The 43720-nt window shown below is 57.5% G+C and carries 50 protein-coding genes and 3 rRNA genes (1 of these 53 only partly in view); 10 read left to right on the forward strand and 43 right to left on the reverse strand.

The genetic code is table 11. From position 1 onward, the window contains the following. The 11 genes from BQ4436_RS11110 to BQ4436_RS11160 form a co-directional block, all read right to left on the reverse strand. A protein-coding gene (locus BQ4436_RS11110) for a phage tail tube protein (protein ID WP_070977003.1) crosses the window boundary here: on the reverse strand, positions 1–59 show its 5' end (the start). The gene continues 628 nt to the left of window position 1, outside the view; only the first 59 of its 687 coding nucleotides appear in the window; it begins with the start codon at positions 57–59; the stop codon falls past the left edge of the window. Between the two features lie 12 nt (positions 60–71). After that, on the reverse strand, positions 72–467 hold the full coding sequence (locus tag BQ4436_RS11115; RefSeq protein ID WP_070977006.1) for a hypothetical protein: 396 nt from the start codon (positions 465–467) through the stop codon (positions 72–74). Beyond that, positions 467–871 (reverse strand): hypothetical protein, encoded by a 405-nt coding sequence (locus BQ4436_RS11120; RefSeq protein ID WP_070977008.1) that lies wholly within the window; start codon positions 869–871, stop codon positions 467–469. The genes BQ4436_RS11115 and BQ4436_RS11120 overlap by 1 nt, the downstream gene beginning before the upstream one ends. A 6-nt stretch (positions 872–877) precedes the next feature. Continuing rightward, positions 878–1222 carry a hypothetical protein gene (locus BQ4436_RS11125; protein ID WP_070977010.1) on the reverse strand — a complete coding sequence of 115 codons (345 nt, stop codon included), beginning with the start codon at positions 1220–1222 and terminating at the stop codon, positions 878–880. A 1-nt stretch (position 1223) separates the two neighbouring features. Continuing rightward, on the reverse strand, positions 1224–1718 hold the full coding sequence (locus BQ4436_RS11130; RefSeq protein WP_143000874.1) for a hypothetical protein: 495 nt from the start codon (positions 1716–1718) through the stop codon (positions 1224–1226). Between the two features lie 20 nt (positions 1719–1738). Next, positions 1739–2779: a phage major capsid protein gene (locus BQ4436_RS11135; protein ID WP_070977016.1), complete on the reverse strand. Its 1041-nt coding sequence runs from the start codon at positions 2777–2779 to the stop codon at positions 1739–1741. A gap of 10 nt (positions 2780–2789) precedes the next feature. Then, positions 2790–3278 carry a hypothetical protein gene (locus BQ4436_RS11140; RefSeq protein ID WP_070977019.1) on the reverse strand — a complete coding sequence of 163 codons (489 nt, stop codon included), beginning with the start codon at positions 3276–3278 and terminating at the stop codon, positions 2790–2792. Between the two features lie 141 nt (positions 3279–3419). Beyond that, positions 3420–5036, reverse strand: coding sequence for a VG15 protein (locus tag BQ4436_RS11145; protein ID WP_143000875.1), 1617 nt, complete (start codon positions 5034–5036; stop codon positions 3420–3422). A gap of 3 nt (positions 5037–5039) precedes the next feature. Next, positions 5040–6629 (reverse strand): phage portal protein, encoded by a 1590-nt coding sequence (locus BQ4436_RS11150; protein ID WP_070977025.1) that lies wholly within the window; start codon positions 6627–6629, stop codon positions 5040–5042. Beyond that, on the reverse strand, positions 6617–8044 hold the full coding sequence (locus tag BQ4436_RS11155) for a hypothetical protein (RefSeq protein WP_143000876.1): 1428 nt from the start codon (positions 8042–8044) through the stop codon (positions 6617–6619). Before BQ4436_RS11155 ends, BQ4436_RS11150 begins: the two co-directional genes overlap by 13 nt. A gap of 44 nt (positions 8045–8088) precedes the next feature. After that, positions 8089–8442, reverse strand: coding sequence for a hypothetical protein (locus BQ4436_RS11160; RefSeq protein WP_070977031.1), 354 nt, complete (start codon positions 8440–8442; stop codon positions 8089–8091). 316 nt (positions 8443–8758) lie between these two features. Here BQ4436_RS11160 and BQ4436_RS11165 point away from each other — a divergent pair, with 316 nt between their 5' ends. From BQ4436_RS11165 to BQ4436_RS11195, 7 genes are all read left to right on the forward strand, one after another. Further along, positions 8759–9007, forward strand: a complete 249-nt coding sequence (locus BQ4436_RS11165; protein WP_070977033.1) for a hypothetical protein — start codon at positions 8759–8761, stop codon at positions 9005–9007. Positions 9008–9057: 50 nt separating this feature from the next. Next, positions 9058–9528 (forward strand): hypothetical protein, encoded by a 471-nt coding sequence (locus BQ4436_RS12295; RefSeq protein WP_070977036.1) that lies wholly within the window; start codon positions 9058–9060, stop codon positions 9526–9528. Between the two features lie 49 nt (positions 9529–9577). Beyond that, positions 9578–9976 (forward strand): hypothetical protein, encoded by a 399-nt coding sequence (locus BQ4436_RS11175; RefSeq protein ID WP_070977039.1) that lies wholly within the window; start codon positions 9578–9580, stop codon positions 9974–9976. Between the two features lie 118 nt (positions 9977–10094). After that, a complete protein-coding gene (locus tag BQ4436_RS11180; RefSeq protein WP_070977042.1) occupies positions 10095–10418 on the forward strand; it encodes a hypothetical protein in 324 nt (107 codons plus the stop codon). Further along, positions 10415–10738, forward strand: coding sequence for a hypothetical protein (locus BQ4436_RS11185; RefSeq protein WP_143000877.1), 324 nt, complete (start codon positions 10415–10417; stop codon positions 10736–10738). The genes BQ4436_RS11180 and BQ4436_RS11185 overlap by 4 nt, the downstream gene beginning before the upstream one ends. Positions 10739–10756: 18 nt before the next feature. Continuing rightward, positions 10757–11056, forward strand: coding sequence for a hypothetical protein (locus BQ4436_RS11190; protein WP_070977048.1), 300 nt, complete (start codon positions 10757–10759; stop codon positions 11054–11056). Positions 11057–11214: 158 nt separating this feature from the next. Next, positions 11215–11475, forward strand: a complete 261-nt coding sequence (locus BQ4436_RS11195; RefSeq protein WP_070977051.1) for a hypothetical protein — start codon at positions 11215–11217, stop codon at positions 11473–11475. A gap of 446 nt (positions 11476–11921) precedes the next feature. On the opposite strand, the gene BQ4436_RS11200 is transcribed toward BQ4436_RS11195, so the two are convergent. The 10 genes from BQ4436_RS11200 to BQ4436_RS12705 all read right to left on the reverse strand — a co-directional run bounded on the left by BQ4436_RS11200 (position 11922) and on the right by BQ4436_RS12705 (position 17437). Continuing rightward, positions 11922–12320: a RusA family crossover junction endodeoxyribonuclease gene (locus BQ4436_RS11200; RefSeq protein ID WP_070977053.1), complete on the reverse strand. Its 399-nt coding sequence runs from the start codon at positions 12318–12320 to the stop codon at positions 11922–11924. Beyond that, entirely contained in the window at positions 12317–12808 is a 492-nt protein-coding gene (locus BQ4436_RS11205) for a hypothetical protein (RefSeq protein WP_070977056.1), read from the reverse strand. Before BQ4436_RS11205 ends, BQ4436_RS11200 begins: the two co-directional genes overlap by 4 nt. Continuing rightward, positions 12805–13080 carry a hypothetical protein gene (locus tag BQ4436_RS11210; protein ID WP_070977059.1) on the reverse strand — a complete coding sequence of 92 codons (276 nt, stop codon included), beginning with the start codon at positions 13078–13080 and terminating at the stop codon, positions 12805–12807. Before BQ4436_RS11210 ends, BQ4436_RS11205 begins: the two co-directional genes overlap by 4 nt. Beyond that, the gene (locus BQ4436_RS11215) at positions 13077–13973 is read right to left on the reverse strand and encodes a hypothetical protein (RefSeq protein WP_070977061.1); all 897 of its coding nucleotides are present in this window, start codon (positions 13971–13973) and stop codon (positions 13077–13079) included. The genes BQ4436_RS11210 and BQ4436_RS11215 overlap by 4 nt, the downstream gene beginning before the upstream one ends. Before the next feature lie 65 nt (positions 13974–14038). Then, entirely contained in the window at positions 14039–14524 is a 486-nt protein-coding gene (locus BQ4436_RS11220) for a hypothetical protein (RefSeq protein WP_070977063.1), read from the reverse strand. Further along, positions 14505–15296: a hypothetical protein gene (locus tag BQ4436_RS11225; RefSeq protein WP_218117857.1), complete on the reverse strand. Its 792-nt coding sequence runs from the start codon at positions 15294–15296 to the stop codon at positions 14505–14507. The genes BQ4436_RS11220 and BQ4436_RS11225 overlap by 20 nt, the downstream gene beginning before the upstream one ends. A gap of 57 nt (positions 15297–15353) precedes the next feature. Further along, the gene (locus BQ4436_RS11230; protein WP_143000878.1) at positions 15354–16364 is read right to left on the reverse strand and encodes a hypothetical protein; all 1011 of its coding nucleotides are present in this window, start codon (positions 16362–16364) and stop codon (positions 15354–15356) included. Then, complete coding sequence (dut, locus tag BQ4436_RS11235) at positions 16361–16819, reverse strand: dUTP diphosphatase (RefSeq protein WP_070977071.1); 459 nt, start codon at positions 16817–16819, stop codon at positions 16361–16363. The genes BQ4436_RS11230 and dut overlap by 4 nt, the downstream gene beginning before the upstream one ends. Further along, positions 16810–17211 (reverse strand): hypothetical protein, encoded by a 402-nt coding sequence (locus BQ4436_RS11240; RefSeq protein ID WP_070977074.1) that lies wholly within the window; start codon positions 17209–17211, stop codon positions 16810–16812. Before BQ4436_RS11240 ends, dut begins: the two co-directional genes overlap by 10 nt. A 25-nt stretch (positions 17212–17236) precedes the next feature. Continuing rightward, complete coding sequence (locus BQ4436_RS12705; protein WP_083329550.1) at positions 17237–17437, reverse strand: helix-turn-helix domain-containing protein; 201 nt, start codon at positions 17435–17437, stop codon at positions 17237–17239. A gap of 124 nt (positions 17438–17561) precedes the next feature. Between BQ4436_RS12705 and BQ4436_RS11245 the strand changes: the two genes are divergently transcribed. Together BQ4436_RS11245 and BQ4436_RS11250 are read left to right on the forward strand one after the other, a co-directional pair. After that, positions 17562–17906: a helix-turn-helix domain-containing protein gene (locus tag BQ4436_RS11245; protein WP_083329551.1), complete on the forward strand. Its 345-nt coding sequence runs from the start codon at positions 17562–17564 to the stop codon at positions 17904–17906. Positions 17907–17983: 77 nt separating this feature from the next. After that, positions 17984–19048: a site-specific integrase gene (locus BQ4436_RS11250; protein WP_070977080.1), complete on the forward strand. Its 1065-nt coding sequence runs from the start codon at positions 17984–17986 to the stop codon at positions 19046–19048. Between the two features lie 130 nt (positions 19049–19178). Here BQ4436_RS11250 and BQ4436_RS11255 read toward each other — a convergent pair whose 3' ends face one another. Genes BQ4436_RS11255 through BQ4436_RS11265 form a run of 3 tightly spaced genes read right to left on the reverse strand, consistent with a single transcriptional unit; the run spans position 19179 to position 21699 of the window. After that, a complete protein-coding gene (locus tag BQ4436_RS11255; protein ID WP_070977082.1) occupies positions 19179–19715 on the reverse strand; it encodes a gamma carbonic anhydrase family protein in 537 nt (178 codons plus the stop codon). 41 nt (positions 19716–19756) lie between these two features. Then, complete coding sequence (locus BQ4436_RS11260) at positions 19757–20704, reverse strand: diacylglycerol/lipid kinase family protein (protein ID WP_176754856.1); 948 nt, start codon at positions 20702–20704, stop codon at positions 19757–19759. After that, complete coding sequence (locus BQ4436_RS11265) at positions 20701–21699, reverse strand: CE1 family esterase (RefSeq protein WP_083329554.1); 999 nt, start codon at positions 21697–21699, stop codon at positions 20701–20703. Before BQ4436_RS11265 ends, BQ4436_RS11260 begins: the two co-directional genes overlap by 4 nt. A gap of 44 nt (positions 21700–21743) precedes the next feature. On the opposite strand from BQ4436_RS11265, the gene BQ4436_RS11270 reads away from it, so the two are divergent. Continuing rightward, positions 21744–22517, forward strand: a complete 774-nt coding sequence (locus BQ4436_RS11270; RefSeq protein ID WP_070977085.1) for a class I SAM-dependent methyltransferase — start codon at positions 21744–21746, stop codon at positions 22515–22517. 2 nt (positions 22518–22519) lie between these two features. Here BQ4436_RS11270 and der read toward each other — a convergent pair whose 3' ends face one another. The 19 genes from der to BQ4436_RS11365 all read right to left on the reverse strand — a co-directional run. Beyond that, complete coding sequence (gene der / locus BQ4436_RS11275) at positions 22520–24013, reverse strand: ribosome biogenesis GTPase Der (protein ID WP_070362498.1); 1494 nt, start codon at positions 24011–24013, stop codon at positions 22520–22522. Continuing rightward, positions 24010–24702 carry a (d)CMP kinase gene (cmk, locus tag BQ4436_RS11280; RefSeq protein ID WP_070977233.1) on the reverse strand — a complete coding sequence of 231 codons (693 nt, stop codon included), beginning with the start codon at positions 24700–24702 and terminating at the stop codon, positions 24010–24012. The genes der and cmk overlap by 4 nt, the downstream gene beginning before the upstream one ends. 12 nt (positions 24703–24714) lie before the next feature. Continuing rightward, a complete protein-coding gene (locus BQ4436_RS11285; RefSeq protein WP_070977088.1) occupies positions 24715–25641 on the reverse strand; it encodes a pseudouridine synthase in 927 nt (308 codons plus the stop codon). 62 nt (positions 25642–25703) lie between these two features. Continuing rightward, positions 25704–26258 (reverse strand): SMC-Scp complex subunit ScpB, encoded by a 555-nt coding sequence (scpB, locus tag BQ4436_RS11290; RefSeq protein ID WP_070362500.1) that lies wholly within the window; start codon positions 26256–26258, stop codon positions 25704–25706. Between the two features lie 17 nt (positions 26259–26275). Next, positions 26276–27094 carry a segregation and condensation protein A gene (locus BQ4436_RS11295; protein WP_070977091.1) on the reverse strand — a complete coding sequence of 273 codons (819 nt, stop codon included), beginning with the start codon at positions 27092–27094 and terminating at the stop codon, positions 26276–26278. Positions 27095–27105: 11 nt separating this feature from the next. Next, positions 27106–27978 carry a ParA family protein gene (locus BQ4436_RS11300; RefSeq protein ID WP_070362502.1) on the reverse strand — a complete coding sequence of 291 codons (873 nt, stop codon included), beginning with the start codon at positions 27976–27978 and terminating at the stop codon, positions 27106–27108. Positions 27979–28045: 67 nt separating this feature from the next. Then, the gene (locus BQ4436_RS11305) at positions 28046–29080 is read right to left on the reverse strand and encodes a hypothetical protein (RefSeq protein WP_255366195.1); all 1035 of its coding nucleotides are present in this window, start codon (positions 29078–29080) and stop codon (positions 28046–28048) included. Positions 29081–29130: 50 nt separating this feature from the next. Beyond that, positions 29131–30048 carry a site-specific tyrosine recombinase XerD gene (gene xerD, locus BQ4436_RS11310; protein ID WP_070362504.1) on the reverse strand — a complete coding sequence of 306 codons (918 nt, stop codon included), beginning with the start codon at positions 30046–30048 and terminating at the stop codon, positions 29131–29133. Beyond that, positions 30049–30696, reverse strand: coding sequence for an NUDIX domain-containing protein (locus BQ4436_RS11315; RefSeq protein ID WP_070362505.1), 648 nt, complete (start codon positions 30694–30696; stop codon positions 30049–30051). Next, on the reverse strand, positions 30693–31499 hold the full coding sequence (locus BQ4436_RS11320; RefSeq protein WP_083329555.1) for a copper transporter: 807 nt from the start codon (positions 31497–31499) through the stop codon (positions 30693–30695). The genes BQ4436_RS11315 and BQ4436_RS11320 overlap by 4 nt, the downstream gene beginning before the upstream one ends. A 19-nt stretch (positions 31500–31518) precedes the next feature. Continuing rightward, positions 31519–32709, reverse strand: coding sequence for a putative cytokinetic ring protein SteA (gene steA, locus BQ4436_RS11325; RefSeq protein WP_070977096.1), 1191 nt, complete (start codon positions 32707–32709; stop codon positions 31519–31521). A gap of 49 nt (positions 32710–32758) precedes the next feature. Further along, positions 32759–34483, reverse strand: coding sequence for a DNA repair protein RecN (gene recN, locus BQ4436_RS11330; RefSeq protein ID WP_070977099.1), 1725 nt, complete (start codon positions 34481–34483; stop codon positions 32759–32761). Positions 34484–34489: 6 nt separating this feature from the next. Next, on the reverse strand, positions 34490–35413 hold the full coding sequence (locus tag BQ4436_RS11335; protein ID WP_070977101.1) for an NAD kinase: 924 nt from the start codon (positions 35411–35413) through the stop codon (positions 34490–34492). Positions 35414–35415: 2 nt separating this feature from the next. Next, entirely contained in the window at positions 35416–36240 is an 825-nt protein-coding gene (locus BQ4436_RS11340) for a TlyA family RNA methyltransferase (RefSeq protein WP_070977103.1), read from the reverse strand. 189 nt (positions 36241–36429) lie between these two features. Further along, complete coding sequence (locus BQ4436_RS11345; protein WP_255366196.1) at positions 36430–37422, reverse strand: HAD-IIA family hydrolase; 993 nt, start codon at positions 37420–37422, stop codon at positions 36430–36432. Then, on the reverse strand, positions 37422–38096 hold the full coding sequence (locus BQ4436_RS11350) for a hypothetical protein (RefSeq protein WP_255366197.1): 675 nt from the start codon (positions 38094–38096) through the stop codon (positions 37422–37424). Before BQ4436_RS11350 ends, BQ4436_RS11345 begins: the two co-directional genes overlap by 1 nt. A 519-nt stretch (positions 38097–38615) precedes the next feature. Next, positions 38616–38734: ribosomal RNA gene (gene rrf / locus BQ4436_RS11355) — 5S ribosomal RNA — on the reverse strand. Positions 38735–38895: 161 nt separating this feature from the next. Continuing rightward, a 23S ribosomal RNA gene (locus BQ4436_RS11360) occupies positions 38896–41976 on the reverse strand. Between the two features lie 437 nt (positions 41977–42413). Continuing rightward, positions 42414–43720 (reverse strand): 16S ribosomal RNA (locus tag BQ4436_RS11365); the annotation flags it as partial.

The raw sequence follows: 43720 nt of genomic DNA on the forward strand, positions 1-43720 counted from the left end.
CCACGGAACTTATCAAAATCAAACTCAGCACCCTGTACTGCGGTGTTCTGGTCAGCCATAAAAATCTCCTCCTAGAGACGTTGTTTCCGAAAACCCAGCGAGTACACCATCGTGTACGTCCTGAGTGTCTTATCTACATTCTCAGCAACCTGCGGGCCAGCGTGCTCAATAACGTCATCAACCAGCACGCCACGAACAGTCTTGCCCGGCAAATCGTTGAGCACATCCGATATTTCTGTAGCCAATTGCCGCGCCCGGCCACGCTGCGGGCTATCAACCAGAATCTCCACCTGGCCGTAGCGCGTCACCCCCACCGTGTTCGACGGCAACCGAACCACAATCACCTTCGCCCCGTCAAAGTCCACCTCGGGGTACCACGACCCCACCCACACCTCTTCCGGGTCCGTCATGTCCTCAAGAAGGTCCATGACCACTTCGTCCTGCTGCGGGAACTGCCAGTTATCCACTAGAGCCTCCCGTACTTATTGCGCGTGAGAAACGGCTTCGGCTTCGTGCGACGCGCCGGTTTGCCGTACACAATCCCAGGCTTCGCCACAGCGTGACCACCAGCCACAGCAACCATCGCGTAGTACAGCGAACGCTCCGGGCGGGGGTTGACACGCCCACCCAGCTCACGCTCCAACCCGTACCTGTCGTTACTGTTGCGAATCTCCGCGACGACACGATCACCCCACGGCCCCGAATATGGCTTCACATCCAGGCCGATACTGCCAGCGTTCGTGCCGGTCTTCCGGCGAGTGCCAGCAACCGCCGCCGCATGAACCTGCGCACCGATCTTCCCGATCCAACTTTTCATAGGCTGGCCGTTAAGAATCTTGTGGAACTCCTTAAAGTTCGGCTCAAACCTCACCGCAACTCACCATCCCCTCACCAGCGACAAAAACACCTTCGCGCCGGGTTGCCACCCCGACGGATACGTGCCCGTAACCAGGTGCGAATCAACCTGCCACGTCTGCCCCTGATACTTCACGTGGTCACCCTCCTGAATGTCCTCACCAGGATTAACGTACAGCTCAGCGTCAGCATCCACCGCGTAGCGCGTCTGCCCACGGTCCGACTTGTCAGAGCCAAGCCAGCCAGACAAATCACGCTCCTGGAAGATACAGTTTTCAATCCTGTGATGGAACACAAACTCCTGGTCCCCATCACGGTTACGGCCCTGCGAGCGCCACACTTCAACATTCATGTTGCCGATCAGCATCTCACCACCACCGCTTCTCCGAATACGGAATCGGGGAACCAGGCTGGTTCGTCTCCCAATACTCCACGTCGCCGGAACCACCACTGCCGCCCTCATCACGAGTACGCGAAACAGTGGCAAACCCGTAGAGGCCAAGGCCTGCGTCCTGCGAATTACGGGTAAGAACGTCTAGCTCCGGCTTCGTGAACACACCATTGCGCACCTCATCGCGGTCAAGACGCGCCGACCACGAACCCACCTGCTGTTGGATGTAGCGGTCCGGGTTCTTGAACGTACGCAACGCTGCCGACAACACGACCGCCGCAACATCCGGCGGCACCGTCGCCACATTCCACTTCGCCTTCGTCTGCCCCAATGCCAACGCCGAAACGTCATGCAAGATCGCCTCAGCGCGCGGTTTCTCATGGTCTTGAAACGACCGGCCAAGACGCACTTCCAACGCCTCAACCGTAGCTAACGCCTCAACACCCATCGGGGAGTCCTTACCTTCGCTCACGCCGCCTTACGCCCTTCCTACTAGCCAGCCGCCGGTGCCGTGGCGGTAGCTGCCTTTGCCTTCGCATCAGCAACCTTGTCCAGATCAGCCGTGACCTTGATACCGCGCAAGAAGTGTGGCTTGCCCTTTTCGTCAAAGTCAGTCACCGTGCCAGTACCAGCGAAACAGTCAACGATGGAACGATCCTCGGCGTAGTTGGCGTCGTAGTCGCGCAGCCAACGCAACGCGGTCTGCGGCGTCGAATGAGACGCACCGTACACAGCACCCTGGGGTACTACAGGCGCGGCCGTCGCCAGGATAAACGCCGACTTGTGGAAGGCGTCCAGCTCGTTCGGCGGCACCGAGTTCGACTCCACGATGGTAAAGCCGGACAGCTTACCAATCGTCGCATCGCGCAGCGCGTTCGAATCACCAGCCTCGTTGACCTTTACCAGGTTCGGGGCGTTACGAATCTCCTCCGCAATCTCCGCACCAGCGACAACAACACGGCCATCAGCCGGAATGTTACGCAACGTAAACAGGGTATGCAGACGGTTAAACAGCGCGTGCGCGCCCATCTTGCCAGGACCGTAGAAGTCCTCCATCTTCAACGTGCCCTTGATCTTGTCGGCACCAACAAGCTTGCCAGCATCATCAAGCTTGCCGTCGGCGTACGTCGCACCAGTCAGCGTGGACACCGCCATGTCCTCAAGGTAGACCTGCAACGCTCGCACCTGAGGCGCAAGAATCTGGGTCGCAAAGTCCTGCACGTCCAGGGTCAGCTGCTCGTCAGTCACCGACGTGGCATGGTACGGGAACTTCGTCAGCTTCACACCAATCTTGTTCTCAGAAAGGTGATCCAGCTTAATGCGGCGATCCTCACCCGTCGCACGCATGTCACGATCCTTCGCAACAAAACGGCCAGGCACACGCACGTTCACCGTGTCGTCCAGTGCGCCGGTGAACTCGTCCTGCGACCAACGCCACAGAAGGTTCGCCACCACAAGCTCGCGCTCCAACAGGCCAATTGCGACCTTCGCAAAGGCTTCCGCCTTAATCAAATTATGCTGCTCACCAGCCATAATTTACTCCTTAAATTCGTGGAATGTTCTTTACCAGCTCGCTTGGAGACTTCCCGGTAAGCCCAGCCAACACATCCGGCGCACCGCCGCCGGTGCCACGCTTGGGCTTCGGCTGCTGCTCAACCTCCGGCTTTACCTCAGCCGAACCGCCAGCGGCCTGCGTCAGAGCGCCAGCCAACGTCTGCGCATCGGCCGACCACTCCTCCGCGGACTCGCCGCGCAACCGCACGCCAAACCCCTTCGGCAGGCCAGCGTCAACAGCAATCGACTCGCGCTCAAAGTCAGCAATCTGCGCATCGCGCTTCTTGACCTCACCGCGCAACGCCTCAGCCTCAGCTGGCGGAAGGTAGCCCTCGTAGTCCTCTTTCAGACGCTGCTCAGTATTTTCAGTCGCACGTGCAACACGCTCCTGAATAATCTTGTCCAGCGCCTCCTGCGAGGCCGGTGGCACAAAGCCGCCCTTTTCTGCTTCCGGTTGGGTATTAGACTCTTTCTCCATGACAGTCTCCTAACGTCAATTCCGTGAACCCCCGTCGGGTGAAAACCGCAGCCCCACATGCGTATCCCCAGAATACAACACAAGTACCCAACTAGGTACACTGCACACAAGAAAACCCCCGCACACGTCGGGGGCTTGCACCTAGTCGAACTCTGGCATCGACACCGGCACGGGACTATCGGACCGCCAGAACTTATCTTTATGCTCGCGGGCATCCGGGTACTGCTCTAGCAACCAATCCCGCTGCAACTCCACCTCTTCCGATATCCACCATTCACTACCTGGAAAATCCCGGCGGAAACTTACCCCCTCACGCCTACGCTCATCCTCACTCGGCACCGTCGAAGCACAACGCTCCACAAACCACTCATACTCACGCACCCAATCAGTCTCACCAAACCCATACTTCTCCCACTGCTGCAACGCATACTCCAACTGATGCTGCGCAAACCTCACACTAGCCTCAATCTCCGACCGTGGATGTGACTTCCTCCACTCAATCCCCTCATCAAGCAAATACTTATCCCAAGCGATACGCATCATCAGCGACGGCACACGCAACCGCAATTCCTCACGCCGACTAATCGCCATCGGACGCTCAAACTCCCAATCCCGCTCCACAAACTCCCCATTCCTAAACAGATGCCGAAAATTGTTGTACTGCTCCTTCCAAGAATAACCCTCCGGCATCATCGACACCGCACGATCCCACAACTCACGCGCACGCTGCACCCCCGGCGGCAACGCATCATCCGGCGTACCAAACGGCACCGGCTCCAACCTGCACTGGCACCCATCATGCACCTTCGCATTACCAGACAGGCCACCACCGGCAAACCGGGCATCCGACTTACCCCACACCCCCTTCGGATACACCGTCCCCAACGCCGCCAACGCCACACAAAACGCACACGGGTTCGGCCCCAACACACGAACAACCCCCATATTCTGATCCGCCGCCATCTGCTCAATCAACCCCGTACCACCATCAGCCAACGACCCCGCCGCATTGACCATCCGCACCCACGACGCATCCGACTTCACCTGCACCCGGCGCGCTTTCTCCTGGTCGTCGAGGTTTTGGGTGTGTATTTTGTTGGCTTGTTTAGTCAGGTTGTCGGGGCCTTTGATGGTCAGGCGTGTGGTGACGTTGTTTTTGTTGAGGGGGTGTGGGTCTGGGGCAAGCGCTATGGGGGGTTGGTTGTGGCCTGGGGTGTGGCCGGTGGTGTTGTCGGTGGTGTGTTCTTTGTCGGTGGGGCTGGTGAGGTTGTCGGCAAACTCGTCGCCCATGACCTTTGCGATGCGTGGGAAGGTGTCTGTGTCGTGAATGTCGGCGTAGGTGCGTTGATCAACGATGGCTTCTGTCGCGCCGGGTATTTCTGCGACGCGTGTGTTAAGCATGGTGTCGGTGAGGTCGTCGAGGTCTTTGGCAAGGTGGACGTCCATTGTGGCCCATTCGGCACGAACCAGGTTGCCGTCCTTGTCTCGGGCGGGGGTGAGTGTCCAGGTGGGGTGCTCGATTGAGATGTATGAGACAAAGTACTCATGGGCCAGCGCCAGTGAGAGTTGGCGGAAGTGCTCTATGAGTTCGAAGAGTTCTGCCATCATGCGGGTAACAAGGCCGGGTTTAGCGCCCCCGCCGTCGATACCGAAGGCTTTCCAGATGGCCTTAATGAGGTAGGCGAGGCTGAGCATGAGGCGTCGGTTTCGACGGTAGTAGCGTTCGGTGATTGCTTTTCCGGTTGGTGTTTGTGCCATTGGTTATTCTCCTACGATCCCGTCTCCGTCGCCGTCTTTCAGCCCGTACCGGGTCATTTTCTTACGCTTGACGCCCTCGGTGGTGCGGTTGCCTCCGCGTGCTGCTCGTGCCCACGGTTTCTCCATGTTCTCGTAGGTGGGCAGTGTGGTTTTGACCTGGTTGTTCGATAGCGGCGGTGTTACCTGGTTGGGTGCATTGTCCCCATCTGCGGACGCTTTAATGTCGGCAAGGACCGCCTCAATCTGCAAGTCCTCCTCCCGCTTCTCAGACGCCAGGCGCTCCCACCGTGCCGTATCCGACGACGTGACGCCAGGAATCTTGTCCCACAACCCGCGGGGTGGAACATCCAACTGGGCCACCAACTTGCCATAGGCGTCCACCGTCTGCGCCAGCGAACGAACCTCAATCTCAGCCCACACCACCTGCGCCATGTAGTCCTGGGCCTCCTCAACCATGCCGCCGACAGCACACGCGAGACGTAGCACGCGCCCCCACTCGGCGGTGTAGTTCGTGATCCGTTGCGCCAGCTTCAACGTGTGCATCACACGTGCCTCCGCCAGCGCGTCGGCCGAAAGGTTGACCAAATCACCTGACAGTACCGACGTGGGTGTTTGTGACACTGCCGACAACAGTTCCAGCTCATCATTGAGTGCCGTGAGGAACCCGGCCATCGACGTTTCATCCAACTGGCCGAACTTCACATCCGACCCCGCCAAAATCATATCGTCCTGGCGCAGGCGCACCTTCGTACGCTGCTGCTCCTCCGGGGTCATTCCCTTCGGCGGCTGCATCCCCGTCGCATACAGAATCTTCCACGAGTTATTACGCTGCACCAACAGCTTATCCAACTGTGTCATATCGAACCTGGCGGCAATATCAATATAGGGTTCCACCTCACCCGTACACCGACCCTCACTATCCACAAGGTTTTCAAACCGCACCACCGGGCACACCCCAGCACCATGCTCGACAGCTGCCCCATCCTGCACCAACGACTCCTCAACCTTGCCGTCAACAGTGCGCTTGACCGTGGAAAACTCCACCACATGCACATCATCAAAGAAACGGAACCTGCCGCCGCCTAAGTCCTGTACCGCGTGCATCGGAAACTCATCCCCATACGGGTCCTCATACTCCGCCCACATCCGCCGCGGCGACACCGGCCTAATCCGCGGCATGTCCTCACCACCAACCCCCACACCAGGCACCACCGTCACAAACGCATACCCAGCAATCGCCGCATCCCGATACACCTGCGACTGCCGACCACCCATCCCATTAGCCATCCAGGCACGCCACGCAAACGGCACACTATCCAACAAGCCCCGATCCCCCTCATCACGCAACCTATTCTCAAACTCCGCCGACGGACGATACCCCTCCACCCGCAACGGCTCCACCGTAGACTCCACCACCAACCGCAACAGAGGCGTACGCGCCTTCTTCGCCAACGCCCGCTGCTCCTCAGACGCCTTGCGCGGCAAAGGCGGCAACGGCTGGCGAAACTCAAACCACCTATAAAACTCATCCAGGCGCACACGCTCCCCCTCCAACGACTCCAACATCTGCGAGACCAAACTCACCACACCCACGAAAACTCCTCCTTCGACGACAACGACCGGGCCTGCTGCCCAGCCAAAAACACCCAATGACTCACCGCAATCGTAGCCGCCAACAACGGCGACGAATCAGCCAACTCATTGACACGATCAAACACCCACAAGTCCCCAACCCCGCGAGCACGCGACGTCAACACCGCCGCATCCAACACATCCTGCCCCAAATGCACCACCTGGCCAGCAAGCACCTTCTCCTTAAACGACACCGACGCCTGCGCCACCAACCGCGACCCAAACGGCTTGACCTCCACCCCACACTCCGACAAATCAGACAACAACGCCCCCGCCGGACCAGACGCATCCAACACCACCCCCAACACATCCCACCGATCCACCAGCGACGACACCATCTCTACCACCCACGGACCCACCTCACCATTGCCCACAACCTCAACCTGCACACGCCCATCCCACGACGCACCCGCAACCACCACCGACGCCCGACGCTCCCGAGACACATCCACCCCCACCACAATCCGATCATCCCGAACCTCAGAATCACCATCACACCCCGCACGCCAACGGCCCTCAGGAATCTCCGAATTCGCCGCCCGCATCTCCCACACCCCAAGATGCTCACGAGCAAACGCCGCCACATTATCCGACGCCTTATACCTGCGGTACTCAAAATCAAACGACTCCAACGACATATACCCGTACCCAATCGACGGATTAGCCTGCGCCCACCCCCGCGGATCACCCGGATCAAAATCATCCTCATCCACCGACCACTCCGAATACGCCAACTGCTCACCCGGATCACCCGACATGCCACGCTTGCGCACACCCGCAAGCTCCGTCGAATACGCAAACCCCGCCGACGACAACAACCACGTCTGCGGATTAGGCACCTGCATCATCGTCGGCGCCGACGCCGCCACCATATCCGCCGTCAACGCAAACGCCTCATCATAGATAAGACAATCCGCCGTAAACCCACGACCAGACCCACCAGAGCGCGCCACAAACTGAATCGACCGCGGCGACGGCTCACCACGACGCTTCGCCCGCCAATACACCCCCGGCTCAGTATTGCCCGTCTTCACATCCACCAACTCCGACAACTCCGGCGAACGCGCAATATAGGCCTGCAACTTCGTCAACCCCTCCTTCGCCGTCTTAAACTCATGCGCCGTATGAATAATCTTCTTCTCCCGCAACATGAACAGCCCAAACAACTCACGCGCAATAATGATCTCGCCCTTCCCATTCTGACGAGGCACCACCACCCCCACATCACGCGCCGCCCACTTACCGTCCTTCTTACGCACCAACGACGAGGACAGCACATGCTCCTGCCACGGAAACAACGTCATCCCCGCCACCTCACGGCACCACGACACCGCATCCTCACCCACAGACGAATGAAATAGCGGCATCAACGACACACGAGGCTCCTGCACCCCATGCGTCGGCAACACCAAACCCCCACTCACCGCGTCTCAAACCCCTTCGACGCCGCCCACGCATCCCACTTCGACTCACGCGACGCCCCAGCCGCATCACCCAACTCCATCAACCCCAAGTCCTTCATAATCTGCCGCAACGCCAACAACTGCTGCCGAAACTCCACCAACAACGGGTTCGCCACCGCAGCGCCCGTATCGTCCAACACCACCAACTCCCCCGCATACTGCGCCGCAAACGCATCCAGGTTGTCAGCCGTACGGCACAGGTTATGCACCAACGTCAACTGTGTCGCACCAAGACTGCGACCAGCCAACAACTCATTCCACATGTCAATGCCAGTAAAACCCAGATCAGACGGCGGCTCAGGAACTCTCATACAGAAACTATATCCACAGCTCAGTACCAATTCCCTAACCAGAAACCTCCATCCAAAAAATGCCGGGGAGAAAAACGGGGGTTGGGCGTAGGCATCTCCCGTTTCCGCTGGTAGGGGGCCTCCCCCACCCCTTTTCGCCTTCTGAGCTGGGGTTTTGCGGGGTCGTTGTGGTGTTTATGCAGGTGGTGGGTGGTGGTTGTTGTTGGTGGTTGTTTTTGGGTGTGGTGGCGATACTGGGGGCGTGGTCGTGGTGTTTGTGCTGGTTGTTGGTGGTTTTTGATTCGAGTTTTAGGGGATCGTTTGGGGCACGTTTTCTATGTTTACTCATGTCGCCAGGGCGCAACGCCCCGGCTACATCGTGGTAAGCGCTAAGGGTGACGATGTAGCTGTACATGATGCACAGCTCCATGCTGCACGCATGAACCACTATCTGTGGACCGTGACGAAACTGCCTGCCGACGATAGCGCCGGGGTGTCGGTTATGGGCGTCGCGTTCGACAACATTGGGGACGATGGGTGGTCAACCCCCACGGACGCGGAACTTACCGCGCTGTTCGCGGAATAGAATAAACTCCCCATCTAGGGACACTCTGCCTTAAGGAAGGAACTCTTACCATGATTGATTACGCCACCCGTGACGATGCAGTTTTACGGGAGATTGTGATGCCGTTAGGCGATGCTGCCAGCGAGTATGACGTTGACGCGATTGCAGATAGGACCATTATACAAGTGATGGTGGGGCCACACCCGCGCTACATGATGGGCGTGAATGAGGCGGAATTTTGGGACATTGTTGAGGCTAACGCCCTCGACACCGACCCCGAAACCGTGGACGCGCCACTACCACCCGCCCCGGCGCGCGTGATTGTTTTCATGGACGTTAACCATGAGGTTGTGCGCGATCGCGGGGCCGTGAGTGTTGTCTACCTCACGGTGTGCGACCACGAAACTTATGACGTGCATGGCGAAGCCGCCGTCGAGCCTAGCAACGATGCAGAGCCGTATCTTGAAGCGGTTCACGGGCTACTGGCCGAACGGTTTACCGGCGTCGAAAACGTGGCCATAACGTTTACCACACTGTCCTAACCCCCCCGCCCGCGTGTTACGCGGGTGCCTCTCTGAAAGGTTTTTGACCATGAATTTTGTGAACCATGCGGACCACGCGGGCTACCTTTTCCAGATAGCGCCCGAAGTGGGGGTTATCCCGATTGAATGGTTCAACCGCGAGAAACGCGACCCCTTGCCCGTTGACGTCGACGAAACCGACAACTTTGTTTCCGGCCGGGAGCTCGCCACCGTTGGCACCCTTTGGAACGCCTACCTCAATTGGGTGTGTGTCCCCGTGGTTGAGGTTGCTAAAGCCGCCAAAATTATCGGGTTTGGGGTGGCCTACCTCACATGCACCGATGAGGGGTGGGTGGTTGAACCGGCGTCAATGGACGCCACCCCGGACGCCATGCTGGTAAGCCCTATCGGGCCTAGCCACGCGGACCGTATAGCACGCTCGTACGTGAACTACCTCAACAGTTTCTAACCCGCTACCCGCTTAGGCGGGTACTCACCTAGGCGCACCGGGATCACCTGTGTTCCTAGTTGGGTATCCGATATGCCCTACAGTCACACTTTCACCTACCTAGAAAGGTTTTTGACCTATGACCATGACTCTCGGACCGCTTGCAGTTGCCCTACGTAACGCCACCACCGACGCCGGTATCGAAACGTTACTACACCCCCACGGGCAAGCCATCGAACTTGTCCACAATGAGGAAACTATCGGGGTGTTCATGCCACTTAAGGGCGACGCCACATGCGCGGAGTTCTACATTGCAGGCAAGCCCGGCAGCTCTACCCTTGCAGCCATGTGCGACGCGTGCGACACGCTGGGGCTTGCGGTCCCGGTGCGCCTTGAGTTCCGTAAGTACAAGTCCTACGGCCGTATCGTTTCCCTCATGGGGGCTGTGAGGCTACCAGCATGAGCATGACCATTGACACCTACATGCGGTGGCGTGGCCTTGACGTGGACACGCTTACCCCGCTGCATGTGCTGTCCGTCGTGTGCGGGGCTGATGGTGGGTGGGTGATCCGCCCCGATTCCATCAACTCCACCCCGGACGCGCGTTACTGGCACGCGGTGCGTGGGGATACGACGGTAATCATTTTCCGCCACCACCCGTATTGGACTGTCACCGTGCTCGACGGTGTTGAACCGACACTGTGCGACGCATGGCAAGTGGAAGACATGCGCGATGTGCGCGTGATGTGCCATGAGCTTGCCCAAATTTTCCACACCCTCTAGAAAAGGACCCCTCTACCCATGTTTGATTTTCTTGCCCTTGAGTGGCGCCTCATTCACACGTACGACCCCGATTCAATGGTGCGCTGTGCGGACCTTGACGATGGCGCGGTGCTGTCGTTCGAGTTCAACGTTGCCAAAATGGACCTTGGCTTAGATTCGTGCGTTTCCCTGGGCATACGGTACAAGGGGCGACACTTTGACACTCAATCGACTGCCGATTGGCCGGAGTTCGACCGCCGTTTCGGCCGCGAAAACTGGCAGACGTACCTTGAGCGGTCGCGGGAGCATTACCTCGCCTACTACTCGGATGATGAATAACCCCCTGACTGCCCACCCCCCTTGTGTTAGTGGCGTCGCGGTATAGATTTTAACCCCGTCCCTAGCTGGCCACGTTCTACCCCATGCGGGCAGTTCTTCCCGTGTGGGTCCATTGTGGGGCAATTAGCCCCCGTATCCATTCAATTTTTCGGAGTATCATGCACGTACACCACGCCCACGGGCTGAATTTTGTTGTCGAGCCGTCCATTCTTTCGCGCTACCAGACTGACGTTGTGTTCTGGGACGCTGAGGGATCAATCCAACACACCTATGTTGCGGGTTGCCCCGTTGCGGGCGAGCAAGCTGTACTGTTCGCGCTGAGTCTTGCGCATAGTTGTTCCAGCGTTATCTTGCAGAGCCTTCGGCAACGCCGGGCGCGCGCGATTGAGATTGACGAACTCAACGGCATTGAGCTTTAGGTTTTCACCCCCACTACACCCACTTTCGACTGGTGTGTAGTGGGGGTGTTTCTTTTTGCGCTTGCACTTCGGCCACCGTCTTTGCCTGGCGTGAGGAATTGCAGCTGAGGTGCGCGGGGGCACAGTAGTCGGGGTCGGTGCGCCGTGGGTCGTCTTCGGCCATCGTGGATAGGGGCACGAGGTGGTCCACGGTGAATGACTGAGGATGTGGGAATGCCAGCTCTAGGTCTATGGCTTCGTGGCATATCCAGCAGATTTGGGACCGGCGTTTGACTTCGGCGACGCACCGTCTCCACGGTCTGCCTTTGCGCCCGGATGTTTTTGCCACGGCACCCCCTTAAAAGGAATGGCCCCGTACATTCCTGCACGGGGCCTACCAGCACTGTCATCTCCGCCATGACATACACGCTTGCCCTTGTGGGCATCCTCCACTGTACACAGTGTCCCTAGTTAGGTGCAAGTACGGTAAGTTTCACCTGCACACGGTGCCGTAGGCCGGGGGTGACTGGCCCGATTTTCGGCTCGGGTTTCTCCATCCACTCTGGCGTGTCGTCGGGGACAAGTCCGGCGTCTACGATGCCGTCACAGATGGCCTTGAGGGTGGGCCACAGATTGTCGGTGTCGCGTCGCCGGTTGGTGCCGGGAATGTACACCAACTGTACCCGTAGTTTTTGCCCCTTTTCCAGGGGTTTTCTTCGTAGGCCGACGGCCTTGAGTCTCCATGCCATGTCGGCGCGTACTTTGCGCGTGATGCGGGCACGTTTCGCCCAGTGCATCCGCTGGTTGGCTGTCAGTGGTGGGCGTTGGTAGCCCAGTGTGATCGTTTGGTATGTCCAGGTTTTCATAGCTTCCTTCGGTTGAGCATTTTCTTGATTTCGTCTGCGAACGCCACTGCGGTTTGACTGTCCGCCGTTGGTGCCGCGTTTTCGGCCGTTTCCTGCCCCGCTGGCCAACTTTCTGACCCTAGTTGGGGTACTTGTCCATTCGTGGGAATTGCGGCCCTTAAACGGGCGTCTCTAGCGTCGCGGTTGTCTAACCGTTTCCGCTCCAACTCCTCACGACGCGCCGGATCAGTCGCCAACGCCCTCTCGCGTGCGCGTTTCGCGCCCTGCACTACGTGTGCGGGCATACAGTGCCTGCCGCCGGTTTCGTGGGTGTAGAAGTCCACGACGCCCTCAAGCATTTCCTCGGTGGTGTATGAAAACCGGGTGAACACCATTGCCCATCCTCGTGCGAGTGCGACGTCGGCGTTGACAAAATATGGGTCCAGCTGCTTGACCGCCTTCAAGACTATTCCGGCCTGCGCCACATCAGCGTCGGTGGGGGTTCTCACTGCTCCCACCCCTCTTCTGCCACGCACGCCCACACTTTCTCGCCCACAGCCTCACGCCTGCTGCCACGTAGCCCGGATGTGAGCGCGTGTGCCTGTATCGGGGTGAGTTGTGGTTGGCCGACTACGGTGACGCCGGTGTAGTCGCGGACAAGCCCCCGGTGTCTGCCGTCGAGTACTTTCGTGTCCGGCGTGACCACGATCCAGGTGGGGTCGTGGACGTCGTAGCCCTCCGCTCGGGCCTGTTCGCGTGATTCGGCTATGAGTAGTTTCATGTTCCCGCCTCCAACGGTACTGGTTGGCTACCCCACGGGTCTTGCTTGCCCGCGGGTGTGAGTGTTGCTTCAAGGAAGTCGTCGAGGTCGGTGCGTTTGCGCCCCGTCTCGATGAGTGCGGGGGTTGGTAGTTCGTCCGACCAGCCCGCCCGGTTGAGCCACGTCGCCGGGTAGGGGATGAACTTCGGGTCTGTTCCCGCGGCCTCGTGCGCCTGCGCCCATCTGAGGGTGGCTTCGTTGAGTTCGTCTTGGCTGGTTTTCTTGACTGCCTGTTTCCATGCCTTGAGTGCTGCCGCTTTCCCTACGTGACGCGGGTACAGCTCGTACCACTGCTCGAACGGTTCGGGGTAGGCGTTTCGAGTTGAGGGAGTCTTTTCTTCCCCTGTTCCCCTGTTCCCCTGTTCCCCTGTTCCTATACCGGAACTTCCTTGCATAGCGTCGGAACTTCCTACGCTTTCCGTCGGAACTTCCGACACTTTCCTTGACTGTTTGCGTTTCCACTGGTCAGTGACGTCCACGCCGTCCGTTGGCGCAGGATATTTCGATTTTGCCTTGCGTTCGGTGCGTTGATGCTCTTCCCACGTCGGAATTTCGTAGTAGGTGCGCCGGTCCACCTCGTACACGATTAATCCGAACGTTCCTACGACTTCCTGCACAACGTCGCGGAAAGTGTAGGAACTTCCTTCGCTAGCGTCGGAACTTCCTACGCAAAGCGCGGAAACATCGTCGTTCGGGAAGATGAACCCGTCTAATTCCTTGAGGCTGAGCGTTCCCCGTCCGTAATCGTCGGCCCAATTCCACATGCCTATGTAGGTGAGTCGCGCAATGAGCGACGCTTCGGCAGTGTCGGGGCTTGACCAAAATTCCGGTTTGATGGTGCGTATCCTCGGCACGATTGCTCCTTTCATGTCGCACCAAAAAAAGAATAGTGTCCCCAACTAGGGACACTTATTCCTGATTAGAACGGCGGGTCTTCGTTACCGAACCCACCCCACAGATCTGCCGGGGGTGTGCTCGCGCTCGCCTGCGGCTGCTGCCGTGACTGCTGCTGCCGTGACTGCTGCGCCCGCTGCTGTTGTTCGTGTTGCTCTACAATTCCGCCCCAACCTTGGGTTGTTGACGGTTGTTTCCGCTCGTACGCCTTAAGCCAGTACGCATCGCATTTAACGTCACGATACTTAATACCCTCGTGCTCACGGGTGGTCTCATACATGCGCCCAAACACTCGCACAAAGTCACCAACCTGCGGTATCCGCATCGTCTTATCGCACCTGAACCACTCCACATCCACGAACAGTTCACGCATCGTCTCCCACCCGGTATCGGTCTTGCGACTGTCCGAGCACGCCACCCGCACGAAAATGTACGGGTTGCCGTTACGATCCACCCCACACTTCGGCTCCTTGACGCATCGACCCTCAAGCTCAATCGTTGGCGTTGGCATCCGACTCCCCCATGTGCTCAATCTGCGCGCGCACGTACTCGCGCTCGTTGTCTGGCAAGCTGTCGGCGTCACGCCACAGCTGGCGTCGCCCATCCGTGTCGGCGTCTGCGGCCTGCGTGAGTAGCTTCGCTGCTTCCGGGCTTACGTTGTCGGGCACGACCGGCGACTCAACCGGCTTACGCTTACGACGTTTCGCCGCTTCCAACTTGCCCTTACCCTTCGGCTTATCAAGGCGGGTCGCCTGCATCTTGATACTGTCCGACTGCTCCCAGTCCTCCTTGACTGGCATACCGGCCGTAAGGTGCGGGATCATGCGGTCGGTAAGCTCCCCTATGCACTTCCAGTACAGCATCTTCGACGGCCTGGTTTTGTACTGCGCCGAGTTCGCCTTCACCAGGCCCTCACGCTCTGCACGCTCGATCGTGTAGGTCACTGTCATGGTTTCGCCTGTTGGCGACGTCATTTCAACCGACACTTCCTCTGGCGTGTCCACCAGTGTTTCCGTCGTGTATCCGTGTTGGAGGGCAATCGCCAGCGCGGTCTTGCCGTACAGTGCCGGGGTGCCGTGCACCACGTAGATTGACTTGCCGATAGACTCCGGCGGGATGCCGAGGCTGGCCCCCTTGAGGATCGCCACCGCCATGTCTTGTGGCTTGTTCTTGAACGGGCCTGCGAAATCAGTCTTTGCCAGCCCTTCGGCAATCATTGCTGCCGAGGTCCACGCGCGCGCATATTCTTCGAGGCGCTGCATGGCGGTTTGGTTGGTTGCCACCTCCGCGATTGTTTCTGCTGGCGGGGCTGCTGTTTGGCGTTCTATCTCGCCCATTGTCTACTTCCACTCCTTCTGATTGAACGTGTACCCAGCCGTTCCGCACGCCTGCGCGTATACGTCGGGGTGTTGCTTCTTGAGTTTGGCTGAGTCGAATTTGAGGCTGAACAGCGACTCGTCTTCCAGGTACTCCTTGGCGAGTCGGCGCTGCGAGAACCGGCCTGCTGTCCTGCCGACGATCCGCCGGTCGTCTTCGGACTTCACACACGGGGCGTCGCCCATGACGGCCACAATGTCGTTCTTGACGGTTTCAAGCTTCCGCTCTGCCGCGTCAAGGTCTTGGACTGCCTGCTGCCAACGCTGCACCAGGTCACCGTCCGCGATTACCGGGTCTGCGGTTTCATCCTTCTTGTGGAGGCGTCCCTGCTGTTCGCGCCACAGTGCCGACCCTTCGTGCGGTGGGGCGTCCATCTCGACGACACGACGGTAGAACTCACGGGCGTCTTCGACGCACACCTCGAACAGTTCCGGGTCCCACTCGACGTCGTAGATCGCCACCGGCCCATACATGGGGACAATGACCAGCTGGCACTCGTGGATACCGCTGACGCCCATGTTCATCACGCACTGCACACGCCAGTTGTCTTCCACCCCACGGTCCACCCTTGGTGCTTTCACCTCAATGATCTTGCGGGCACGCCCTCGTGACGCGCGCATGTCGAGGGTGGCCTGGTGCGGGAAGTCGAGGTCTGGGTGGTGGCCAAAGGCGACTTCGCCGGGGCTGAATCGCCACTCCGGTTGGACGTCTTGCAGCCAGTATCGTGCAAGCCGTTCCGCGGCGTGGCCGTACCTAAAAATGTCTTCCATTCCGGTGCGGTCGAGTTCGCCTTGCCCGGCCATTGCTGACCACATGTCGTATGCACTGTCGTAGCCTATGCCGAGGTAGTCACCGTTTTCGTCGCGTAGCATCGACGCCACCTTCGAGGATGTGACCATCTGTGTGTGGCGTTTGCTTCCCGGTTTCGCCATCTCTTGTGGGGTGAGTTCCCTACCTGCTGTTATCGCACTCATTTTGCCCCCGTGCTTCCAAAGCCGCCCTTGCCGCGGATGGTTTTCGACTTCCTGTTTGCCCACTTCTCTACAAATGTGCGTTCGTCGTCCCTACTTGGGTACTCGAACACGTCTGGTTCGTCGGTGAGGTCGAGCTGAATTGCCTGGCAGATACGGTCCCCGCGGGTACCGACAATCAACTCGTCCGAGTGGTTGATAAGTAGAGCTTTGACTTCGCCTTCGTAGCCCGCGTCGATCACGCCCGCCATCACGTCGATGCCCATTACGGCAAGGCTTGAGCGGGGTTTGAGGATTACGACGGTGCCGGGTTTGCCAACAATCTCCACGCCGGTGCCGATCAACATGCGCTGGCCTGGTTCGAGCACAAACCGTTTCGACGCTCTGAGGTCCAGCCCGGCGTCCGTATCGTGTGCGCGCAATGGGGTCAGTTCTGGGTCAAGTACTCTTACTCGCACTCGTCTGCCTCCTTGTGCTCGTCCGCTTCCTTAATGACGGAGTTTGCCAGCGCTTCGACAATGGTGGTTTTGACCATCCGTATTGCGCGTTCCGGGTCGTCTTTGGTCACGTCATTGATTATCTCTGCGCGCTCCGGGAGTTCAGTCGCGTGCATGGTGAGGCTCGCGACAAACTCATAAAGGTCCTTCTGGATATTCTCTGCGGCCTCCACACTGGTCAGCGTGTCATTGAGGTCAATTATCGCGCTGTACACCACGCCCATCGCCATCTTGAGGCGGATCTGGGGTTCCTTCGCCAAAGCCTTGGCAACTTCATCAGGCAGGCTTTCATTGAAATCGAGGTCTTCAAAGCGGTCACTGATCTTGCTGATCTCGTACTGGGGGTCGTACATGTCTATCTCCTTGTAGGTGTGTTGGTTAGCTTGCTTCGAGTGTTCGGCGGGAAGGTGGTGTGCCTTCGCGCTCTAGCCGTTCGACTTCTTCTGCCGGTATGAGCCATCGCCTACGCCCGTTTCGTGGGAGCGTTTTGATTAGCCCGGCCCTGCACCAGTAGGCGACGTCTGAACGTGAGACTAGGAACCTGTCTGCCACTTGGTCGGTGGTGAAAATTGCTGCCATGCTGTCCTCCTTTCGTGTTCCTAGTTAGGAATCTAGAGCATTATTGGGAGCTTTGCACAAAAGTGGGGGTAAGTGGGGGTAAGTGCGGCAAGGTGCGGCAAGGTGGGGATGTAAGGTGTGAAACATGGCAGGATCACCACGACGCACACCAGGACCATTCGGAAAAGAAATCGCCTCCCTAATCAGGGAACAACTCGCACGGCGAGAAATGACACAGCGCGACCTCTCACGCCAGGCCGACATCTCATCAACACAGCTCAACAACTACGTACGCGGGCGCAAATCACCCACTATCGAAGAGTTCATCGACATTTGCGACGTACTCATGGTGCGCCCCGAAGTACTCATCTCCACCGCACTCCACACAATCGAGTGGCGCGAACGCAACGACATTGACGACCCAAACGAAGTACCACTCCCCGACGTTGTGGAATGGCGAACACAAGCGCGCACCCGCAAAAACCCATAAAAGTAGGGCGCTACGAAGTCCAAAAATAGCGCCCTACAGTCACACAATCCCTACCCAGGAAAGGTATCCCCCCACACGTGAGTATATCAGCATACAAAACACAGTCCGGCAAAACCCGCTGGCGCGTCCGCTACACACGCCCCGACGGCACCCGCACCGACAAGCGTGGCTTCATCACCAAAACCGCTGCCCGCCAGTGGGAAGCCCAAACTATCACCGGCGACGTCACCCTCGGCGGCAAGAACGAACCCACCCTCAACGATCTCGCCCCTCTGTACCTCGCATCACTCAGCCGCCTCGCCAAAGGCACCGCCAACGGCTACACCACCACACTCAACGGCCACGTACTGCCCAGGTGGGGACGCACCAAACCATCCGAAATCACCCGCGCACTCGTACAGCAATGGATCACCGGCGAACAGTTCACCTGGTCAGTCGCCACCCGTAACCTCGCCGTCCTCGCCGGAGTGCTCACCGTCAACGGCTACAGCGACGACGCCACCAAAGGCATCACCAAACCCCGCAAAAACTTCCGCGAACACACCTACCTCACCTGGCCCCAACTAGAACTACTGGCCTCAAAATCGACCTACCCCGGCATCATCTACACCCTCGGACTCACCGGCGTCCGGTGGGCCGAATGCGCAGGCGCACGCGTACGCGACTACAACCCCCAGCGCCGCGAGCTGCACGTTGTGCAAACCGCGTCCATGATCCAGGGCAAGTTGGTAATCGGTAGGCCGAAGTCTGGTAAGTCTCGCACCATCATGGTTCCCGACCTCGCCGCAGACTACATCGAGACCGCCATTGCCAAACGTCCTCTCGACGCCCCGATCTTCCCCGGCCCCGACGGCGACTACATGAAACGCCCACGGGGACGCTCCTGGTATGACGGGGCGAAGAAACGTGCCCACGAAGTTGACGACACGTTCCCTACGCACATGCGCTTGCATGATCTACGGCATACGGCGGCGAGCCTCATGGTGCAATCCGGGGCGCACGTCAAGTTGGTTCAGCATCAGCTTGGTCATGCCACGGCGAGCATGACGATGGACACGTACGCCGACTTGTTCCCGGAGGACCTTGGGGTGTTGCGTGACTCGATGAATGCCCGACTTGGTGGGCAGGATGTGGGCAATTGATTCTCGTTTTGTGGCGTTTGCCCAGCTAGGGGTACTTGCAGGGTTATATCCTGTCAGTCCGACAACTATCAACAAAACCCCGCTTGACCAGGCGAAACTCCTGATTGAGCGGGGTTTTAGTTTTCGTAAGCTACTCAGTTGCGGCGCGTTCTACCGGTACCAACCCACTCGCCGCGCGCTTCCCCAACTCAACATAAAGGGCTGCGTGGCGTTCACGCGCAGCGTAAGTTGACTCCTCAAGCTCACGCTTGACCTGCGCCGGTACGCCTGCAGCGAGTGAGAATTCAGGTATCAGTTGGCCTTCGAGCACCACTGCGCCACCGGCGATGATGCTCCCCTTGCCAATGCGAGCCCCGGACAGCACGGTCGCGTTCATGCCGATTAGGCACCCAGGTTCAATATGGCACCCGTGCACCATAGCAAGGTGGCCAATGGTCACGTCGGCTTCGAGAATGGTCTTCCCGTTCTCATCAACGTGCAGCACTGATCCATCTTGCACGTTGACCCTTTCACCGATTCGAATCGCGCCAACATCACCACGAATCACCACTCCGGGCCAAATATTGGCATCCTCGGCAATTTCGACATCACCGATAATCGTGGCTTCATCGGACACGAATGCAGACGGATGAATCTTCGGGGTTTTACCTTCAAATGAGTAGATCATGTCGCCATTATGCCGAAACCCTATTGGCCCTGCAGCGGAATCTATCGCATCAGCACCAACGCTTGTGGGATCACCCGGATAGTGGCTGCTTCGATCGACCCGATAGTGTCGCCATCAACTTCGAATACTTCGGGGGCAGCGAAAGAAACGCTTATCGTGTGTCCTTTGAAATAATCCATCTGCGGAGCTGGGATACCCTGCCACCCGCCACCGAGGAGTGCACGCAGAGTGTTAAACACGATGCGTAGGCCAATCAGCAACCATCCGATAAGTCCACGCGGAGACATCGCCACGACATCAATTTCGCCATCGTCGGGGAGCGCATCGGGGAACAGCGGGATTTTATTCACCAAATCACCGCAGTTGCCGAAAATCATGGTGTGCAAGCGACGCCTGTTCGAGGGATGGTCGTCGACGGTTACGGTAGCCTCCACACTGTTACCACCGCCCAGCGATCGTGCGATCCCGCCGATGTATGCCAGCGGACCTATGCGTCGCTTTAGTTCCTCCCTGGTACGTTCAACCATCTGCGCATCAAGGCCCACTCCAGCCATGACTGTGAACCCATAAGTCTCCTGCGAGCCGTCGCGCCGAGTGACTGTGGCTTCGCAAAGGTCCACAGCGTGCTCTTCTCCAGTAAACGCACGGCGTATCGCGCTCTCAGGATCCAATGGCAAGCCAAGGTTTCGCGCAAGTAGATTACCGGTACCAACTGGGATAATCCCCATCTTGATGCCGGTGTCTGCTAGGACGTGAGCGATGCGGCGGACAGTACCGTCACCTCCCGCGACGAGTACCACGTCCACGTCCTCGGTGAGTGCAGTCGCGAAGCCAGCAAGTGCCGTGTCCTCTTTTGTCGTGGGTACCCAGCAAATTTCGCGGCGAGGGTCAGCGTAGAGTTCGACAAAGCGCTCCAAAACCGCAGCGCGAATCTTCGTCGGGTTATACACCACCACAGCGGTGCGATGAAACAACTTTTCCGAAGTCACTTTTGCATCCCTATTCCGAAGAATTCCAGTACTGCTTCACTGGCAAAACCGATCGGCAAATTCGATGCCGGCGAAGTACCAGGCCCAAGCCATTCGTGCTTGCCGCCATCCACTTTGTAATGCACAAGCCCCGCATCACAGCCGACCCATTCAGCTTTTGCTACACCGGGCAGTGCTTCTGACCACTCTGGTTTCGGCGCCTCCTCGTCAGTGGCTTTGCAGTGGTTGCGTCGAGCTTCTCGCTCAACGTCTTGATAGGCACCAGCGTAGTGCGTCTTGTGCCGGGTTCCTCCGCTGTAGTCAATGACGCTGTCAGCGGTCCCGTGAATGTCGATGCGTTTGACGGGGATCGCCGAGCATCCCTCAAGCACCGCGTCATAGACGGCGGCTGACACAGTCGCCACTGCGGTGTAATCCTGTGGCCGCTGGCAGCTCAGGAACTCCGCGAACCCTCCACCATTTGAAAAGCCTGCGGCGAATGTACGAGCAGGTTGGGTGTGAAACTCTTGTTGTAGCTGCGCCCGCACGGCGTCAGCGAATGCCAGGTCCTGACGTGCGTTCGTATTTGCATACGGTGCTGGCGCCCACGCCTTGTTCACACCTTGCAAGTACGCCACAACCGCGTCCGCGTTGTTAAGGCCCGTCGTGCGCTGCATCGACGCAGCTGTGCTCGTGTAACCGTGGAATACGAGTATGAGTGGCAAACCTTCTCGCTGCTGTGCACCCTTTGGTAGCGAGAGTATGTACTCGCGCTGCAGTCCCCCAGCCGGGATCGTCCGTGACTCGACTGATGCAGAGCTCCACGGTTCGACTTCCGCAACCGTGTCAGGCCGACTACCGTTGTCCACTGTACGCAGGGGATTCGGCAGCGCATCGGCTGCCTCCGGCTCCTCGTTGTCTCCACTACAGCCAGCCATGACTGCGCAGCCAAGCAGCACAGCGAGCAGCACCGTACGCAACGACCAGCGCCGGTTCATCGTGTTGGAAATGTTCACTCGCGGATTCTCCTGACAGTCACAGGTTGTTAGGTTAGTTGATTATGAAGCCAAGCGGAAAGCACCAACCACTGTTTCACAGCAGTGAGCACCGGCTGAATTCGTCACGCGCGTTCACAGTCGGCGCAGACACTTATGATGCGGTCAGACCGTCATATCCGGACTCAGTAGTTGAGCTACTTGCCGGTCGCGGAGTCGTCCGCACTGTCTTAGATGTTGGTTCCGGTACCGGAATTTTTGCTGCACAACTGCACGCCGCCGGGCACCGAGTTGCTTGCTGTGAACCCTCACCAGACATGGCGAATACACTGCACGCCCGACACCCAGAGCTTCCAGTATGGCGCGCAACCGCCGAGTGCACCGCATCAGCACCCAAGCATTTCGACGCCATCACCTTCGCCCAAGCGTGGCACTGGGTCGACCCACACCTCGCTAGCGCAGAAGCTGCCCGAATCAGCAAAGATGACGGCGAACTTCTCTTATGCTGGAACACCCTCGAAGTGGAGCATCCGTGGGTACTACGTCTGGCAAAGATTATGCACTCTGGCGATGTGCTTACCAAAGGCTTCTACCCCACTGTCTTCGAGCCTTGGCACCTCAAGCGGGAACTACGAACAACGTGGATTCAACCGATCCGGACGGATCAGCTATTCACGCTCATGGCGACCCGTTCCTATTGGCTTCGCGCAAACCAGCGCACTCGGGACAAAATGACGAACAACCTCACCTGGTACCTGCATGAGCGCCTCGGATTCGATCCTGGCCAACTTATACCACTGCCGTACAGGACCGACGCGTTCCTGTACGGCCGTAGATAATGCTACTTACGACGCCGCGGGTTACGTTCACGCACACGAACTGCGATCCGAATCGGCGTGCCGTGGTAGCCGAACTGCTCACGGAACTTTCGCTCCAAGTAGCGGCGGTAGCTGCCGTCTAGGAACCCCGTGGTAAACAGGACGATTGTCGGTGGGCGCGTGCCAACCATGGTGGCAAACAAGACCTTCGGCAACCGGTTGTTCTTCATCGGCGGTGGGTTTGCGGCAATCGCATCGCGCAGCCAGTTGTTCAGCTGTCCCGTGGTGATTCGACGATCCCAGTTCTCAAGTGCTTCCTCCATCGCCGGCTCCAGGCGGTGCAGCCCGCGCCCAGTGTCTGCCGAGATATTGAGTTTCGTCACCCACGGGAGGTGCCCGACCATCTCATCAAACTCGCGGTCGAAGTAGTAACGACGGTCCTCATCCATCAAGTCCCACTTGTTGAAGCAAATGACCATCGCCTTGCCTGCTTCAAGCACCATGGAGATCACTCGCTGGTCCTGCTCAGAAATCTCCTGGGAGGCGTCGATAAGCACGACGCACACCTCCGCTGCCTCGATGGTGCCTCGGGTACGAAGGCTGGCGTAGTACTCGTGCCCCTGCGCATTCTTGACTTTCTTCCGCAGCCCGGCAGTATCGATGAACTTCCACAGTTTGCCGTCGAGCTGGATCAGTTCATCAACAGGGTCAACAGTGGTACCTGCAACGTTGTCGACTACGGCGCGCTTCGATTTGGAAAGCTTGTTCAGCAAACTCGACTTGCCCACATTTGGGCGTCCAACCAGCGCAACTGCGCGTGGGCCATCTGTGATGGAGTCCTTCGCGCGCGGCTCATCCGGAAACAGTCGCAGAATCTCGTCGAGTACATCCGCGCCGCCGCGACCGTGCAATGCTGAGACTGGCCACGGGTCCCCGAGGCCGAGCGCGTACAGCTCAGCAACGTCACCCCATTGCGACTCGGACTCAAACTTGTTCGCGACCAAAATGACTGGAACTTCGGAACGCTGCAGATTGCGAGCCATCGCCTCATCTGACATCGTGATGCCGGTGTGGGAATCGACCACAAAAACGATGACGTCTGCAGTTTCCATAGCAGCTTCCGACTGGTGCGCGATAGCCGCGTTGATGCCTTTCGCGTCCGGGTCCCAGCCACCAGTGTCTTGCACCCAGAAACGGCGCCCTCCCCAGTCAGTAATGTAACTGATCCGGTCGCGAGTCACACCAGGGTGGTCTTCGACCACGGCTTCACGACGCCCAATAAATCGATTTACCAGTGTGGACTTGCCCACGTTTGGGCGTCCAACGATGGCCACCGTCGGTAGGGCCTCTTCGATGTAGTCAGGATTGAAGATGCCGAACGCTTCCTCAACGGCTGCCCACTCTTCCTCGGTGTACTCCTCAGCGGAGTTGAGATCTCCGAAGTCCGCCTCACCGAAATCCGCATCGTTGAAGTCAGCTTCATTGAAATCCTGTGGAAAGGAATCTCCTGTGGTCATTTGCTGCTCCTTTCAATCACGTCGACGAGGGCCGCCAGCACCTGTTCAGGAGCCATCTCAGAGGTGTCTACGATCAATGCGTCATCAGCTGGCTTCAGTGGGCTGGTCTCACGGGAGGAGTCAAGGGCATCACGACGTTCCACGTCTGCTAGCACCTTTTCAAACTCTACTTTGCGGCCTGCTGCTGTGTCCTGGTCGAACCGGCGCTGTGCACGCACCTGGGCTGACGCCGTCATGTACACCTTGGCCGGTGCATCTGGCAAAACTACGGTGCCAATGTCCCTGCCCTCAACGATGGCGCGATGCGCCTCAGAGGCGAGGCGACGCTGCAGGGCCACCAAATTTTCACGGACCTCTGGGATCGCGGCAACAGCAGAAACTGCACTGGTTACTTCCGCCCCTCGGATCACGTTGGAGACGTCCCGGCCGCCCAAAATAACAGCCTTGTCATCGGGGTCGTCGGAAACCTCCATCGGCAGATCAGCAGTAGCAGCGATGACTGCACTAGTGTCTTCCGGATCCACGTCGGCGTCCAACACCGCCAACGTCGCAACTCGATACATCGCGCCCGTGTCGATGTACTTTGCGTCAAGCTTCTTGGCTAACGCTCGGCACATTGTCGACTTGCCAGTACCCGACGGCCCATCCACTGCGAGCAGCAGACCATTATCTGGCTGGTTACTCAACATCGTTTCCTCCATTTACATCCCCACCGCCTTGAACAGTGATGCCAACTCAGATGAGTTAAGTGCGCGCATCGATCCTGGATTCATATCGCCGAGCTGCACCGTGTGCACTTTCGTTCGCACCAGACGCTGTACCGGGTAACCAGCTGCTTTCAGCATCCGACGGACAATGTGCTTGCGGCCTTCGTGTAGTTCGACGCGAACAATCGACTGACCATTGTGCACATCGACGATCTGCACGTAGTCTGCCTTCGCCACACCATCATCGAGCTCAATACCGTCGCGCAACTGCTTAGCATCAGCGGATTTAAACTCGCCGAGTACCGTGGCCAAGTACGTTTTTCGAACTTCGTAGCGCGGGTGCATGAGGCGGTTTGCAAGCTCGCCGTCGTTGGTAAGCAGCAAGAGCCCTTCAGTGTCGGCGTCGAGACGCCCGACATGGAACAGACGCTGACCTGCAGCGACTCTCTCAGCAACGAAGTCACCAACAGAGGCGCGATCATGCTCATCTTGCATGGTTGTGTGTACTCCGCGCGGCTTATTAAACGCGAAATACTCCAAGTCCTCGTTTACATTGATGCGTGCACCGTCAACTCGAATCACGTCGACGTTCGGATTCACACGGGTGCCCTGGACGGTAACGATCTTCCCGTTGACCTCAACGCGCCCCTGATCAATCATAATCTCAGAGTGCCGTCGCGACGCGACGCCTGCTTGTGCGAGCACTTTTTGCAGACGGATCCCGTCGGTGTTCTTCTTGCGCTGCTTTGTTTCTTCGTCGTCCCACCAGTTGTCATCGAGTGGGTTCGGAGCCTCATTGGCAACCTTGGCGCGCTTGTCACGCTTGACATGTTGTTTACGTGCCGGTTTCGCATACGAAGGATAGAACGGCTCGTTCTTTCCTTGTTCCGGTATGCCATCTCGGCGAGCGGGAGGATTCATCTTGAGTCCTTTTCTCTTTGCGAGTTATACAGTTCTTCGAACGACCGCAAGTGTAGCAGCCTTTACCATGCTTCCTCGATATCGTCGATCTCAGGCAACAATGGCGCCAGGTTCGGCAGTCGCTCAAGTGAATCTATGCCCAGCAACTCAAGAAAGAGCTCGGTAGTGACGTAGCGGTGCGCGCCGGTCGACTCGTCTGGATCAACCTCGGCAATGAGCCCTCGCAGCGTCAGCGTTTTCATCACACCATCAACGTTGACGCCGCGTACTCCGGAAACCTGCGTGCGTGTCACCGGCTGGCGATATGCAACCACCGCAAGTGTCTCCATTGCCGCGCGGCTCAGCTTCGTCTGTGCACCATCAAGCAGAAATGCCTCCACGGCGTCTGCGTATTCTGGTCGCGTGTACAGTCGCCACCCCTCAGCTGTCCGCCGAACGTCGATCCCGCTGCCGCGCAGTTCGCATTCCTCGGACCAGTCCTCGAGCTGCTTCTCGACGTCTCCCAGCTCCGCCCCCAGTGCCGACGCTAATGCATCTACCGTGACTGGATTGTCCGCGACCAGCAAAATCGATTCGATACGTGCGCGAAGCTGCGAAACCATTTGGGGAGCATTCATGGTCTGGCATTCTATCGCTATTCCCAGTTGCTTGACGCAACCACAGCAGGATCAACGTTGATTCCTGTCCAGGAAACCTCCAGGCTACCGAGGGCTTCTGGCTGCTCGGTCTCCACCGCGCGAGCCTTGTACAACTCCAACAACGCCAAGAAGCGCCCCACGAGTTCCATGGAGGAACTACAGTCCTTCGTGAGCACCTCAAATGCGACCCACTGCTCCGCACCAAGGAGATGCAGCGCGCTCAGTAGCTTCCCGGCCTGCTCGGGCACCGAAACGCTGACCGCGTGCAAGTGGTCCGTCCGCACTTCCTCCGGTGGGCGGGGCCGAAACACAGCAGCGGCCAACTCCGCAAAGGAATCAAGCGTGTGCCCCAGCTGCACAGGTGGAAGCAACGCAGCGAATCGGTCTTCGATTGAGACCGCACGCGGGTACCTCCGCTTCGCGTTGCGTTGCCAGGCCACGAACTCGTCAGCGACCTGCTGATACGCACGGTACTGGAGGAGACGCGCAAAGAGCAGGTCCCGGGCCTCCAGGAGCTCAAGATCTTCAATCTCTGTATCTCCGTCGCGCGGAAGTAACCGCGCAGTCTTCAAATCCAGCAGTGTGGAAGCCACAAGAAGAAATTCAGTGACTTCGTCAAGTTGCGCTGCTGCACCCAGCGCACGCGTGTATGCAATAAACTCGTCGGTCACCTCAGCTAGTGCAACTTCGGTCACGTCCAGCTTCTTGGAGTGGATGAGGTGCAGGAGCAGATCAAACGGCCCCTCAAAGTTCTGGAGGGCCAACGTAAAACCGGTGATCTCGGGCTGGACTCCCGTGGTGGCGTCCTCAGACACGGTGCAACAAACTACTTATCAATGCGCTCGAGCAGCTCAAGCGCCAACTGCCGGTACTGCTCTGCGCCTTGGGAGTGCGGCGCCCAAGTAATGATCGGTTCACCGGCAACCGAGGTCTCCGGGAATCGAACCGTTCGGGTAATCACCGTGTCAAAAACTCGCTCGCCGAATACCTCAACGACTCGATCCATCACTTCTCGCGCGTGTGTAGTGCGGCGGTCGAACATCGTGACCAGGATGCCTACGATGTCAAGGTCGAAATTGATGCGGTCTCGCACCTTTTCCACTGTGTCAGTCAACAGCGCAAGACCACGGAGCGAAAAGTACTCGCACTCCATCGGAATCATCACGCCCGCCGAGCACGCCAGCGCATTGACGGTCAACAGGCCGAGCGAAGGGCCACAGTCGATGATGATGATGTCGTATTCATTTCGTACAGGGCGGAGCGCACGGGCCAATGTGTGTTCACGGCCGACTTCATTGACCAGTTGAATCTCCGCAGCAGAAAGGTCAATGTTCGCGGGGACAAGGTCCAGCCCCGGCATATTCGAGTGCCGAATGGCCGCGTGGATCGACGCAGTGTTGTCAAAAAGCAAGTCATACACGGTGACTTGCTCTTCATCATGGGACACTCCAAGACCGGCAGAGAGCGCTCCCTGCGGGTCGAGGTCAACAAGCAGCACCTTGCGCCCTTGCTCTGCGAGACATGCACCCAGGTTGATTGTCGACGTCGTTTTGCCGACGCCACCCTTCTGATTCACCATCGATAGGATGGTCGCCGGGCCGTGGTGCTCGAGCGGTTCAGGCTGAGGGAACTCGCGGAATGGACGTCCCGTGAGAAACTTCTTTTCTTCAGCAGCGTCAAACAATGCGTTGCCTGCCATTGTCATCCCTTCCGTCCAATGCGCGTCACGTGTAAGCCCTTGACGCAATCATCTTACAATGCCATACCTAGTTATGTGCCTGTCGCCTCTTTCGAATCAGGAACACGATGAGCAGCAAGGCCACCAGTGCCGCAATTCCTGCGATGCCCAGGGCAAGAAGGCCGTCATTCGCCCTCGATTCGTCAAGTGTTTCCGCTTGACTGTCGCCTCCCTGCGTATTTCCATCCTTTGGTGCAGCAGTCGGAGCGTTCTCTGACGTTATCACCGCGATGAACTCCGCCGCCGATCCATCCCGGACAACCTCCATGATGAAGGGGTTATCCGGCGTCTGTCCCTCCGGGTACGTTAATGTCAGCGTGCGCGACGCTACGTCCACGTCACGCTTCACGCCTTCAATGATATTGCCGTCCACGTCTACATAACGAAGTGTGGCGCCTTCCCTATCGGTCTTAGCGTACTTCATCAGCTGTCCGGCCTTACTCAGAGGCACCTTCACCACAATGCTGTTGTCCTCGATGACGCCCTCGAACTCCAAGCGCTTCGCGTTCGTGGTATCCACCTCCTTGGCTGGGACACGGTGGGCCTGTGGCGCAGCGGGCGCGTCGTGCACACGTTGATCTGAGTCTGAACCAGTCTCGGATCCGTGTCCTTCCCTGTTTGAGTCATCAACGCTATCGCCATGTGGCTTGCCAGCACCATCATTGTTTTCAGGCTCCGCAGCGCTCTCAGGTGGAGCATCAACGGTCTCACCACCGCCCACTGCGACGAGATTCACGGTCGCCGAGTATCCCCCAGCGGAGACCGGAACGCTCACCGTTGCACCTGGAGTATCAGGAGCAGTCACGGACACAGAAGTGCCAGATGATACAACGGTCCAGCCACCCGAACTGTAATTGAGATTCAGCGGAACACCGGTGTCGACAGTCGTAGTCTGCCCGGCCTGCACGTGGATCTCGGAGGGGATGGCCTGCTGGATCGCGGCAGGATCAAGCCCCTCCGGCAACTGCGCATACGCGTTCATATCAGCTCCCGAGGTGCTCAGCCCGAGAGCGCATGTAGCAGCAGCGACAGTTGCGAGAACGTGGGGTCGTCGAAAAGCCATGTGGCAAGAATCCTTCCGGTCGTGCATCAGAACATGTCAACCCTACATACCTATGCACGAGGGTGCGTAGCGTGCCAGACTTCCCGAAGGCTTTCCGCAGTAACGTGTGTGTAAATTTGGGTAGTCGTCACAGATGCGTGCCCAAGCAGTTCTTGCACTACTCGTACATCGGCGCCGCCGTCGAGCATGTGTGTTGCAAAAGAATGCCGCAACGTGTGAGGAGAAACATGCTTGGTGATCCCGGCTCGCTCAGCGGCCCGTCTGATGACCGTCCAAGCACTTTGCCGAGACAAGCTGCCGCCGCGTGCGTTCAGAAATAGCGAATGAGAGCGCCCTTTGGCCAGCGCTGGGCGTCCGCGCACCAGATATTTTTCGACGGCCTCCTTCGCCATCGACCCCACCGGCACGATGCGCTGCTTATTGCCTTTGCCTGTCAATGTCAGCACCGCGTGCTGTTCGCCTTCGAGTGCCATGAAGTCATCGACGTAGAGCGCCAGTACTTCCGACACACGCGCCCCCGTGGCGTAGAGCAACTCCAGTAACGCTTTGTCTCGTAACCCAATCGGCTCCTCCGTGGGGCACGAGTCCAGCATCTTGCCGACCTCTTCGATACTTAGCGTATCGGGCAGCTTCTTACCAGGCGAAGGTGGAGCTACTTGGGCTGATTCATCACCTGCAAGTACGCCCTCAAGCACCCCAAACTTGTGTAGTCCGCGGGCAACCACAAGTGCGCGTGCAGCCGAAGATGCCGCCAACGGCGCAGCCCCATCAACTCCACGCCGTAGGTCCGCCAGGTACGCCTCGATGTCTGCAGCGGTCACCTCAGACAAGTTAGCTTTGCCGTTGGCATGCAGCCACGAGGCATACCGTCTAAGGTCCCGACGATAGTTGCTCAATGTGTTTGCTGAAAGACCTCGTTCAACTGCAAGGTGCTCGAGCCAACGCCTAACAAGCTCATTGACGTCCAACTAGATCCTCTTCATATCGGGCGTGACGCCTTGCGCTGTGCGTCGCTCTGCTAGCGATCTTGGCCGCAGGTCAAAGGGCTCGGTTACATCACGCGGCTCTACCTCGCCTTCTAGCACTCGCGCCGCTGCCATCACTCCGGCAATCGCAATCGAGTTCACGATGTCACCGCGAAACACCATCGATTGTGCCTCTTCAATTGGCACCCATTCCAGCACCATATCGGCTTCTTCGAACTCGGCTTCACCACGAGGGGCCTCACGGAGATCCGAAGCCAGGTACACACGCACCGCTTCTTCTGCGAAACCCGGGGACGTCACCAGATCCAGCAACAATGCCCACTTCTCAGCAGCCAAACCAGCTTCCTCGGCCAACTCACGCTGGGCGCACACAAGCGCGTCTTCCTCGCTGACGTCGAGAAGTCCAGCAGGAAGTTCCCACAACCGGCGCCGAACGCTGTGCCGGTACTGGCGGACCATCGCAATCCTTCGTTTGGAATCGACGGCCACCACTGCAACCGCACCGAAGTGCTCTACGATCTCGCGTGCCGCGGAAGCGCCCCCCGGCATCGAAACAATATCTTTGCGCACCGCGATAATCGGTGCATCCAGCAGCAGCTCCGACTGTTGAACTTCAAACTCGTGCATCATTCGACCGCCAATTCTTCCGCAAGCGAAAGCACCGCCGACACCCTGCCTGCTTCTGTATCAACAAACCCACCGTCTTCATCTGGCGCCGCATACACCGCCGCAGCTAAGTCATTGAGCTCCGCGGTCATGTCTGTCAACAGTTGTGTCCCGAAAGAACGCTCCCCGCCGGTATCACCGGCGCCGATCACAACAATCGCATCAGCAGGCGCTGAAACATCTGTGTCGTCTATGAAACCGCCTCCATGCAGCGCCTCTATAACGAAATTACGATCAGATTCCGGAGCCACCGGTTCACCAGTCGCTGGATCCTTGAGCAGAACGCTCCCCAGCGACTGGCCAGCATGTGTGCCAGGCGCGCGTCGATCAACGGAAAGCTGCGCTCCTGCTGGCAGGGTGTTCGCGATGATCGTACTCAATGCATCAGCCGACTCCTGCTGGGTAAACTTCTCGCCCAACGTAATCTGGCCCGCTTCTGATGCCCCTGCGGTGCGAAGCAGCCACGTTACAGCATCGACATCTTCCGCTGACGCATCGTGCGTGCGAAGCACCATCACTGACTTACCATCCAGCGTGTTCGCAACAAGCTCGGCCGAATGCTGAGCTATCACTGCATCAGAAAACTCAAATTTTGTCCCCTGCGAGGCGTCAGCCGACTGTTGCGACTCGCCTAACTGCGACGACGTTGAAAAATCAAGCGTGCCCATTGCTGGCGCAATCACCAGCATTCCTGCTGCGACACCAAGTGCAATGCCCCAGCCCAGACCTGCTGCAACATAACCTGCCGAACTACTTCCTGAAGACATCAAAACCACCTACTCCCTATTAGCTCCACAGACTCTGCAGCTGTGTAACTATCGTGTTCCACGTATCCACCAGGTTCGTGCTAAACGGCCCACTCCCGCCAAGCCCGACGATGAGTACAATCGTCGCCGCAGCAACAAGCAATCCCAAAATTGCCCATGCCCAAGCGACTCCCTGACCAGTCGTCAGATTGTACAAATCAGCTATCACTGTGGAATCCACCAGTTTTTGCCCCGCTTTCAAACGAGTGAGCAGTGCTGCCGGCGAGCTTTCATCTGATTCGGTAAAGATACGGTCCAGGTTCACGGGCTGCTCAACCATCACGATCATTTCTGCATCGTGGAACACGCTCAGTAACACCGCCAGGTCTGTTGCAGATTCGGTCGCGGCGGGAAACGTCATCGCACCTACTCCAAGGTCCTGGATGCGCTCCAGACCAGGTGCGTAGCCGTCGGGGTCCGCTGGCAAAATCACCCGCGCGTCGCTTCGCAAGTTTTCTTCAGCCACGTCGCCCGGGTCGCCCACGATGAAGTCGGGCGCGTAGCCCATCTCCGCCAAGGTATTCGTCGCCTTGCCTACGCCAATCAGCACAGGTGTGAACTCACGGATGAAATTGCGCAACGATTCGATACGCTCTCGAAGATCTGGGCACGGGCTCGCGATAATAACTTTTCGGTCCGCAATCACGTCACCTAACTCAGGCGCGCCAACACCATCGATAAGCAGCGGCGATTCGGAGTGAATAAATTCGATCGTGTTTCCGAAGTACGCCTCCATGTGATCTACGAGGTGACGCTGTGCTTCAATAAACGTCGCGTCAACATCAGCGCGCACCACTCGTGAAGCAGAACCGACTTCCTTGCGCCCAACCTTGATCTCCCCCGAAGCCGTTACGGATGTCTTCTTGCCATCGCGTATCGACGCCCGCATCTCCGCACCGGCTGCTTCAAACAGTGGAATGCCGGCGTCGAGAAGCAAGTGCGGGCCGTAATTAGGCACAGCCCCAGTGCTAAATCGTGCAATATTGACAACCGCCGCCGGTGCCGCGTTGATCAACATCTCAGCTTCCCTACGGCTGATATCTGGAGCATCAACGAAGGCAATATCCCCAGAACGAAGACGGCCGCGCCCCTTGCCTTGCGGCGTGCAATCACGCAGCGGTCCCTGCAACGGCGCGCTAGTCGATTCAGAAGTTGCAGAAGTTTCAGTCATATGTTGAATTCTGCCTGCATCGCACGCCAAGTACTGCTAGGCGCGCGGGCTATCGACGAAACTCTTTTGTTTCGCGCTGTGCCTGCTCCAGTAGCTCCGCCGCGTGCGCCTTTCCTGTTTCCGAGTTCGCCATCCCAGCCATCATGCGAGCTAGTTCCTCCACGCGCTCGGCATCGTCAAGCACAAGCACTCCTGATGTCACGGTTTCATCGCCAACGTTCTTCGCAACGTGTAAGTGTCTGTCCGCGTAAGCCGCAACCTGTGGCAGGTGCGTCACCACAATTACCTGATTGTTTACTGCGAGCCGTGCAAGGCGACGCCCTATCTCCACCGCGGCCTGACCACCGACACCAGCATCAACCTCATCAAAGACGAATGTCGCGCCGTGCGTTGACCCGGCAAGGATCACTTCAATCGCGAGCATGACGCGTGAAAGCTCACCTCCTGACGCGCTGGTTGCCAATGGCTTTGGCTCTGACGCAGCGTTAGGCGACAGACAAATCTCGACAGCATCAGCGCCATCACGGCCGTAGTCTGCCCCCTCAACGCGGACGCTCAGCACAGCCTTAGGCATCGCCAGCCCATGCAACTCCTGTGTCACCGCCTCAGAGAACCGTCGTGCAGCATCGCGACGAATGCCCGTCAACTCCTCAGCGTGCTGCTTCATCTCGGTCGCAGCGTCATCAACCCGCAGTTGAAGCTCCGCGAGGGCCTCATCCGACGTATCAATTGACGCCAACCGTTGCTGCGCCTCGTCCCTCCAACGCAGCACACCATCAATGTCCGACGCGTACTTTCGGGTCAGCACTTTTAACGACTGTTGCCTCTGAAGCATGTTCTCGAGCGCATGCGGATCCGCATCCAACGAAAACAAATACGTTCCAAGTTCCGAAGAAACATCCGAAAGCACAGTGGCGGCTTCTTCTAGTCGACGCCCCAGCTCCTGCAGCTGCGTATCAGTGGATGCACCAAGTGCACTCGCAGCCTGCCCTACCAAATCTGAAGCAGCGGACGCCTCGTCATACTCACCAACCGCCTCAGCGCCATCGATTGCAACCATCGCCTCTTGAACCGCGGAGCGCAATCCATCAACATCTTGCAGGCGCTGAATCGCAGAGACGAGCTCAGCGTCTTCACCTGGCTCGGGTGCGACCTCGTCGATCTCGTTGACAGCAAACAGGAGACGGTCCTGTTCCATCGCTAATTCTCGACGCCGCTTTGTCCGCTCCTCTAAATCTCTCTTCGCAACGCGCCAGCGCTTCCACGCTTCCTGATACGCACGGAGAACCTTTGAAGCAGCAGGATCGAAGCGGTCCAACGCATGCAGTTGCTGTTCTGGCGACATCAAACGTAGCTGATCGTTCTGGCCATGAATCGTAAGCAGGTGCGAGGAGACTTCGTTGAGTGTCGCAGCCGGTACCGCTCGGCCACCAAAGTGCGCCTTCGACCTGCCTGTCGCTTTTACGGAACGAACTACGACGTACTCACCATTTTCATCGAGGACCGCACCAGCGTTCTCCGCGATCTTCGCAATAGCCTCGCGACTGTCCTCGTGGATTCCTGTTACCGCAAACGCACCCTCCACCACCGCTTCCGGCGCTCCCGTCCGAACACGAGAAGCATCAGCACGACCACCAGTCAACAGCCGCAAACCCGTGACCACCATCGTCTTACCGGCGCCAGTTTCACCCGTAAGGACTGTCAAACCTTCCGAGAGCTCCGCGCTAGCGTGAGGGATTACACCAAGGTTCCTGATAGCAATTTCCGACAGCACGCCGATCTACCTCTCTTTGTCTGGGCCACGCCACCCAGATACCGGAAGCTGAAACTTCTCCACTAGGCGGTCGGTAAACGGACGCTCATCAAGCCGAACCCAGCGCACCGGGCGGCGACCACGCGTCACTTCGACCCGTGCACCTGGCGGCATCATAATCCTTCGAACCCCATCCATCACGACAACAGCGGAGCTGGTCGTCGAAAAGGACTCAACCGCTACCGTCGACAACGGTGAAACAACCATTGGCTTCGCGAAGAGGGCGTGCGCATTATTCGGAACCACCAAGATGGCATCGAGCTCAGGCCACATCACCGGACCACCGGCCGAAAAAGCATACGCGGTTGATCCAGTAGGCGTAGATACCAGCACACCATCACAACCGAACGAAGATACCGGCCTGTAATCGATCTCCAGAAACGCATCAAGCACTCTTGTACGATCCGAGTTCTCAATGCTGCATTCATTCAGCGCCCAACTTTCGCCAAGCACTTCACCCGTCGCATCCAAAACCCGCACGTCAAGTGTCATGCGGTCTTCAACCCGATATGAGCGCGCTATCACCGAGGACAGCACATCTTCCAGGCTTTCCGCTTCGGACTCTGCCAAGAATCCCACATGGCCGAGATTCACCCCGAGCACTGGAATGTCCTGAAGGTGCGCAAAGTTTGCTGCGCGTAAAAACGTTCCATCGCCTCCAAGCACAAATACAAGCTCGCAGCCTCGGCCAGCCTCGGCCCCTGGGCTTACGTGCTCGAGCTTCTGCAATACTGGATCCTCTTCAGCGGGACTTGATTCCCCCGCAGAAAGCAACTGCACCTCAATGCCAGCCTGCTGCAGCATCCGGGCAGAATTCGCCGCAGCCTCAATATTGTCGGGCCTGTAAAAATGGGGCACCAACAAAATGCGTCGCCGATCATCTACAGACATTTCTACGCTGGCCCTTCCTGCACCGCCTGTGCTGCCATCTCTTCGACGGCCTCGACAGATTGTTCCTGCGCATTTGCTGTCTTACGCAGCCACAGAAAGTATTCTACGTTACCACTCGGACCTGGCAACGGAGATGCAACCATTGATTTCACCTCAAGCCCCAGCGACTGTGCGAACAATGCGACATCTACCACTGCTTCTCGACGCAGCTCTGCCGAACGAACGACACCCCCGTGACCAACGCGGTCTTTACCAACCTCAAACTGTGGTTTCACCATCGGCAGGAGGTCCGCCTCGTCCTCAAGCGCTGCTACCAGCGCAGGAAGCACAAGCTTCAAAGAGATAAACGATAAGTCACCCACCATGCAATTGGCCGGCTCGGTCAGCATGTCGGCAGTCAACGACCGTATATTCACACGGTCCATCACCGTCACACGCGGATCGTTTTGCAGCCGCCAAAGTAACTGCCCGTAACCGACATCTACCGCAAAGACCCGGCGGACACCTCTTCGTAGCAAAACGTCAGTGAATCCCCCCGTTGACGCTCCCGCGTCAATCACCGTCCTATCCTTAACCGTAAACCCAAGCTTTTCGAAGTGCTCTAGTGCCCCCAGAAGTTTGTGCGCGCCACGGGAAGCCCAGTCATCGGTGTTATCAACATCGACCTTGATGGAAACATCGGGTTCGACAACTGTAGCTGGCTTTTTGGCAGGAAAGCCTCCGACCTCAACGCGTCCTTCAATAATCCATGTCCGGGCCTGCTCCCGTGAACGAGCGATCTTTCGTCGAACAAGTTCTGCGTCAAGGCGTCGCCGACCAGGTGCCACCCGTACTCCTCTCCTACGGCGATGCTCAGTCCTTTAGCGCTTCTGCCAAAACGTCATGAGCTTCAGCCAACTGTTCAAGTTCATCCCTTATCGTAGACGGCACCCGCGACAGCACACTATCTACCTTCGAACGCAATTCTTCCGGTGAAATGCCGGTTCGCCTTGGATCGTGGGGTTTCGGGGCGTGCCCTACCACCACGACTCCACAGCCTTCTGTGCCCACTGCGATACCGGCTCAACCGCTCGTACTTCGGACTCTGCAGACCACGCAACAGCCAGAGCCGTTCGCAAGGCCTCCGTAGGCGAAGAAGATGCAGCACCACCGTTAAGCAGGAGCGTATCTCCTTGCAGCTTCGCCACGAAATCGCCCTGTGCTCCCGGCCGCAAGCTCTCCGCATCTGCCAAGAGGCTACCCAAGTCATCACCAATATATGTCGGGCGCTCCACCGGCTTAGCCGCCAACAAAGCATAAGGACCAGACACACCTGTAAGTACCTGCAACGTATCCATCCCCGCACGATTTCCACCGGCAATATCGGTATCTAAACGGTCACCGACCGCCAACGCTCGCGTAGCACCCGACAGCTTCACAGCCTGATGGAACATAGCCGGTTCCGGCTTTCCGGCCGCCTCTGGGACAACGCCGGTTGCCGACGTCACCGCCGCCACCATCGAGCCATTACCAACCATAAGCCCCCGCTCCATCGGCAAGGAAGTATCAAGGTTTGAAGCCAAGTAGACCGCCCGGTTGCGAATCGCCAACGCTGCTTCAGACAGCTCACGCCACCCAGTTTCTGGGCAGTGCCCTTGTAGCACCACGACTGGTGCGTCGTCAGCACTAGAGACTACGCGATAACCGGCCCCAGAAACCAAGTCTTTGAACGACTGCGCACCAAGAACAAGGACGGGATCATCCTCTTTCAACAGGGGTCGCGCTAGCTCCAAAGCTGCCTCTGCTGAAGTAATGATCTCCTTACTCGAGCACTCTAGCCCAATTTCACCAAGCATTTCGGCGACAAGGGCCGAAGGACGGGATGCATTATTCGTGATGTAGAAAGGTGTCACACCACATTCGATGATGCTGGAAACTGCATTGTCTAACGCGCGGCCGCCCTCCCAAACCGTGCCGTCTAAGTCAAAGAGCAACACGTCATATTGATGAGCAAGAGAATCCAAAGCCACTACTCCGTCTCTTCCAAACGCTGCTTCGCATCCGTCAGCATCTCCGGATCCAACTCAATAACATGCTTGAACCAGTCAGCCGCTTCAGCCTTTCTGCCAGCAGCCAGCAATGCGTCAGCGTAGGCGTAAGACAAACGCATTGCAGAGACGTCCCGCTCGTCCTTGTTCGGACGTTCACGCTCCAACGTCGCAATCGCAGAATCAACCTGGCCCAGATCACGGCGCGCACCGGATAGAACGATGGCAAGCTCAATGCGTCCCTCACGATCGAGGTCGCGCACCTCAGGACTCCGTCCAAGCTCCAACGCCTTCTCGGGGCGACCAAGTCCGCGTTCAGCGTCAGCCATCACAGCCAAAAGCCCAGGGCCGCCACTCATGCGCCGGGCAGCTCGCAGCTCAGAAAGTGCCTCTTTCCACTCACCTGCGTGGTAAGCGATTACACCATTCGTTTCACGAACAACCCCAACACGTCCGGCACGATTCTTTGCTGCCCTAGCATGACGCAAGGCAAGCGCCGGGTCGTCGTCGAGCAGATCTGCAGCCATAATCATGTGCTTCGCGACGCGAGTTGCGTTGTCATGTGACAACACCTTCAAATCTTGCAGCACGGACGGGTCGAGAACACTGATGTCAAGATCGGAAGGCAGGTCGGGTTCAGAAAGCTTTTGAGCCATCCTATCCTCGCGGTAGCCCTGCCGACGAGGCTGCGAGCGATTGTGACGATTGTTGAATTTGCGTTCTTCATCGCCGCCAGGACGAGCGTTTCTGCTCCTACCACGGCCGTCACCGCTGCGATCATTGCGACGATCCCTACTGTCGTCGCGCCGACCTTTCCGGCCCCCATTGCCTGGCCGCCCGTTCCGCCCCTTGGAGGAAGAAGAACCGTGGTTGCGACGTGGTCTCTCGTTAGAGCGATCGGACATGAAACACCTTTCTATTGGAACAAGTCATTATAAACAGGAATGTCCGAAAAAAAGAACTTATTGTGCACCTGTTGAAACAAATTCCCAATCATCCGGTCAGCCAGAGTTGCACCTCTGAGTCTACAAACAAGGAGCGCTGGCGTCATCAGACTTCGTAGAGACGGCCCTCGTTGTTTGTTGTGGGGGTGCACAAAAAAGAGTGTGGTGGGTACCACCACCCCCAACAACGGGAATAATGGAACCCACCACACACAAGAAAATGAAGTTATAGGCCGGCGGTAACCTACTCTCCCACACCCTCCCAGGTGCAGTACCATCAGCGCGGGCGGGCTTAGCTAACCGGGTTCGGAAAGGGACCGGGCGTTTCCCCGCCGCCATCAACCACCGACACGACCAAAATCGTGCCAACACAATACTGTTGATAACAACGACAATATTCACATATCAGCACAGGCATGTCATGCCAGACACTGCACAGTGGACGCAAACACTACTTCTTTACACGGAAGAACACTCAAAACTCTTGACCATAAACAATGCACACCATGTGTTTTGTTTTAGTCTCGGTGTAATTAGTACCAGTCACCTTACACACCTCACAGTGCTACCAGATCCGGCCTATCAACCCCATCATCTCTAGGGAACCTCAAACGAAACCTCATCTCAAAACAGGCTTCCCGCTTAGATGCTTTCAGCGGTTATCCCTCCCGTACGTAGCCAACCAGCCCTGCTCCTGGCGGAACAACTGGCACACCAGAGGTACGTCCGTCCCGGTCCTCTCGTACTAGGGACAGCCTTCTTCAAGTTTCAACGCGCGCGGCGGATAGAGACCGAACTGTCTCACGACGTTCTGAACCCAGCTCGCGTGCCGCTTTAATGGGCGAACAGCCCAACCCTTGGGACCTACTCCAGCCCCAGGATGCGACGAGCCGACATCGAGGTGCCAAACCATCCCGTCGATATGGACTCTTGGGGAAGATCAGCCTGTTATCCCCGGGGTACCTTTTATCCGTTGAGCGACACCACATCCACAAGTAGGTGCCGGATCACTAGTCCCGACTTTCGTCCCTGCTCGACTTGTAAGTCTCACAGTCAAGCTCCCTTGTGCACTTACACTCACCACCTGATTGCCAACCAGGCTGAGGGAACCTTTGGGCGCCTCCGTTACATTTTGGGAGGCAACCGCCCCAGTTAAACTACCCACCAGGCACTGTCCCCAACCCAGATCATGGGCCAAGGTTAGACATCCACTACGGTCAGAGTGGTATTTCAACAACGACTCCACAATCACTAGCGTGACCACTTCACAGTCTCCCACCTATCCTACACAAACCGCACCGAATACCAATACCAAGCTATAGTGAAGGTCCCGGGGTCTTTTCGTCCTGCCGCGCGAAACGAGCATCTTTACTCGTACTGCAATTTCACCGGGCCTGTGGTTGAGACAGCAGGGGAGTCGTTACGCCATTCGTGCAGGTCGGAACTTACCCGACAAGGAATTTCGCTACCTTAGGATGGTTATAGTTACCACCGCCGTTTACTGGGGCTTAAATTCTCCGCTTCGGACATGCGTCCTAACAGGTCCTCTTAACCTTCCAGCACCGGGCAGGCGTCAGTCCGTATACATCAACTTAACCGTCTTCGCACGGACCTGTGTTTTTGATAAACAGTCGCTCCCCTCTATTCTCTGCGACCCCCACCAGCAACACACCGAAACAGCATGCAACCAGCAAGGGCCCCCCTTCTCCCGAAGTTACGGGGGCAATTTGCCGAATTCCTTAACCACAGTTCACCCGACCGCTTTAGTATTCTCTACCTGACCACCTGTGTCGGTTTCGGGTACGGGCCATACACACACATCGCTAGAGGCTTTTCTCGACAGCAAAGGATCACCACCATCACCCAACAATTGGGCTACGCATCACGCCTCACACAAAATATCGACCGCATTTCACAAGTCGACGTGCCACACGCTTACACCAAGATATCCAACACTTGGCGCGGCTACCTGACTGCGTCACCCCATCACTGAACTACCACGGATCAGGCCCCACGCATCACCAACAACCACACACCCAAAAGGATGCGCATGTTGCCAGTTCAGGGTGGTTAGTATCACCGCTTCACTCTTTGTCGCATGCATACGGGTACGGGAATATCAACCCGTTGACCATCGACTACGCCTGTCGGCCTCGCCTTAGGACCCGACTCACCCTGGGAAGACGAACTTGACCCAGGAACCCTTAGTCATCCAGCGGATACGATTCTCACGTATCTCTCGTTACTCATGCCTGCATTCTCACTCGCACACAGTCCACCACCCCTTACAGTATGGCTTCACCCCATGCACGACGCTCCCCTACCCATAGTAAAAACTATGCCGCGGCTTCGGCGGTGTACTTGAGCCCCACTACATTGTCGGCGCAGAACCACTCGACCAGTGAGCTATTACGCACTCTTTCAAGGATGGCTGCTTCTAAGCCAACCTCCTGGCTGTCTTCGCGATCCCACATCCTTTTCCACTTAGTACACCCTTAGGGGCCTTAACCGGCGATCTGGGCTGTTTCCCTCTCGACTATGAAGCTTATCCCCCACAGTCTCACTGCTATAGAACACTTAACCGGCATTCGGAGTTTGGCTGATGTTGCTAAGATGATAGTCCCGCTCAACCAACCAGTAGCTCTACCTCCGGCAAACTACTATAACGCTGCACCTAAATGCATTTCGGGGAGAACCAGCTATCACGGAGTTTGATTGGCCTTTCACCCCTACCCACAACTCATCCCCTCAGTTTTCAACCTAAGTGGGTTCGCGCCTCCACAACCTCTTACAGCTGCTTCACACTGGCCATGGGTAGATCACCCCGCTTCGGGTCCAGGACATGCCACTAAACAACACCCAATTAGGATTCGCTTTCGCTACGACTACCCCACACGGGTTAACCTCGCGACATGCCGCTGACTCGCAGGCTCATTCTTCAAAAGGCACGCCATCACACACACGCGGTGCTCTGACGGATTGTAAGCGCACGGTTTCAGGAACTCTTTCACTCCCCTCCCGGGGTACTTTTCACCATTCCCTCACGGTACTTATTCACTATCGGTCACACTTAGTATTTAGGCTTACCGGGTGGTCCCGGCAGATTCACAGCAGATTCCACGAGCCCACTGCTACTCGGGCAAACAATCACCACAACACGACACGCCTTCACGTACAGGGGCTCTCACCCTCTCCGGCACACCATCCCAGGTGACTTCCGCTAACACGCCGCATCATAGGGGTACATGGCAGCATACCCACAATCATCGCCCACAACACCACACGCGCAACCCCTGCCAGGTATCACACACGCATGGTTTAGCCTCATCCACGTTCGCTCGCCACTACTAGCAGAATCACAATTGTTTTCTTCTCCTACGGGTACTGAGATGTTTCACTTCCCCGCGTAACCCCCACACAGACTATACATTCATCTGCAGGTAACACTCCATAACAAGTGCCAGGTTTCCCCATTCGGACATCCTCGGATCAACGCTTTGTTGGCAACTCCCCGAGGCATAACGCAGCCTCACACGTCCTTCATCGGCTAAGCATGCCAAGGCATCCACCGTACGCCCTTGTAACAAAACAAAAACACACAACAAACAAACAACAAACAACCACCACACACAAACAGCATGACAATCACTTGTTGTTAGGCAAACTTACAATCAAAAAATTCTTCCACAAGAATAAAGATGCTCGCGTCCACTATACAGTTCTCACACAACACACCCCACACACCAACCACCAACCAAACAAGTCAGTGATCAACACGCGGAATCAATCAAGACAACACAACTGCTGCCTCAGACACCCAACAGTGCACCAACACACAATAACTATTACTTCATTTTTGACTACAAAAACCCGGCCACACTGCAACCACAACCACAACCACCACACGAATGCATGACAGTCTGGAGCTGGTGTGTCTCCACCCGGAAACAACAATTGGCAGCCACACCCACGGTGACTCAACCAACAACCAAGCCCACAACTGTGGGCCAACAAAATAAAACTCCTTAGAAAGGAGGTGATCCAGCCGCACCTTCCGGTACGGCTACCTTGTTACGACTTCGTCCCAATCGCCGATCCCACCTTCGACAGCTCCCATGACAGGCCACTGGCTTCGGGTGTTACCAACTTTCATGACGTGACGGGCGGTGTGTACAAGGCCCGGGAACGTATTCACCGCAGCGTTGCTGATCTGCGATTACTAGCGACTCCGACTTCATGGGGTCGAGTTGCAGACCCCAATCCGAACTAAGGCCGGCTTTGTGCGATTAGCATCCCCTCACAAGGTAGCAAACGCGCTGTACCGACCATTGTAGCATGTGTGAAGCCCTGGACATAAGGGGCATGATGATTTGACGTCATCCCCACCTTCCTCCGAGTTAACCCCGGCAGTCTCTCATGAGTCCCCACCATTACGTGCTGGCAACATAAGACAAGGGTTGCGCTCGTTGCGGGACTTAACCCAACATCTCACGACACGAGCTGACGACAACCATGCACCACCTGTATAGCGACCACAAGGGAAACCACATCTCTGCGGCGATCCGCTACATGTCAAGCCCAGGTAAGGTTCTTCGCGTTGCATCGAATTAATCCACATGCTCCGCCGCTTGTGCGGGCCCCCGTCAATTCCTTTGAGTTTTAGCCTTGCGGCCGTACTCCCCAGGCGGGGCGCTTAATGCGTTAGCTACGGCACAAATCCCGTGGAAGGGACTCACACCTAGCGCCCACCGTTTACGGCATGGACTACCAGGGTATCTAATCCTGTTCGCTACCCATGCTTTCGCTCCTCAGCGTCAGTTACTGCCCAGAGACCTGCCTTCGCCATCGGTGTTCCTCCTGATATCTGCGCATTTCACCGCTACACCAGGAATTCCAGTCTCCCCTACAGCACTCAAGTTATGCCCGTATCGCCTGCAGTCCCACAGTTAAGCTGTGGACTTACACAAACGACGCGACAAACCACCTACGAGCTCTTTACGCCCAGTAATTCCGGACAACGCTCGCACCCTACGTATTACCGCGGCTGCTGGCACGTAGTTAGCCGGTGCTTCTTCTCCAGGTACCGTCACAAAAATGCTTCGTCCCTAGCGAAAGGAGTTTACAACCCGAAGGCCTTCATCCCCCACGCGGCGTCGCTGCATCAGGCTTGCGCCCATTGTGCAATATTCCCCACTGCTGCCTCCCGTAGGAGTCTGGGCCGTATCTCAGTCCCAATGTGGCCGTACACCCTCTCAGGCCGGCTACCCGTCGACGCCTTGGTAGGCCATTACCCCACCAACAAGCTGATAGGCCGCGAGCTCATCCCATACCGCAAA

It is taken from the genome of Corynebacterium sp. MC3, assembly GCF_900099485.1.
Lineage (GTDB): Bacteria > Actinomycetota > Actinomycetes > Mycobacteriales > Mycobacteriaceae > Corynebacterium > Corynebacterium pseudogenitalium.

Coding starts and splice junctions, on each gene's coding strand:
- BQ4436_RS11125 (WP_070977010.1), bottom strand. CDS start 1,222: ATGCTGATCGGCAACATGAATGTTGAAGTGTGGCGCTCGCAGGGCCGT.
- BQ4436_RS11135 (WP_070977016.1), bottom strand. CDS start 2,779: ATGGCTGGTGAGCAGCATAATTTGATTAAGGCGGAAGCCTTTGCGAAG.
- BQ4436_RS11140 (WP_070977019.1), bottom strand. CDS start 3,278: ATGGAGAAAGAGTCTAATACCCAACCGGAAGCAGAAAAGGGCGGCTTT.
- BQ4436_RS11145 (WP_143000875.1), bottom strand. CDS start 5,036: ATGGCACAAACACCAACCGGAAAAGCAATCACCGAACGCTACTACCGT.
- BQ4436_RS11160 (WP_070977031.1), bottom strand. CDS start 8,442: ATGAGAGTTCCTGAGCCGCCGTCTGATCTGGGTTTTACTGGCATTGAC.
- BQ4436_RS11165 (WP_070977033.1), top strand. CDS start 8,759: ATGTTTACTCATGTCGCCAGGGCGCAACGCCCCGGCTACATCGTGGTA.
- BQ4436_RS12295 (WP_070977036.1), top strand. CDS start 9,058: ATGATTGATTACGCCACCCGTGACGATGCAGTTTTACGGGAGATTGTG.
- BQ4436_RS11175 (WP_070977039.1), top strand. CDS start 9,578: ATGAATTTTGTGAACCATGCGGACCACGCGGGCTACCTTTTCCAGATA.
- BQ4436_RS11180 (WP_070977042.1), top strand. CDS start 10,095: ATGACCATGACTCTCGGACCGCTTGCAGTTGCCCTACGTAACGCCACC.
- BQ4436_RS11185 (WP_143000877.1), top strand. CDS start 10,415: ATGAGCATGACCATTGACACCTACATGCGGTGGCGTGGCCTTGACGTG.
- BQ4436_RS11190 (WP_070977048.1), top strand. CDS start 10,757: ATGTTTGATTTTCTTGCCCTTGAGTGGCGCCTCATTCACACGTACGAC.
- BQ4436_RS11195 (WP_070977051.1), top strand. CDS start 11,215: ATGCACGTACACCACGCCCACGGGCTGAATTTTGTTGTCGAGCCGTCC.
- BQ4436_RS11200 (WP_070977053.1), bottom strand. CDS start 12,320: ATGAAAACCTGGACATACCAAACGATCACACTGGGCTACCAACGCCCA.
- BQ4436_RS11210 (WP_070977059.1), bottom strand. CDS start 13,080: ATGAAACTACTCATAGCCGAATCACGCGAACAGGCCCGAGCGGAGGGC.
- BQ4436_RS11220 (WP_070977063.1), bottom strand. CDS start 14,524: ATGCCAACGCCAACGATTGAGCTTGAGGGTCGATGCGTCAAGGAGCCG.
- BQ4436_RS11230 (WP_143000878.1), bottom strand. CDS start 16,364: ATGAGTGCGATAACAGCAGGTAGGGAACTCACCCCACAAGAGATGGCG.
- BQ4436_RS11240 (WP_070977074.1), bottom strand. CDS start 17,211: ATGTACGACCCCCAGTACGAGATCAGCAAGATCAGTGACCGCTTTGAA.
- BQ4436_RS12705 (WP_083329550.1), bottom strand. CDS start 17,437: ATGGCAGCAATTTTCACCACCGACCAAGTGGCAGACAGGTTCCTAGTC.
- BQ4436_RS11245 (WP_083329551.1), top strand. CDS start 17,562: ATGGCAGGATCACCACGACGCACACCAGGACCATTCGGAAAAGAAATC.
- BQ4436_RS11255 (WP_070977082.1), bottom strand. CDS start 19,715: ATGATCTACTCATTTGAAGGTAAAACCCCGAAGATTCATCCGTCTGCA.
- BQ4436_RS11270 (WP_070977085.1), top strand. CDS start 21,744: ATGAAGCCAAGCGGAAAGCACCAACCACTGTTTCACAGCAGTGAGCAC.
- der (WP_070362498.1), bottom strand. CDS start 24,013: ATGACCACAGGAGATTCCTTTCCACAGGATTTCAATGAAGCTGACTTC.
- cmk (WP_070977233.1), bottom strand. CDS start 24,702: ATGTTGAGTAACCAGCCAGATAATGGTCTGCTGCTCGCAGTGGATGGG.
- BQ4436_RS11285 (WP_070977088.1), bottom strand. CDS start 25,641: ATGAATCCTCCCGCTCGCCGAGATGGCATACCGGAACAAGGAAAGAAC.
- scpB (WP_070362500.1), bottom strand. CDS start 26,258: ATGAATGCTCCCCAAATGGTTTCGCAGCTTCGCGCACGTATCGAATCG.
- BQ4436_RS11300 (WP_070362502.1), bottom strand. CDS start 27,978: ATGGCAGGCAACGCATTGTTTGACGCTGCTGAAGAAAAGAAGTTTCTC.
- BQ4436_RS11305 (WP_255366195.1), bottom strand. CDS start 29,080: ATGGCTTTTCGACGACCCCACGTTCTCGCAACTGTCGCTGCTGCTACA.
- BQ4436_RS11315 (WP_070362505.1), bottom strand. CDS start 30,696: ATGATGCACGAGTTTGAAGTTCAACAGTCGGAGCTGCTGCTGGATGCA.
- BQ4436_RS11320 (WP_083329555.1), bottom strand. CDS start 31,499: ATGTCTTCAGGAAGTAGTTCGGCAGGTTATGTTGCAGCAGGTCTGGGC.
- steA (WP_070977096.1), bottom strand. CDS start 32,709: ATGACTGAAACTTCTGCAACTTCTGAATCGACTAGCGCGCCGTTGCAG.
- BQ4436_RS11335 (WP_070977101.1), bottom strand. CDS start 35,413: ATGTCTGTAGATGATCGGCGACGCATTTTGTTGGTGCCCCATTTTTAC.
- BQ4436_RS11350 (WP_255366197.1), bottom strand. CDS start 38,096: ATGGCTCAAAAGCTTTCTGAACCCGACCTGCCTTCCGATCTTGACATC.